Below are 57671 nucleotides of genomic sequence, written 5' to 3'. Positions count from 1 at the left end.
GGAGGAAGCGGTCAAAGATGCCGATTTTATATTTCTGGGCGTTCCTGTCGGCAATCTCGAAGATTATATTTGCCGGCTGAATGAGCTGCCTTTAAAACCGGGCTGCATCATTACGGACGTAGGCAGCACCAAAGCGTCGATTACCGCATGCGCCGAAAAACTCCGCCTGCAGGAGGGCGTGCATTTTATCGGCGGGCATCCTATGGCCGGCAAAGAGAAGTCCGGCGTCGAAGCGGCCACATCGCTTTTATTTGAGAACGCCTATTACGTGCTGACGCCAACGGAAAATACACCGCAGGAGGCGTATGACCGGCTTTTCAAGCTCCTGCAATATACGCGAGCACATATCGTCAAGGTCGACGCCAATATGCATGACACGATTGTTGGCGCCATCAGCCATTTGCCGCATATCATTGCCGTCGCGCTGGTGAACCAAATTTCCAAATACAATGAAACCAATTCGTTGTATAAAGATTTGGCTGCCGGTGGATTCCGCGATATTACACGAATCGCTTCAAGCGATCCCGTCATTTGGCGCGACATTTTAAGCAACAACCGGGACGTTCTGCTGGAATTGCTTAAAGATTGGAACCGTGAAATCGACACCTTCATTCAGTTATTATCCGATGATGACGGCGCAGGCATCGAAGATCAGTTCCGTCAAGCCAACCGTTTCCGCAACGAGCTGCCGGAACGGCGCAAAGGCATGATCACCTCGCTGCATGAGATTTATGTCGATATCCCCGATCAGCCGGGCATTGTAGGGCAAATCGCCACACTGCTTGGAGACTGCAGAATCAATTTGAGCAACCTGCAGATCATTGAGAGCAGGGAAGATATTCCCGGCGTGCTGAGATTGTCTTTCCGTGAGGAAGATCACATGGAGAAGGCGTTTGAGCTGCTGAAAAAGCAATATCCGGTGCATATTTAGCTTTTCAAAAAAAGAAATAAAACGTTTTCAAAAAAGCGTTGACAAATTGAAAACGGATACATATAATAAAAGTACAGTATGGTTTCTCTCCACTCCTATCCGAATACTTGCACTGTGTGCGGCCACCTCGCAACTTGAGGTGGTATTTTTTTTTCGTTTTAACAATATTTTAATGTTCGGGGTGTATTATAGAATTGATTTTTGTTTTTAAATTTTACAAGTGTCGAAAAAGCAGGATTTTTGAGGATGAATACCGAATATATGTAAGATTCATCTATATGTGCATATCGAACAGAAATTTTTTATAAATAGAGCGCAACTTTTTCCCCCGGGGCAGGTAAAAACATTTACTACAGTCGCTGGGGAGGAGTTAAACGGGATCACAAGGAGGGTCGTTGGTTGATGACCGATTCCCAGTTGATTAGAGAAATCAAAGACGGCAACGTGCAGTTATATAATGAATTAATGCGGCGTTACGAACGTAAGATTCTCGCATTTATTTACCATATGTTGAAAAGCGCGCAGCTCGAGTCCGTGGCGGAAGACTTGTGCAACGAAACGTTCTACAAGGCATACCGCAGTCTTCATTCGTTCCGGGAAGTTGAAGCGACTTTCTCCACATGGTTATATACGATTGCCAGAAATACGGTCTTAAGCGAACTGCGTAAAAATAAAAATTTAAAAGTTTCTTTGGAGCAAAGCGGCTTTACACCGCAGACGTCGGCTGAAACTTTACCGCTGCAAACCGTTTTGAGGAACGAGAAAGTATCGATGGTGCGCGATGCCATCAACAATTTGCCTGAAAAGCAGCGATCCGCACTTATATTACGCGAATACGACCAATTGGACTATCAGGAAATCGCCAATATTTTGGGGCAGACGGTGAGTTCGGTCAAATCGCTTCTGTTTAGGGCAAGGGCCAGCGTGAAGCTGCAGCTTGAGCCGTACTTTCTTGAACCTATTTTTGAAGAGTACGAAGGGATGAATCAACGATGAAATGTGAGGACATTCAAGAATTGTTTGGGTGTTATTGGGATTTGCCCGATGGCGACCTCAAGAAACAATGCGTGAATGAACATATAAAGCATTGCAAGGAGTGCGCGGAAGAATTTCAGATATGGCAGGAGAGCGCCGATTTGATCAAATTCACCGCTGAGCAGCCGATGCATGCCGAAAGCTCTCCGATCGCCGACAGCGTAATGCAGCGGATCTATCAGGACGAGTCGTGGAGAATGCCGATCGCCGATCGGATGTATGCCATTACGTTCAGAATGCGACGCAACTTTACGGCTGTGATCGCTTTTTGCCTGGCGCTCTTCATGTTCAGTTTCTTGTATTCCATCGTTCACGAACAGAAGCCGGATAAGCCGGTGGCTGCCGCCGATACTTCGGTATTCGGCAGAATCGGCGATCCTGTGGTCGCTGCCGCCAGTTCCAAGCCGGAATCGTTGAATGTTCGTTCGATGCCTTCGGCTGTAGCCAGTCTGAAAGGCTTTAATGAGCCGTTTACGTATCAGGTCGGCCCCATCCATACTTATCGCGATTACATGCTGGCTTTATCGCTGATCGGCATGACTTGCACACTGCTTATTATGAACTGGTTATCACGTACACGATCCTAAATTAGACGCATGAACACCCCGCAAGGGGTTATCTTTTTTAAAAGGGGTTTTTTCATGACAACAATCGGAATTATCCGTCACGGCACCACGGAATGGAATTTGCAGGGACGGATGCAGGGCCAACTGGATACGCCGCTTGCCGAAGTTGGGATTATTCAGGCGAAGCTGCTCGCCAAAAGATTAAAAACCGAATCTTGGCACGGTGTCATCACCAGCGACTTAATGCGGGCGAAAGCGACCGGGCACATTATTGCCGATGAATTGGGCATTCCGATGCTGGCTTATGATCCTGGAATTCGCGAGCGCGGCTTCGGACAGCTGGAAGGCACAACGGAGGAGGAGCGGGTCGAACGATTTGGCGCAGGCTGGCGGGAACGCGAGCTGGAACTGGGCATGGAAAGCGATGAGTCTTTGCTCTCCCGCGGTTTGGCCGTGCTGGAGGACGCCGCGGCGGCCTACCCGGGTCAGCGGATTTTAATCATCAGTCATGGCGGAATTATCGTGCCTATGCTCAAGAAACTGACAAACGATCCGATCGAGAGACATTTAAAAAATACATCGCTTAGTATTTTAAGCAGAGCTGAAACCGGCTGGAACTGCGAGCTGCTCAATTGTACAGCGCATTTGGATGAACTTGGCTGATTTTTCAGAATACTTTCAGTTTGGCTTTACATTAAATTCACCTTTTGCCGTTAAGATGGTCGTAGGAGCATAACAGACACGACAACTTAACGGTCAGGAGGCCGATTTATGAGCTATTTGTTCAAGAATGCGCATTTTATCGTTATTCATATCCCTATTGCCATGCTTGTGTTCAGCTTCCTGTTTGATGTGGCTGCCAAGCTGGCCCGTCGAAAAGAATGGCATACCGCCGGGCTTCTATGTTTGATTGTCGGCGCGTTGGGGGCCGTTGCGGCGGTTGTGACCGGTCCTGAGGACCGCAATCCGCTTGTGCACACCCATGAGTTGTACGGAAAGCTGACCATGATTGCAGCTGTTCTTATGTGTGTGGTTCGGCTGTATTTTGCGATTAAAAGGAAAAGGGAGCTTGGCGGCTACATGCCGTATTTGGCGGCCGCGCTGGTCAGTGTGCTGTTGGTTTCATACACCGGCCACATCGGAGGCGAGATGGTGCACCCGGACCGCGGTATGATGCCGCAAGGCCAACTGCGCGATGGAGGGCCGCGGCCCGAAGGCGCTCCGGGTCAAAGCCAACGTCCCGGCACTACGCCAAATGGCGGCTCGGGATCAACCGGTCAAGCCGGCGGCGGAACTCAAGAAGGCAAAAAATAAATCGGTTGATTAATATAGAAGCGGATCCGTTCAAGCGGGTCCGCTTTTTTTAGGTGTGATTCGGCCCGGCTCTTATTTTCGCACATGGTGTTTTTATACCGCCACGTTTAAAACCCCCGTATTATCCAATAATGGTAGTAACAACAATACGTTCGTGAAGTCGCGGCCATATTCATAGGCCGTACGGCTGATTGAAGGAGGGGTGATATGAATCTCGCGGATATGCTGAGCTATGCCGACATTCAAGAATTGAGCCGAATCGCGGAAAATTATGACTGCAATTGCAACGGGCATTCCAAAAATGAGCTGATTCAATCGATACTCACCAAAGTAAGCCGCAGAGAAGTTTTTGAGGGGCAGATTGAAAGCTTGCAGTTGGAGGATGTCCGGTTTCTCAATTCCATATTGTTCGACCCGCGCAACTCCTTCAGTCTGGAGGAGCTCGTCGCCAGGGTTCAGCAAAGCAAGTTTCAAAAAGAAGAGGGCGATAACTGGAACCCTCGCGAAATGATTACCAAGTTTAAGCGCCGCGGCTGGCTGTTTAACGGATACTCGCAGCAAACGCGGTATTTGTTTCAAATTCCCGAGGATTTGAAAAAAAGGTTCGGCGATGTTCTGGCCAAACATTTTCGAAGGAATCTGACGACACTGGACGAGCCGGGTGTCTATCGGGATGAACAGCAGCTATTGATTGATGATATTTATTATTTCCTGCAGTTTGTGTACAAGCAGCCGGTGGCGCTAACTGCGGAAAATTATATGTATAAACGCTCGCTGCAGCAGGTGCTGGAGCACATGTCCGTCAAAGAGGAGCCGGTAGGCAAAACGGCGTGGCGCTTCGGGTACGGCCGAATGTTCCGCGAGTATCCGAGCCGCTTTTCCTTTATATACGATTACTGCTACTATCAGGAGCTGATCGGCGAAAATGATCAGGTGCTCAGCTTGACGGAGCTTGGCAGAAGCCGGATTGAGCAGGGGCATAAAGAAGATTTGCTGCAGGTGTACCGGTTCTGGCTTCGGTTGTACAAAAACCCGATCCCTAACTTACAAGCGATGGTGCATTGGATTGAACGGCTGACACCGGCTTGGACAACGTACGAAACGCTCAAAGAGGCGCTCAGTCCGCTGATTCGTTCCTATTATTACGACAGTCCGGAATCCATATTGGAATGGCGGATCGTTCAGATGATGATGCATCTGGGCCTGCTGCGGATCGGCGAAGACGAGAAACATGGCAAGGTGGTCCGCATGACCAAGCTCGGCAGCGGCGTCATCCACGGAACTTATGTTGCCGAAGACGATAAAGTTCATCTGCCTGAATACAAGCTGTAGCCGGACCGGTGTCAATCACATGATATCAAAGCAACACGCTGGGTATTAACACATTCGTCTGCCGTAGGGGCTATTGTACTTTACGGCCCCAGAAACCCGTGAATATGCTTTAGTAGGAGCAGAATTGAAGATTTCTACTTTGAAAGCTCCAACTTAAGCTGCACGGCCGCTGCTTGGAGGTTGGTCCTATGGGGAAAATGAACGTATCTGGCGATACAATGCTGAGTCTCTTTGCGGAAATCGTGCTTGACGAAGCGGTCCGTAAGTATAGAGAGCAGTATTTGTATAAAGAAATTGACAAAGCTTTAGCCGAGGGAGACGAAGACGCCTTTATCGCCCTTACCACCGAATTAAGAACACTCCTGTCCCAAGGTTAAGCTTCGCAAGTGGTGCAAATATGAAACCTTTTTGAAAAGACATATGACTGAACATCATATGTCTTTTTTTTGTGTTAAACTACATGTTGGAGGGATGGATAATGAAATTCAGCGATATTGAAAGCGCCGGCTGGGCGGATCTTAAACCGTATTTGGACACGTGCCTGCTGCCCGTTACCGGGATCAACGGACAAGCTGCGCCGTATGAGGTGACGGCGCAATTGGAACTGCTTCGCGATCTGATGGATTGCGTGGAAATTCCGTTTAAGGGCAGGGTTGTTACTTATCCGGCTTATCATTACATAATCGAACCGTTTGATGCGGCACCGCTTGAGAAGTTATGCGGTGAACTGAAGGAGAAAGCGGGTTTCCGCTATGTCATAGTAGCGACGGTTACGGCGCCGCTGGAGGCGGATTTGGTGCCTTCGGCCGATCTGCTGATCCAGGCGGGCGAAGAGGTTCTGAAGGCGGAATACAGCGCCGTGAAAAGCCAAATCGGCGTGCAGATCGGGCAGATGTGGGCCGCCGCCGCTGTTCATAAAAACAGTGTATGATTCAGGAATAAAATGCCCATTCTATAGCAAGAAGCACTATTTTCCCGGTCAAAACAGTTGTGACAAATTCGTTAAAATTTGCCCGAAACGTTCGGATTATAGGCTTCAAACCAAACCCGATATTCTTGACGCACCATAACCCGTAAGCTATTATTAGTTATGTCCTAGTATGTGGTGTTAAATTATGTCGAACGACGTGATATATGTTGCTTAAAGGGGGTAGAACGGGAAAATGAATGAACATCAAAGCCATGAGGCAGATCATCACGGAGAGAAACCGAAACGACGCGAGATGTCCCGTCGTCAATTTCTTTCCTACACCCTTGGCGGAGCTGGTGCGTTTATGGGTGCGGGAATGATGGTTCCAATGCTTCGCTTTGCGGTTGATCCAATTCTTCAGCCCAAGACCAAAGCGGCTTGGGTTAAAGTTGTGGAAGAAGGCAAAGTAACCGACCAGCCGGCATCTTTTAAATTTAAAGTGCATCAGGTTGACGGTTGGTACGAAAGCGACGCTGAATTGGAAGCGTGGATTTCCAAGGATAAAGGCGGTAAAGTATTCGCTTTGAATCCGACATGTAAGCACTTGGGCTGTACTGTTAACTGGAACGCCAATCCGGAGTACAAAGACCAATACTTCTGTCCTTGCCACGGCGCGCATTATACGTCGGAAGGTAAGAATCTCGCTGTCGCTCCGGCGCCGCTTGACGAGTACGAAGTGAAAGTGGAAAATGGGTTCGTTTATGTTGGACAGCTTGGTCCGAATAAACACGTCAAATGAGGAGGGCGTAACGTCTGATGTTTAAAAACGTGTACAACTGGATTGACGAACGTCTGGATATCACGCCGATGTGGAGAGACGTTGCGGATCACGAAGTGCCAGAACATGTGAATCCCGCGCATCATTTTTCCGCATTTGTTTATTGTTTCGGCGGACTGACGTTTTTCATCACAGTCATCCAAATCTTGTCCGGTATGTTTCTGACGATGTATTATGTTCCGGATATCATTAACGCTTATGCGAGCGTTGACTATCTGCAGCATAAAGTCGCGTTTGGCGTTATCGTACGTGGTATGCACCACTGGGGCGCCAGCCTTGTTATCGTCATGATGTTCTTACATACGCTTCGCGTGTTCTTCACAGGTTCCTATAAAGCGCCTCGTGAGATGAACTGGGTTGTAGGAATGCTGATTTTCTTTGTTATGTTAGGCTTAGGTTTTACGGGTTACTTGCTCCCGTGGGACAATAAAGCATATTTCGCTACACAGGTAGGTATTAAAATCGCGGCTTCCGCTCCTTTGATCGGCGATTATGTGAAAACCTTCTTACAAGGCGGCGAAATCGTAGGCGCTCAAACGCTGACCCGTTTCTTCGCGCTGCATGTGTTCTTCTTGCCGGGCGCCTTGCTTGCGCTGCTCGCAGGACACTTCTTCATGATCCGTAAGCAAGGTATTTCCGGACCGCTATAATAGAAAAGGAGGGGCTGAGATTGGCTCACGGTCATAAATCAGACGAAAAAATCGTTTATGTGGGCGATTCGCGCGTACGTGCCAAATCGTCGCACTTGATACCGCAAGATTTTTCCGCTTATCCGGGTAAATCCGAAGTATTTATCCCTAACTTCCTGCTCAAGGAATGGATGGTTGCGGTTGTCGTTCTGGTCGGCATTCTCGTGCTGGTCATGTCCGACCCGGCTCCGCTCGGTTATCCCGCGGATCCGACAAATACACAGTTTATTCCGATGCCAGACTGGTATTTCTTGTTCCTGTACCAGCTGCTGAAGTATCCGTATACTTCCGACAAGTTTGTCGTGCTTGGCACGGTGCTTGTTCCGGCTATTGCATTCGGCAGCCTGCTGCTTGCTCCGTTCCTGGATACAGGCAAAGAACGCCGTTTCTACAGACGCCCGATCGCTTCTTCCTTGATGATACTGAGCTTGGTCGCTTGTTCTTATCTGACAATCGTTTCTTGGCACCACTATGAAGAAGAATTGAAAGAAAAGAACATCATTCCTGAGCATATTAAGCGTGAAGAAGAACTTCATGCCAACAAAGGCAAGGAAGGCGGGACTCCGAGCGGCAACGCACAGTCGAAGAAACTGGCTGTTGTGGCTGCTGACGATCCTGCTGCCGAGCTTTACAAGAAAGCGACATGCGTAGCATGTCACGGCGCTGAACTGAAGGGCAATCCGGGTTCCGGTATTCCTGCACTCCTTGGAGTCGGCGACAAGCTTTCCAAAGATGACATCATGGGTGTTATCAAAAACGGTAAAGGCGGCATGACGCCAATGTACGATGCGAACATCAAAAAAGGTTTGACCGATGCCGACATCGACAAAATTGCCGATTGGCTTTCCAAGCAAAAGAAGGGTTAACAGACATACCTTCAAGAGACCTGGCCGCACTGTGGTCAGGTCTTATTATTAATTTCCGGTATGCCCGTGCTGCCTAGCAAACAGGGGATGATCAATTGTTCAGGTATTATTTCTCGAAAGCGTTTTTATCCAGCCCTCTGATGTTATGGGGACTGTTTTGGGTGAATTTTCTCGGAACGATATACGGGTATATGTGGTATGGCGATCAGCTGGCTTATACGCTTGACAACAATCCCGAATGGATGCTGCCGTTTGTGCCGGACAGTCCGACGGCCAGCTTGTTTTTTACGGCCGTTATCGGTTTCCTGCTGTTTGACAACCGGAGGCGGTATTCCTATGGCACGCAAAAAAAGACGGTTCACCCGGTCAGAGCGTTTATCGAAGCTTTTGCGCTGGTAACTTCCTTTAAGTATGGCATTTGGGCGGTTACGATGATTTTTGCCGCAGCTGCCAAAGGCGACGTCACCACATGGAAGGATTGGATGCTGGTCGTCTCGCATTTGGGTATGGCGGTGGAGGCGCTGCTCTACGTGTCATTTTACCGTTTTGGCTACGGGGCGCTGGCCGTAGTGGCGCTGTGGGCGCTTGGCAATGATTATATGGATTACGGTCAAGGCGTATTTCCTTGGCTGCCTCAGCGGCTGCTCGACGATCTTCGAACGATCTGCAAATTCACCGTTATTATGAGCATAGTCAGTCTTGGCATCGCCTTGGTTTCGATAATATGGAGGCGAAACCGGGTCTAAAAGTGGACATCCCCCCATACTATGGGAATAGATGCTTTTGTCCGTGCGATCACCACGGAATAGCTGCAAATTTCGCGAATATGGAGGACAGGCAGCCAAACTGCGGCTAAGGCCGCGGCAGCGCCTGGACCGGCCATGTTCCGGTTTGCATGGGGAGGGGATGTCCATGTTTGTTTCGGGAAAAGGAAAGCGGCTTTTTTTGACCGGCCTTATGCTGCTTGTATTGTTGTCCGGCTGCGGGCAACGTATTGAGCAGAAGGAGCAGGACGCCGTGAAAATAAAAGCGCAGTCCGGCAAAATGGAGAGATTGGATCAACTGGCGGAGGAAATGTTCAACAAAGTGGTGAAAGGCGATATGGCGGGTGGCAGGGAGCTGCTGGATCAGATGAGCGACCAAATCGCGCAAATCGATTTCAGCGGCATGACCTCGGTGGAGGGCCTGCATGCCTTTACGGAAACCGTTACCCAGGCCAAACGCTCGTTTAATTCGGTCCAAGCCGTACCGGACGAAGGACGAACCGCTGCCGCCAAGGTGCGGCTTGCCGTGGACGCGCTGAAATCGCCCCATGATCCGATGTGGCACCAGTACTATAAAGTGCTGCAGACGGATACGGACGGATTGGAGAAAGCGGCGAAAGAAGCAAACAAGGGCGATTTGCAGCGGTTTGCAGGCCAGTTGGATTCGCATTACGGAATCGTTCGCACGCCGATCGTCATGTCCCGCACGCCGGCAGAGGTGGAGAAGATGGACTCGCTGATCGTATTTGTAAAATCGCAAATGACGGCACAAGCGCCTTTTCAGCCGGTGCTTTCCGTTGTGCCGCACATCCGCCAGACGCTGGACGAGCTGTTTATGAAGAAAGAAAAACCGGCTTATTTGCCGATTGTGGACGATGAGAAACCGATTATCTGGTCCATAGGGATCGCTTCGTTTATTGTTGCCGCCATGGTATATGCCGCTTGGAGAATGCTGCAGAAGGACCAAGGCGTAAGGGCGGTCAAACGCAAAGACGAACATGCGGGTTAATCGTTTTTAAAGCCCTCTCCGAGAACATCCTGCACTTCGCCGATAATGATAAAAGCCGCCGGGTCGTTTGTTCGCACAAGATCTTTGAGCAGCTTCATCTCATAACGGTAGACGACGCAATACACGATATGTTTATGTTTGCCGGAGTAAGCCCCGATGGCGGGCATGATGGTGGCTCCCCGGTCCAATTGCTGCATGATGACGCGCGCCAGCTTTTCCGCGTTGTCGGTAATGATCGTGAACGCTTTGGCGGAATAAGCCCCTTCGATGATCAGATCGATTGTTTTAGAAGCGATAAAGACGGCAACAAACGTGTACAGCACTTTTTCCTTGGGGATAAAAAACAACGACGACCCGATGACGGCGATGTCAAACATCAATATCATCTGCCCCATACTCCAGCCTTTGTATTTTTGGCCGATGCGCGCGATGATGTCGGAACCGCCCGTGGTGCCGCCGTATCTAAACACAAGTCCGAGTCCGATGCCGATTGTGACACCGGCGTAAGCGGTGGCCAGGAAGTAATCCTGCCTGCTCTGAAAGGGCACAATCCAGCCGCGGGCGATCAGCAGCTCCATAAGCCATAAAAAAAACGAAAGCGATAAAGTGCCGATAATGGAGTACAACATGGCTTCCTTGCCGAACACTTTGAGGCCGATATAAAACAAAGGGATGTTGATCGCAAGTGTGCTGTAGGACGGCGGAATATGAAGCACGTAATGCAGGATCAGGGCGATGCCCGTAATGCCGCCTTCCATCAGTTCATTGGAAATGACGAAATAGTGGAGGCCAAATGCATAAATGGCCGTTCCCAGCATGATGGGGATGATCGATTTAAGCCGCTCCAGCCCTTGGCCCTCCATGTAATTTCCTCCTTATCATGACAGACTCTCACAGGTATGATGAATCGCACGGCGATTCCTTATACCTGTATTTTCTTTTTCTCCAAAAAAAATTTGTCATTGCTTCGTCTTTACGATAACATGTAATTTGTGTAATCCTTTGGGGAAGGCAGGTAATCGTATGACAGAACGCTCTCTGAAGAGCTTGCAGCAAGAAGTCGATGCGTACATATCGCAGTTTAAAGAAGGTTATTTCAGTCCCCTTGCCTTAATGGCCCGGATGTCGGAAGAGGTAGGCGAGCTGGCCCGCGAGGTCAACCACGAGTTTGGACCGAAACGGAAAAAAGCGGACGAAGAAGACAGCTCTATAGCACTGGAGCTAGGCGATATTTTGTTCATCACGATCTGTTTCGCCAATTCGCTGGGCATCGATCTAACCGAAGCGCACGAAAAGGTGATGCATAAGTTCAATACCCGCGATGCGAACAGGTGGACGAAAATTAACACCGATTCCGAATAACCTACATATGCTGTACCATCACCCTTTTTTTACGGGAGGAGGATGGTGCGATTGGCAGGAACCAAGGAAATACAGAAGGCGTATGAAGCCATCTTGGCAGGCGACTTCGAGCAGGCGATCGCGTGGTTTGGCCTTGCGATTGACCGGGAGCCGGATAATGCGTCTTTTCATTATAAGCTGTCCATTACGTATGCAAGAAGCAATAAGCTGCGCGAAGCGATCAAACACGCCGACATGGCCGTCCAATTGGAGCCGGAAGACGCCTATTACCGCATTCATTTAAATATTTTGCAGGCTAAGGAGCTTGTACAGAAAGCCGAGAAGCAGCTGCAGCAATCCAACGACCGGCTGCCGGATTGTATCGTTTGGCTGAAGACGGCGATTACATTGGATCCGCTTCTGCTGGAAGCCTATTTGCTGCTTGGCATTACGTACGAACGGCTTGGGGAATACGACCCGGCTATACTTGCCATAAGTGAAGTGTTGCGGCTTGACCCGCAGCACACTACGGGCAATCGGCTGTTGGCAAGGTACGAGAACAAACGGCAGCAAGGGAATAAAAACAACCATTTCACCGTATAGACGTAGGAAAGGAACTGGTCCAATTGACTCAATTAATCAAGGTAGCCGTAGCTGGAGCAAACGGTAGAATGGGACGCGAAGTTGTCAAAATGGTGTTGTCCGACGAGACTTTGCAGCTCGTCGCTGCGGTCAGCCGTTCGTCCGAAGGCATCGACGCCGGAAGCATGGTTGGGATGGAGCGCTGCGGCGTCGAAGTGAAATCTGATCTGGAGCTGGCTTTAGTCGAAGCGAAGCCGGATGTGATCGTTGATTTTACGACGCCGCAATCCGTTATTTCCAATGCTAAGTTAGCGATTAAGCACAAGGTTCGTCCGGTCATCGGAACAACCGGCTTTACGCCGGAAGATATCGAGGAGTTGGACAAGCTGTGTAAAGAGCAAGGCATCGGCGGCATCATCGCACCTAACTTTTCCATTGGAGCGATCCTGATGATGAAATTTGCCGCGCAAGCGGCAAAGCATATGCCGCATGTAGAGATTATTGAATATCACGGCGATCAGAAGCTCGATGCCCCTTCGGGAACAGCGATCAAAACAGCCGAACAAATCGTTCAGAACCGCCCGGAGTTCCGTCAAGGCAACCCGAAGGAAGAGGAAACGATCGAAGGTTCGCGCGGCGGATATTATAATGGCTTCAGAATACATAGCGTTCGATTGCCGGGTGTTTTTGCGCAGCAGGAAGTGATTTTCGGCGGTTATGGACAAACGTTGAAAATCAGACACGATTCGTATGAACGGGCCGGATATATGCCGGGTGTTAATCTGGCTGTTAAGAAAGTAATGGAACTGACAGGCATTACATACGGTTTTGAGCATTTTGTCGATTAACGGCCGCTGACCGGTTAGACAGCTGATTAGGATAGGAAAGGACAAAGCGCTGAGGCTCTTTGTCCTTGTTGCTAGAGAGGAGCGAGAGGCATGACGATGAAGGTTGCGCTGATTGCGCATGACCGAAAAAAAGAAGAGATGGTCAATTTTGTTACGGCATACGAAACGGTGTTTGCGAAATGCCAATTGTTCGCTACAGGAACGACGGGAACACGAATTATGGAAAATACAGACTTAAGCGTTCACCGCTTTATGTCCGGACCGCTTGGCGGGGACCAGCAGATCGGGGCGATGGTGGCAACCAACGATCTGGATTTAATCGTGTTTTTGCGCGACCCGCTGATGGCTCAGCCGCATGAGCCCGACATTATCGCTTTGCTTCGCTTATGCGATGTGCAGGGGATTCCCGTCGCTACGAACATAGCGACTGCGGAAATTTTGGTCAAGGCGATGGACCGCGGAGATTTCGCTTGGCGCGAGCTTGTTCACAAATATAAACCGGGTGTTGATGAATAGTGGAACAGCAGCTTGATATTCTTGTTTTTGGCGCGCATCCGGACGATGCCGAGATCGGCATGGCCGGCACGATCCGCAAGCACGTTTTGGCGGGTTTACGAGTGGGCATTTGCGATTTGACGCGGGCGGAGATGTCTTCCAACGGCACCGTTGAAACACGGCAGCTGGAAGCCGCCGCGGCGTCGGAGAAGCTGGGGCTGGCTTATCGTTCCAATCTGGGCATGCCGGACCGCGGGTTAACGGGCGGCAAGGAGCAGATCGAAGCCATCGTGGCGGAAATCCGCAACATGCGCCCGAAGCTGGTGTTTGCGCCTTATTGGCAGGACCGGCATCCCGACCATATTGCCTGCAGCCAGTTGCTTCAGGAAGCTGTATTTAACGCCAAGCTGCGCAAATATATGCCGGAGCTGGCGGCACATACCGTACAACATACATATTTTTACTTTATTAACGATACATATGAAGCGGACCTATTGGTCGATGTGACCGCCTGCTATGCCGATAAAACAGAGTCACTGAAAGCATACCGCACGCAGTTCGAATCCAGCGGAGCGGACACGGTAAAGACACCGCTGAACCAAGGTTACTTGGAGAGGGTTGAGGCAAGGGACCGCATGCTGGGGCAAAAACGGGGCGTCGATTATGCCGAAGGGTTTGTTACAAAGCTGCCGTACGCAGTCGATTTGTTTCTTAAGAGGTAGTTCAAAAAGCCGGCTTTTTGAACTTGCACTATAAGATAAGATCATCAGGAAACCCGCGAGATGAGGTGTGAAAAGTGAAAGATAGATTAAAAATTGGCATCACGTGTTATCCGACTTTGGGAGGGTCCGGGGTCGTCGCTACGGAACTCGGCAAACTGCTTGCCGAGAAAGGGCACGAAGTCCATTTTATTACGCACAGCATGCCGTTTCGTCTGGGTAAATTCGATAAGAACATTTTTTACCACGAGGTGGAAGTTAACGACTATTACGTGTTTAAATATCCCCCTTACGACTTATCGCTGGCCAGCAAGCTGGCGCAGGTAGCGCAAATGGAAGGGCTGGATCTGCTGCATGTGCATTATGCGATACCGCATGCCGTATGTGCGTTGATCGCCCAGCAGATGGTCGGCTCTAACCTCAAGGTCGTTACGACGCTGCACGGAACCGACATTACGGTGCTGGCTCACGATGAATCGCTGAAAGATCTGATCCGTTTTGCGATCAATCGCAGCGACGCCGTGACGGCGGTATCGGAAGATTTAATCAGGGAAACGCGGGAGCTGCTGGCGATTGATAAGCCGATCGATCTGGCTTACAATTTTGTCGATAAACGGGTCTACTACCCGCGGGATGTGGCGAGCTTGCGCAAAGAGTTTGCCAAGCCGGACGAGAAAATTATGATCCATATCTCCAACTTCCGTCCCGTTAAGCGTGTGCTCGACGTAGTGGAAACTTTCGCTTTGGTCAGTCAAGACATTCCTTCGCGGTTGTTGTTTGTCGGCGAAGGACCGGATCTGTCGAAAGTGCACTGCCGGGTGAAGGAGCTTGGCCTGCTCGACAAAGTGACGTTCTGCGGGAAACAGGACGATGTGGCGCAGCTGCTTTCGCTTGCGGACATTATGCTGCTGCCTTCGGAGAAGGAGAGCTTCGGTCTTGTGGCGCTCGAAGCGATGGCTTGCGGCGTGCCAACGATCGCCTCCAACGCCGGCGGCATTCCGGAGTTGATTACGCATGGCGAGACCGGATTTTTGGCCGACATCGGAGATGTCGAGAAGATGGCGGCCTATGCCAAGTTGATGCTTCGTGACGAAAAGCTCTACGACACGATCAAAAAAGCGTGTCTGCACCGCGCTCGCACGACGTTCTGCAACGAATTGATCACGGCCGAATACGAGGATATTTATTATCGCGTGTTGGGACGGATGAAACCGGCGGAGCTGGCGCCGGATAAAATGAGCTGTATGGGGTAAAGCAATGCAGACTGAACTGATAAAAGGCGCGCAGCAGGTCGTCCGGACGCTGCAGCAAAGCGGATTTGCCGCTTATATGGTGGGCGGATACGTCAGGGACACCGTGCTTGGCAAACCGATCAAAGATATCGATATCGCTACGTCCGCTTTGCCTGAGCAGGTGCAGGCGTTATTCACGCGAACCGTGCCGACGGGGCTTCAGCATGGCACCGTTACGGTGATGCTGGGCAAGACGCCTTATGAGGTCACGACGTTCCGCAAGGAATCGGACTACGTGCAGTACCGCAGACCGGCGGAGGTCGAATTTGTCGACGATCTGCTTGAAGATCTGAAACGCCGCGATTTCACGATGAATGCGATGGCGATGGATGCGGACGGGCGTCTGGTGGACCCGTTTGGCGGCCAAACGGACATTGCGCAGCGAACGCTTCGTTGTGTCGGGCTGCCGCATGAGCGGTTCCGCGAAGATGCGCTGCGGATGCTGCGCTGCGTGCGGTTTGCCGCGGAGTATGAACTGCATATCGACGCTGCGACTTGGCAGGCACTGCTGGAGCTTGCACCGCTGCTGAGGCATATTGCCATGGAACGGGTACGCGCCGAGCTGGAACGGATGGTCGAAGGCGGTCATCCGAACCGCGGACTGCAGCTGCTTGCCGACAGCGGGATTGTGACGCAGCTGAAAATGCCGCTTCACCTGCCGTTAAGCAAGCAAGCTGTGGCGCGTATGAAAGAGCTGACCCGGCTGGATGCGGACCTGTGCCGCTGGACTTATGTATTTATGGCCGCAGGCTCCGATCACAGCTTGGTGCGTGAAGACATGCTGACATTGACGTTCCCTAAGCAGAAAGCGGAACAAGTTGCCAAAAGAGTGGAAGCGGACCGGTATTTGTTAGATGGCCTGGCTGTTTTACCCGCAGCGGATCGTGAACGAGCCGCCTTGCTTGCGCCGCTGTGGAAAAAGGCGGCGCTGCGATATACCGGCGAAGCGCTGCGGGATTTGATCCGGGTGTATGAGCTGGATGCGGAAGCCGGCGCTCAACCGGAGCCGTATACCGCCGCGTGCCGCCGCGTATTTGCTTCTTATGGCGAAGCGTGGCTCAGTGAAATGCCTGCCGCCGATGTGAACGGATTGCGCATCACCGGTACCGAGCTGGTGGCCCATATCGGTCAACGGCCCGGCCCGTGGGTCGGCAAGCTGCTGCAGAGGCTGCTTGAGCAAACGGCGCTCGAATCGCTTCCGAATGAAAAACAGCCGCTGCTTGCGGCGGCATCAAGCCTATATGAAGAGATGATGAATAACTCATGAACGAACAAATCATAGCGTTGTTTGAACAACATCCGGACCAATTTCTGTCGGGAGAGCAGCTCAGCGAAAAGCTGAACTGCAGCCGAACCGCGATATGGAAACATATCGAAATATTGCGGCAGCAAGGTTATATGTTCGAGGCGGTGCCGCGCAGAGGTTACCGTCTAATTGGCCGGCCGGAGAAATTGGATATTCCGTCCTTGAAGAGCATGCTCGCCACCAAAACGTTGGGCCGTACGATCCATTACGTGGATGAGATCGACTCCACTCAAACACTGGCCCATCAGTTTGCCGAGCAAGGGGCGGAAGAGGGCCATCTGGTGATCGCCGAACGGCAGACCGCCGGCCGCGGACGTATGGGCCGCCGCTGGCATTCGCCAAAAGGCAAAGGCATCTGGATGAGCCTGCTGCTCAGACCCCGCGTGCCCTTGCATTTTACCCCGCAGCTGACGTTGCTGGCGGCTGTGGCGTTATGCCGGGCGATCCGGCAAACGGTCAAAGTGGAAGCTGGCATCAAATGGCCCAACGACTTGCTGATCGACGGTAAAAAAATTAGCGGCATCCTGCTGGAAACAAGCGCCGAGGACGAACGGCTCCGTTATATCGTCGCAGGGATCGGTATTACCGCAAATTTGGAGCCCGAGCATTTCCCGGAAGAATTAAGAGATGTAGCGACCTCGCTGCGGATCGAATCAGGCCAGCCTGTGGACAGGGAGGTGCTGATCTCCAGCTTTCTGCAGCAGTTTGAGGAGCTGTACGAGCTGTATCATGAGCAGGGTTTTGCTCCGATCCGCCTGCTTTGGGAAGCGTTGTCCGTATCGCTCCACCGCAGAATCCGCTGCCAGAAAGGCGGAGAGTACGTGGAGGGGTATGCCGAATCGATCGACGATTCCGGCGCGCTTTCCGTGGTGCTTCATTCCGGTGAACGGATTAAAGTGTACTCCGGAGAAGTCGAACTTCGTTGAGTTTTCCCCCTCAATCCCCCAAGGGGGACTCCCGGGCGTTCAGGCACCCCGGGACCCCGCTCGGTGGAGAGCATATGTGCCTCGTGCCCACGCGCATGGTGAGCCCTTGCAGTCGCTTCGCTCAGCATTGGGCACACCCGCGTTTTTCGCTCGGCGGGGTGACGCGTGAAGCGGCTGAGTGCCACGAGTTCGCGCGTTAGGTGTGCTTTGCTATCGCTTCGCTTAGCATCGGCGGCACCTGCGCTTGAGTGCGTGGATCGGCATATTTTTTATCGCAGATCGACGACAAACTTCGCACAAAAGGTCTGTTCCTTTTGGCAAAAGTTTGTTATAATGGCGGCAAGGAGACGATATCCCATGGGGAATTGTACTCTGAGCCGTTTTTTTTGCAAGTGGATACGGATTCTGCTCTGAGCCAATCGGACCGAGACAGAAGGAGCGAACGATTCCTTTTTGACGACAGGACCTTTTAGCTGTGGGCTAATAAGGTTTTTTTTCATTTTCGGTTCATATTGGGCGGCGGAACGAATACTAAAAGGGACTGTGAGGCAAAGCTTTTTGCCCGCAAAGAAAGGGGTACCGGCATGGAAAAGAAAGCTCTAAACTTAACCCGATTCAGAAAAATGAAACAGGACCGCGTTCCGATTACCGTCATTACCGCCTATGATTACCCGTCGGCCCGGCTGGCCGAAGAAGCGGGCGTCGACGTTATCCTAGTCGGTGATTCGCTTGGCAATGTGGTATTGGGCTACGAATCGACCGTTCCGGTTACGATCGACGATATGGTGTATCATTCGAGAGCTGTGACCCGCGGCGCGCCGTCGACGTTTGTCGTAACGGATATGCCTTTTGCCACTTATCACGGAAGTGTGGACCATACATTACGCGGCGCCTCCCGTATTATGCAGGAGGGTCTTGCTAAGGCGGTTAAGATGGAAGGCGGCGCGGAAATTGCCGGCGCTGTCGAAGCTTGCGTCAACGCGGGCATACCGGTTATGGCGCATATCGGCTTAACCCCTCAATCGATTCATATGATCGGCGGATATAAAGTGCAAGGGAAAAATTCCAAACAAGCGCAAAAGCTGCTTGACGACGCGAAGGCATTAGAGCAAGCAGGAGCATTTTCGATCGTCTTGGAGCTCATGACAGAAGAGATTGCCGAGCTGATCACCGGCTCGATATCGATACCAACCATCGGCATCGGCGCCGGGGCAGTGACCGACGGACAAGTTTTGGTATTTCACGATGTGCTCGGTTACACGGCTGATCCTTTTCCTAAGAAGTTTGTCAAAACGTATGCCAATATCGGCGAAACGATCCGCAGCGGCATTTCCCAGTATGTTCGTGAAGTGAAGGAGCGAAGTTTCCCTGCTCCGGAACATGCGTTTCATATCGAACAAGAGCTGCAGCAGCCGGTATACGGCGGCGGTAAAGCATAAGGAGAGTGCAGTTATGCGTGTCGTGAAACAGATCAATGAGCTGCGGCAAACGATCAAACAATTGAAGGGCAACCAATCTGACACCAGCGTGGGTTTCGTTCCGACTATGGGATATTTGCATGCCGGACACGCCAGCTTGATGGAGGCCGCGCGCAAGCAAACCGATATTGTGGTGCTGAGCATTTTTGTCAATCCGCTGCAATTTGGGCCCAATGAAGATTTCGATAAATATCCGCGCGACCATGAGCGGGATTTGAAGCTGGCGGAGCAAGCCGGTGTGGATATCGTATTTTTGCCGGAAGTATCGGAGATGTATCCGCGCAAAATCAAAACGGCGGTTAGCGTTGCCGGAGTAACGGAACGGTTATGCGGCGCTTCGCGGCCGGGACATTTTGACGGCGTGGCGACCGTCGTTTCGAAGCTGTTTAACATTGTGAAACCTAATAAAGTATTTTTCGGGATGAAGGATGCTCAGCAGATTGCGGTGATTCGCCAGATGGTCGACGACCTGAATATGGACATCACGGTGGTGCCGTGTCCGACGCTCAGGGAAGAGGACGGTCTTGCTTTAAGCTCGCGTAATGTATATTTAAGCGCAGAGGAAAGAAAACAAGCGCTGGTGTTGTCTTCGTCGCTCCGGTTAGCCGAGCAGTGGATTGCCACGGACCGGCTGCCTGCGGATGAAGTAAAAGAGCGTGTGATCCGGCATATTTCCGAAGCGCCGCTGGGACGGATCGATTATGTGGAAATATTGACTTATCCCGGGTTAGAGCCTGTCGAATCAGGAGCCGCTCCGGAATCGTTGATCGTTGCCCTTGCCGTAAAATTCGGAACAACGCGATTGATCGACAATGTTATTGTAGAAATGGGGAGTTAATTTATGTTCAGAACGATGATGAAAGCCAAAATACACCGCGCTACGGTGACGGAAGCCAATTTAAACTACGTCGGCAGCATTACGATTGACGAAGACCTGCTTGACGCTGTCGATATGCTGCCCAGCGAGAAGGTGCAGATCGTCAACAATAACAACGGCGCGCGTTTTGAAACTTATATTATACCCGGTGCGCGCGGCTCCGGCGTCATCTGTCTGAACGGCGCTGCGGCGAGACTTGTCCATCCCGGAGATACGGTTATCATTATTTCTTATGCCATGATGACAGACGAGGAAGCAAGAAAACATCATCCGAACATCGCCATTATCGGGGAAAATAATAAGATTGTCAGCGTAATTAAAGAAGAAATCCATTCCACCGTACTGTAAGACGCATGAAATGTCGGCCTCACGCAAACAATGAAGATAACCTTGAGCATAAGGTGGGATGCTTCCGTGTTTAATCCATTGTTCGCTTCAATGAATGAGGTGCTTGACGAAATTATCGCCGACTACGCTTCAGCCACATATGCCCAAAGAGCTGAAATGGACGAAAAGCTCCGTATTTTGCGGGGGATGAGCGATGTTTGCATTGAGCAGTGGCTGTTGTTCGAAGAAAAAATGGGCAAGTATTTGCAACACCGAACCGAAGAACACGAAGTCGAGAAGCAAGCTCCAGATGTTGAGTTGTCCGGCAAGCATTCGGAGCTGTTCCAGCGGGGACAAGGTTATTATAAGCTGAATATGTACGATGAGGCGATCCGCGAATTTGAAGGGATTGTGCGCAGCGAACCCGATTTTCTGCTCGCCAGAGTGTATTTGGGAATGAGCTTTTTGCAAAAAGGAGATACGTCAGAGGCATACCGGCTGTTTCATTTATTGATCCATATTTCCGAAAATGCCCAAATGAAAGCCATCTCTTACAATGCTATGGGTTGCATTCATATGTTAAGGCGCAACTTGGAAAAAGCTTACGAGTACTTCAGAAAGGCTTATAAAAGCGACCCCGCTGTGATCGAGCCGTTATTTTCAATGGGACTTTGTTACGAGCATAAAGGAAAACTGGAGTTTATGCTTGAATAAAATTATATTCCCATAAGCCGACTCTTTTTGGTATGCTTAAAGGAAGAGCATTTTCAGAAGGGGTTTAGGGAATAAGATGAAATTTGCAGTGCTTGACTTTGAAACGACGGGCAGCGGATCGAATGACGAGATCATTCAAGTCGGCCTTGTCATTATAGATCAATTTCAAATTTCGGACAGGTATACTTCCCTCGTGAACCCGGGGATCGGTATACCTTCTTCTATTACTGCGCTTACGGGCATTACCGATGAGATGGTGGCGGATGCGCCGCGGATGGATCAAGTCGTCTCCGAGATGGTTCCGCTTTTGTCGGACTCGGTACTCGTGGCGCACAACGCCGGATTCGACCTCGCTTTTCTGCAAAAAGCGCTCGACGATCACGGTTATTTTCCGTATGACGGCAGAGTGCTGGATACGATGGATGCGCTGCGCATGCTGTTTCCGGGCATGTCCAGCCTGCAGCTGAGCCTCGCCTGCGATGCGCTGGATATCGTGCATGAGCGCCCGCATCAAGCGGACAGCGATGCCGAAGTGACGGCGCTGCTGTGGCTGAAATGCATGCAGCGGCTGCTGGAGCTGCCGCTGCTCACGCTGCAGCGCCTGTGTACGCTGTACCAGGCGGAAGCAAACGACATGGGATGGTTCCTGGAGGAAATCCGCTTATTTAAGGAAGCTCATTCTTCAGAAGCGGTCGACAATGCAGTATATTTTCGCCAGTTTGCTTTAAATGTCGATGACTGGGACGAAGAGAAGCGGGAGCGTACTGCGGATGAAGCAAGCAGGCTGGGAAGCAATTTTAACGATTTTTACGACGATCTGCGAAACAATCTGAAGACCAAATTTGAAACGTATGAAGAACGGGAATCCCAAGTTATCATGCTTCAGGAGGTTGAAGATGCGTTTCAGGCGAGCCGCCACCTGATGATCGAAGCCGGCACGGGCACGGGAAAATCGCTTGGTTACTTGATTCCCGCGTTGTATTATGGCATGAAGCAGGACAAAAAAATCGTCGTCAGCACACATACGATCAATTTGCAGGAGCAGCTGAAAGAGCGGGACTTGCCGCTGCTTCACGATATTTTTCCGGCGCCGTTTGAAGCGGCCGTACTTAAAGGAAGAAGCCATTATTTGTGCTTGCGCAAATTTGAGCATAAAATCAATACGTTGGATTTTGAATATAGCAAGGAAGACCGCCTGACTGCCGGGCAGATGCTCGTTTGGCTGGGAGAGACGGAAACCGGGGATGAAGAAGAGCTGCATTTCGGCAACAGAGGGCCGCAGTTCTGGCATACGGTGGCAAGCGACGCCGATTCCTGCTTAAACCGTTCTTGCCCGTGGTTTAAAAAATGTTTCTATCACCGGGCGCGCTACAGAGCGAACAACGCCGATGCAATCATTACGAATCATTCGCTGCTGTTTACCGATGTCCGGGCGGAAAACCGGATTTTGCCGGCCTATAAGCACCTGGTCATCGACGAGGCTCATCATTTCGAGGAAGTGGCGAGCAAGCACTTTGGCATTGAGCTGCATTATGCGGCGCTTGTAGGGGCGCTCTTGTGGCTGTACAAGGACAGCCGGAGCGGGCAGCTGTCGCATTTGCGCCAGCGGCTGCAGAAACATGAAGGGGAGTTGGCTTCGGGCTGGTGTGGCGTGATCGACAAACTGATCCCCAAAATCGTGCAGTTGAAAGAAGATTGGGATATGCTGACGGAGCAGCTGTACCAACTGCTCGCGATGAACAACGATCTCGGACAATCGGAGATGGGCCAGCCCGTATTACGGATCAAAAAGGAGCGGCTGCCTTCCATTTGGCCTACGCTGCAAGGAATCGAACAAAATATATATTTGAACCTGGGAGATTTGGGAAAACAGCTGGATAAGCTGCTGCTTGAGCTGAAGGAAGTTCAAGAGGAATACGAGGTGCAAAGCTTCGTAACCGATCTGGGCGGTATCGGCAAAGAGCTGTCGCAGCATAAGGACGCGCTTCATTTCTTCATGAACATGCCTGAAGAGGGGTATGTGTATTGGATGGAGGCAAGTCCCCACGGCAAAGCCAAATCGCTGCAAATTACGAGTGTGCCGATTGATGTCAGCCCTCTGCTGCGGGAATATTTTTTCGAACCGAAGGAATCTATTGTGATGACCTCCGCTACACTTTCGGTGAATAAATCGTTTGAGTATACCAGCGAGCTGTTAGGCCTCAAAACCGAAGAGCAAACTAAGGTGAAAACCGTGCAGCTGCCGTCTCCGTTTAATTACAGGCAGCAGGCTTTGGTCGTCATACCCCGCGATTTTCCGAGCATTAAAGGCGCAGGCAGCGAGGCGGTATTTGTCGAGAAGCTCGTCGACTCCTTGGCCGAGGTGGCCGTTGAAATGAATGGACGCATGCTGGTGCTGTTTACGTCCAACCGGATGCTGAAAGCGGCGCACGCAGGGCTTAAGGAACGGCTGGAGCCTCATGGCATTCACGTGCTCGGACAAGGCGTCGACAGCAGCAACCGCAGCAAGCTGACACGCATGTTCCAAAGTTACCCGTCATCGGTGCTGCTCGGAACAAGCAGCTTCTGGGAAGGCGTAGACATACCGGGCAATGCGCTCAGCTGCCTCGCGATTGTCAGATTGCCGTTTCAACCGCCGAATCACCCACTTGTGGAAGCAAAGATCGAGCATATCAAAAAGATGAACCTCAATCCGTTTATGAAGCTGTCCGTTCCGCAAGCGGTGATCCGGTTTAAACAAGGCTTTGGCCGGCTTGTCCGGACATCCGGAGATAAAGGGATCGTTATTATTTACGATACACGCGTGATCGATACGAGTTACGGCAAGCATTTTCTGTACTCGCTTCCGGGTCCCAAAATAGAACATATGCCGACAAGTCAGCTCGTTTCAAGGATCAAGCAATGGATGGGGGAAACAGGAGGATGAAAACTCCAAAAATATCAGAGGCGGTTGTTCGCAGACTGCCGATTTATTTGCGCTTTTTGAACGAACTAAATGTAAAAAATGTACACACCGTCTCATCCCAGGACTTGGGCCAAAAGCTGGACTTAAACCCGGCCCAAATCCGCAAGGATCTCGCTTATTTCGGGGAATTCGGCAAAAAGGGAATCGGCTACGATGTCGGATACCTGATCGAAAAAATCCGGCAAATTTTAAAGCTTGATAAGCTCATTCCGGTCGCTCTTGTCGGCACCGGCAACTTGGGCAGGGCGCTCAGCAATTATAATGCCTACATGCATGATAATATGAAAATCGTTGCCGTCTTTGATGCGGATGAACGGAAAATCGGCGGCTCGCTTAATAATTTGACCGTGCAGCCGATGCGCGAGTTAGGCGAGGCGATCCGCAAACATCAGGTAAGAATCGGGATTATTACCGTACCCGCGGCGGAAGCGCAAAATGTCGCCAATCAATTTGTCGAGGCCGGCGTGGAGGGAATTCTGAATTTTGCTCCGATCATAATTAAAGTGCCGCTGACCGTGAGAGTACATCATGCCGATTTAACCGCAGAACTGCAAAGTTTAGCGTATTATCTAGAAAAGTAGACAACAAAAAAGCTTGTCCCTTCTTAATGGAACAAGCCGAATAGGATTTTGCACAGCACATACGCCAGCGCCATGCTGATCGGAATGGTAATGACCCAGGTCGTTACCATTTTTGTTACTACAGACCATTTGACATCGTAAAACCTGATCACGCTGCCCGTGCCGATAATCGAAGACGAGATGACGTGTGTTGTCGATAAAGGCATGCCCATTGCAGTAGATGCTTGAATGATAATCGATGAATTCAAGTCGGAAGCGAAACCGTTGATCGGTTCGATTTTGATTAGCTTTTTGCTGACGGTATTGATAATGCGCCAGCCCCCGATGGAAGATCCAAGACCCATGGCCGTCGCAGCGAGCAGCTTTACCCATAAGGGGACGTCAAGATCGGTTTGAACACCGGTAGCGACTAATGCGAAAACGATAATGCCCATCGCTTTTTGCGCATCGTTGCCGCCATGAGAAAAAGACAACAATGCGGCTGAGAACACTTGCAGTGTGCGAAACAAGCGGTTGAATTTCGTGCGCGAGCTGTTTCCTTTGGCCATAATAATCTGCTTGAGAATCCACATAATGAGAAAACCGGTGGCAAAAGCGACAATCGGAGAAAGTACAAGGATTAAAATAATTTCTTTAAAACCGGACCAATTGACAGCGCCCCATCCGGCTCCGGCAACGACCGCCCCGGCTAAGGAGCCGATCAGCGTATGGGAAGATGAGGAAGGGATGCCAAAGTACCACGTAATTAAATTCCAGGCGATCGCTGCAAACAGCGTAGCGATGACAATCATAAGGCCATTGGGAATAACGGCGGGATTGGCGATTTTACCGCCTACGGTTTTGGCCACCTCGGAAGAAAATACCGCTCCCAGAAAATTAAGCACCGCGGCCATAATAACGGCGGTTTTAGGCGTAAGCGCTCGTGTCGAGATGGAAGTCGCAATGGCGTTGGCCGTATCGTGAAATCCGTTAATAAAATCGAATACCAGCGCGAGTACAACGATGAAGATAAGTAAGGTGAGCATGTTTTTCCTCCTGAGAGCTTCCGTTAGGAGAGCTTAACTGCGGTTACAGATGCACATCGTGAAGTTTCCATTAAGAGTAGCGCAATACGACGCTTTCGAGAATATTGGCTACATCTTCACAGGCGTCTGTTGTCTGCTCAAGCCGTTCGTATATTTCTTTTAACTTAAAGTCGGTGTAAGGATCGGTAGGATGAAGGAAGATTTGACGGATTCCTTCGCGCATCAACGTATCGCCTTCATTCTCAAGGCTGTTGATCTGTACCGAATGTTCCGTAATCTGCATATATTTTTTGCGCGGTAAAAGCTTAAACGCATCCAAAATGTGCTGGCACGACTGAACGAGCACTGCGGAGAAATCTTGCATGAACTTATCTGTTTTCTGTACGTTCATGTAATCGAAGCGGGCGATTGTAGCTTCAATGCCGTCCATCACATCATCCAGCTTTGCCGCAAGCTCCATGATGTCTTCACGGTCGAGAGGGGTGATAAACGTTTTGTTAAGCCCCTTAAATATTTGGTGAGTGATTTGGTCGCCTTTATGCTCCAGCTCTCTGAGCTCAGGATAAAAGGTTGCAGGCGGCTCACTCCCCATCATCGCGTTTCGGAATGTTTGAGCGGCCAGCAAACAATTTTCCGCCGATTTTATTAACAGCAGCAAAAAATCGGTGTCGGTTTTTTTGGCAAAAAGCATTGCATTTCCCCCGTTTCGTTCCTTTAATTTTAACGATTATGTAATGAAAAGCCAAAAGAACACAAAGATAAAAATACCATACAAATCGGACGTTTTGCAATCATAGTTTAACCATTATGATGACGGAACATGATTATGTGAGTTTGCAGCGGGTTGGGGGAATTTGCCTTGATTTTGTCACCTTGAAGTTGTACAGTTAAAAAGGATGTCGACTTGCGCTTCAATTATTTTCTACATTATTACATATTGCAGAAGAGAGGTACGGAAATCATATATGAAAACGACATTAATTAAGAACGGCACGTTTATCACGATGGCGGACACGCAGGTTGTAACGGGCTGTTTGGAAATACAAGATGACCGCATTACTTATATCGGCAGTACGCCGAACCAGCCGCTCGATCAATACGATGAAGTGATAGACGGAACAGGCAAGTTATTTATGCCCGGTCTTGTAAATACGCATTGTCACGCCGCGATGTCTCTGCTTCGGGGTTATGGCGACGATCTGGCGCTGCAGGTATGGCTGCAGGAAAAAATGTGGCCGATCGAAGGGAAGTTTACGGCTGAGGACGTTCGATTTGGTACCGAGTTGTCGATTTTGGAGATGGTAAAAGGCGGCACAACCACATTCGTAGATATGTACGATCATATGAACGAAGTGGCGCAGGCTGTTGAGCAATCGGGAATGAGAGCGTGCCTGACGCGCGGCGTGATCGGCTTATGTCCGCCCGATGTGCAGGATGCCAAGCTTAAAGAAGCGGTGCAGTTCGCCAAAGACTGGCACGGCAAAGCTAACGGCCGCATCACCACGATGATGTCGCCGCATGCGCCTTACACCTGTCCTCCAGATTATATCGAACGTATCGTTCAAGCGGCTCATGATCTGAACCTGCCGATCCATACGCATATGTCCGAATCAAGAAGAGAAGTGCAGGAGAATGAAGAACAGTACGGTTTGCGCCCGGTTGCTCACCTTGAGAAGCTTGGCATGTTTGCCAGACCGACACTTGTCGCACATGGCGTTCATCTGACCGACGAGGAGATCGCAACGCTCGCACGTTATGACGTGCGTGTATCCCATAACCCGGGCAGCAACTTGAAACTGGCCAGCGGCATTGCAAGAGTTCCTGAGCTGCGCAAAGCGGGTGTGCTTGTATCGCTGGGTACGGACAGCTCGGCAAGCAACAACAATTTGGATATGTTCGAAGAAATGCGTCTTGCCGCTTTGCTTCACAAAGGCGTATCCGGAGATCCAGTTGCGGTTCCGGCATTCGAAGCGCTGCAAATGGGGACAATCGATGGAGCCAAGTCGATTTGGCTTCATGAAGTAGGTCAGCTTGTTCCCGGCATGAAGGCCGATCTGATCGCCGTGGATATCGATCAGCCGCATTTTTATCCGAAAACCAACTATATTTCCCACATGATTTATTCGGCTTCGGCCAAAGACGTAACGGACGTGTGTGTGGATGGTCAATGGATTGTCCGCGGCGGCGAGTGTTTGACTTTGGATGAAGAGAAGATCAAATACGAAGCTCAGGCATGCTTTGAACGGCTGACCTCGTCATAAGGCGGCGTTTTTCATGAAGCTGAAGCATAAAATAGGAATCGGTTCCGCCATTTTTATTGTAGCGTTTGTTCTTCTGGGGTTGAAGTTTTTCTCTCTTATTCACGAAGACGAATGGGCCACTTACAGGGATGCCGTTAATACCGCATACGAGAAGACGGTGCTTGTCAAACCTGTCAAAGTTGACCGGTTTATCTCCAATAAGCAATATACGGTCATTCAGGGAGAAGATAAAATCGGGCATCCTGTCATTGTGTGGGTAAGCGAAGACGAGGTCATCACGGAGATGGCTTCCGACGGCGTAACCCAGGAACAAGTCGAGCAATCGCTGACGGCCGCCGATCCGGAGGCCAGTCTGCTCCGAGTGACGCCGGGCAAATTGGACGATCAGCTGGTTTGGGAAGCCTTTTACAAAAAGCCCGCGGATGGCGGAGAACATTTCTTTTATAATTATTACGCATTTACGGACGGCTCGCTGATCGATACGTACCGGCTGAGCCTCCAATAAAATCAAATATTTAAGAAAGCCGGGCCTCTGAACAGTGAGGCCACTGAAAAAGCAGCTTAAGTGAGCGAAATCATGCTGGAGAAGCATCAGCGTTCACCTTTTCAGTGGCCTCCTGAGCGCAGGTCCGGCTTTTTTTCCACACATTACATCAGCATTCGCGGGGAGCGTGTGTTATACTTTCGTATATCGGCAAGCAAGTTATCGCCGATGGAATCCAACCGACTCCGATTTCGATACTGCGATTGGGCAGCAAAACATTGGCAAATCTCACTTCAGCGAATTTTAAGCTAAGTCATTTATAATGAAAATACAATAACAAGAAAGGGGGACGTTGCTTTATGAAGTTACGTCTCTTACCTGTCTTAGTAACCGTCTGTATCAGTGCGGTTGTATTGTTTGGGGGGTATTTTACTTATCAAAGTTTGGCTATGGAAAATCCTTTAAATAAAATCATTACGTCCGCACCCGGAGTACAGTCGGCAGGCATGACGCTGACCAGCAGCGAGGCGGATATCGATCTGAAGCTGAATTCAGACGCCAACCTTCGTGAAATAGTTCACAAAATCACAACCGACGGTGCTTCGATATTAGGGAAAAAAGAATTGTCCGTTAAAGTGACGAATGATTCCGTACCGGCCTTGGATCAGTGGTGGTCTTCGGTGTTATTTGATGTAGCTCAGGCGATGGAAACCAAACATTATTCCGATATTCCGGCAACATTGCAGGATAAAGCCAAACAAGTGAACGGTTTACAAACAGATACGCAAATGGACGATAAAAACGTATATATTCGCATCACGGACGGCACACAAAGCAAGTTTGTGATTTTACCGCGTACGCCTGCCAAGATAGGAGTGTGGCCAAATGAGTAAGTACGGTAAAGAGATACTCATTGGAATTGTGCCTGTCATTTTGGTGTTTCTTGCGTTTGTCGGCGTTAATGTCATTCCGCTTATTTTTATGACCGTATTGCTAGGGTCTCTCTTCTTTATGACACGTATGCGCGGCGGCACGATGGGAGTTGGTGGAGGCGACCGGCGCGGTAAACCGCGCGCTCCTTCGTTTCTCACATTTGAGGAAATCGGCGGCCAAGACCGCGCAAAAAAAGAGCTGAAAGAAGCTTTGGACTTTTTGATCCGTTATGATGAAATTCAGAAGCTGGGCATTCGTCCGCTGAAAGGGATATTGCTGACAGGCCCTCCGGGGACTGGTAAAACGCTGATGGCGAAAGCCGCGGCGCATTATACGAACTCCGTGTTTATGGCTGCCGCCGGCAGTGAGTTTGTGGAGATGTATGTCGGCGTAGGGGCAAGCCGCATCCGCGACCTGTTCAAAGAGGCTCGTACCCGCGCCCAAAAGGAAAACAAGGAAAGTGCGATTATTTTCATCGATGAGATCGACGTTATTGGCGGCAAACGCGACGGCGGTCAGCATCGCGAATACGATCAGACGTTAAACCAGCTGTTGACCGAAATGGATGGTATTCATACCAGCGAATCGCCGCGTGTGCTGATTGTCGCGGCCACTAACCGCAAGGAAATGCTCGACAGTGCGCTGCTTCGCCCTGGACGTTTTGACCGTCATATCGAAGTTGATTTGCCGGATAAAAAGGGGCGTCTGCACATCTTGAACATTCACAGCAAAAACAAGCCGATTGCAGAGGCAGTTGAGCTTGAGCATGTCGCCGAGGAAACTTTCGGTTTCTCCGGCGCTCAACTGGAAAGCGTCATGAACGAAGCGGCGATTTATGCGATGCGCGACGAAGTGAGCCATATCGAGCAGCGTCACCTGTCTCTTGCCGTCGATAAAGTGATGATGGGCGAGAAGACGGACCGCGAATCGACCAAGGAAGAACGCGACCGCGTGGCGCTACATGAGTTAGGCCATGCGATTGTAGCCGAGACGGTACGACCGGGCTCCGTCTCTCAGGTTGCTTTAAGCCCGCGCGGCAAGGCGCTTGGTTATGTGCGTCACAATCCGCAGCAGGACCAATACCTGTATACGAAGGAGCACTTGGAGCAGCAGATTATGATTGCGCTGGGTGGCGCCGCGGCGGAAGAGATGTTTTACGGCGGGCGCAGCACCGGCTCACGCAACGATTTCGAGCAGGCGCTTAATCTGGTGCATACGATGATGGATTGCGGTTTGACCAATTTGGGAATCATAGACCGGCAGATGGTCACCAAAGAGGAACTGATGAAAGAAAATGCGGCGATCCTAGAAATGCTCACCAATTCGACTAGAGAGCTGCTTCAACAGCACCGCGCCGTATTCGAACAATCGCTGGACATCTTGATTCAGGAAGAAGTGCTTTCCGGCGATCAGTTCCGCGAGCTGTTGTCCGCTTCCAACTTGCAGCTGGCCTAAAATAGGTTAAGAAGCTCCGCCTGATTCCATTTGCTGGAGGCGGAGCTTTTTTTTGCGTCTTTTTCAACAGGGGGGGTCTTGGTGTATACTATAATGTGGTGCTTTTTATTGTATGATTCATCACTGCAAAGCGCCTGTTATTTATGTATTATACCAGTGAGGGCAAATAGAGATAAAAGGTGGTGCTTTGTGATGGCGATGAAAAAAATCGGTGTGCTTGGTGCCGGCACGATGGGACAAGGCATTGCAGAAATGCTTGCGGCCAAAGGGTTGGAAGTGCTGCTGATGGAACGGACTCCGGAGAAGCTGGAGGAAGCTTGGGAGCAAATTGGTTCGAGTCTCGACAAGCAAATGGTAAAGTGGGCGATTACGGCAGCGGAGAAAAAGCTGCTGCTCTCGAAGATACATAAAGTTACCGACTATAGCGGGCTTGCCGATTGCGATATGGTCATTGAGTCGATCACTGAGGATTTGGAATTAAAGAAAGCGCTGTTCTGCCAGCTGGATGAACTATGCCCGCGCAAGGTTATTCTCGCCAGCAACACATCCACGCTCAGCTTAACGGAGCTCGCGGCGGTAACCAAGCACCCGGAGAGGGTTATCGGGATTCACTTTTTGCCTCCGGTTGCGAAAATTGACCTCGTAGAAATTATCCGCGGGCTCAAGACCTCGGAAGAAACGTTCCTGGCGACTCGGCAATTTGTGACCGAGACCATTGAGAAACATGGAATTCAAGTCTATGAATCTCCGGGTTATGTGACGACACGATTAATATGCGTGTTGATTAATGAAGCGCTGCATGTGCTCTCCGAACGGGTGGCTGCCGCCGAAGATATTGATAATGCGATGCGTATCGGCTACAGTTTTCATTACGGCCCGCTGGAGATGGCGGACCGCTTTGGGTTGGACTCGGTGATGGCCGCTATGGAGCGGATGTTCCGCGAATTCGGAGACTTGAAATACCGCCCTGCGGCGATGCTTAAACAGATGGTCAGAGCGGGACAGCTTGGGGTCAAAACCGGAGAAGGTTTCTTTAAGTATGACAAGGACGGTGACCGGATACTATGAAAATACTTGTCATTAATGCGGGAAGTTCGTCGCTGAAGTTTCAGCTTTACAGAATGCATGACGAATCTGTTTTGGCCAAAGGCAAAGTGGAGCGGATCGGCATGGAAACCGCGATTTTGACCTATGAACCCGAGAATGGCCCGGAGCTGCGCGAGGTCAGTGAAATATTGGACCACACGACGGCAATCCGCAAAGTGCTTGCTTCGATTGTCGATCCCGATACCGGGGTTTTGAAATCGGTTAACGAAATTGATGCTGTAGGGCACCGCGTCGTTCACGGCGGGGAAAGCTTTAAGGGAACCGTGATTGTAAACGAGGAAGTAAAGCGGGAAATCAAGCAATTGTTCGACCTGGCCCCGCTGCACAATCCCGCGCATTTGCTTGGGATCACCGCTGTTGAGGCGAATATTCCGGAAGTTTCGCAGACCGTGACGTTCGATACCGCATTTCATCAAACGATGCCGCCATTATCTTATTTGTATCCGATACCTATGGTTTTGTATAAACGTCATAAAATCCGCCGTTACGGTTTTCACGGCACATCTCACGATTATGTCAGCAAACATGCTGCCGCTTTTCTTGGCAAACCGCTTGAGCAGCTGAAAATGATTACATGCCATATCGGCAACGGCGCGAGCTGTACGGCTGTGCTCGGAGGCAAATCGCTGGATACAAGCATGGGCATGACCCCGCTGGAAGGTTTGATGATGGGGACGCGCAGCGGCGATATCGATCCGGCTATCGTGCCTTTTGCGATGAGCAAGGAGGAGCTGACCTTAAATGAAGTCAATTCCATGCTCAATAAACATAGCGGTCTGATGGCTATCTCCGGAACGTCGAGTGATATGAGGGAAATTCAGCAGGCCATGCAAGACGGCGATTCGAAAGCGGAGCTTGCTTTCCAAATGTACGAATACCGGCTGCGTAAATATATCGGCGCATATGCCGCGGCGATGAACGGGCTGGATGTGCTAGTATTTACCGCAGGCGTCGGGGAAAATTCGGCGATATTACGCAAAGCCGTATGCGATAATCTAACGTTTATGGGCATTGAGCTGGACGATGAGTTAAATGCGCAGCGTTCCGGCAGTGAGCGGCTGATTTCATCTCCGGCATCCCGTGTCGCCGTACTCGTGATTCCGACCAACGAAGAGCTTGTGATCGCCCGCGAAGCTCATGCGTTATTGAATCAGCCAAATTAGTGTATAATGGAAATAAGTTTTAAAGTAACAGGAGGGCGGCAGATGAGTGGAAAATGTATGATTGGGGAAGTAAACCGCCATGTCGGCGACCAGGTTACGATCGGCTGCTGGCTGCACAATAAACGGTCCAGCGGTAAAATCCAGTTTTTGCAGCTGCGCGACGGTTCCGGATTTATCCAAGCCGTGCTTGTCAAAAATGAAGTCGGCGAGCAAATTTGGGAAGCGGCAAGTCATCTTACCCAGGAAAGCTCGCTGTATGTCACCGGTACGGTACGCGAGGAACCGCGCAGTCAAAGCGGCTACGAGCTGACGGTCACCGGGCTTGAAATTATTCAAATATCCAGCGAATATCCGATTGCTCCCAAGGAGCATGGCGTCGACTTTTTGATGGATCACCGCCATCTGTGGATCCGCAGTCCGCGCCAGCGGGCGATTCTTGTCGTGCGCTCGCAAATCATTCGCGCGATTCAGCAGTTTTTTGACGAACGCGGGTTTCATCTTGTTGATCCGCCGATATTAACACCATCATCCTGCGAAGGGACCACCAATCTGTTCCACACCAAATATTTTGACGAGGACGCTTATTTGACGCAAAGCGGCCAGCTATATATGGAAGCAGCGGCTATGGCACTGGGCAAGGTGTATTCGTTCGGGCCGACCTTCAGAGCGGAAAAATCGAAAACACGCCGGCATCTGATCGAATTCTGGATGATCGAACCGGAGATGGCGTTTGTCGATCATGAAGAGAACCTTGAGGTGCAGGAGCAATTCGTATCCCATATCATACAATCGGTGCTGCAGAACTGCGCCGCAGAGCTCAAGGTGCTGGAGCGGGACACCTCCAAGCTGGAGAAGATCGTTGCGCCGTTCCCGCGCATTTCATACGACGAAGCCGTCGAGTTTTTGCAAAAACAAGGCGTGGAATTCGAATGGGGCGAAGATTTCGGAGCGCCGCATGAGACGGCGATTGCCGAGGCATATGACAAGCCGGTGTTTATTACCAAATACCCGACAAGCTTTAAAGCATTTTATATGAAACCCGATCCGGACCGTCCGGAAGTTGTCTTGTGCGCCGATATGATCGCACCGGAAGGGTATGGCGAAATTATCGGAGGCAGCCAGCGCATCGACGATCCGGAATTGATGGAACAGCGGTTCCAGGAGCACAATCTGTCGAAGGAAGCTTATCAGTGGTATTTGGATTTACGCAAATACGGCTCTGTTCCACACTCCGGCTTCGGTCTGGGTCTGGAAAGAACCGTTGCTTGGATCTGCGGTTTGGATCATGTCAGAGAAACGATTCCGTTCCCGCGGTTGTTGTACCGGCTTTATCCTTAAGGCCCGCAGTAAAGAAAGAGGTGGGTTGCATGAAAGAACATACCGCCGGTTGGAATAAGGCGAAAAGCGGCTTTATCGCCGCATTGCAGATGGGGTCCGCAGGGATCCCTTATCTGCTTTTAAAAATGTACAAAAAACTGAAGCTGACCGAAACCGACGCGATGCTGCTCATTCACGTAATTGCTTTTGGGGAAAAAGAAGGCAAGGAATTCCCCACACTGGACGAGCTGCAGTCACGGATGTCGATTGGTCCCGAAGCGGTCATCGCCGCCTTGCAAAAGCTGCTGAAGGCGGGTGTGATTGCGATCGATCAAGAGCTGGACGCCCAGACGGGCGTTCAGTATGAACGGTACAATTTTACCCCGTTGTATGATAAATTGGCCGAATGCTGGTTGGACGAGCAGCGTCAACTCGCTGCAGCTGCGCTGCAGCAGGATGCCGGAAGGAATATTTTCTCGATTTTTGAAAATGAATTCGGACGGCCGCTGACACCGATGGAGATGGAGACGATTTCCAGCTGGCTGGACAAAGACCAATACAAAGAAGAGCTGATACTTGCGGCATTAAAGGAAGCGGTATTCGCCGGCAAGGTGCACTTTAAATACATCGACCGCATCTTGCTCGACTGGAGCCGCAATCGTGTCGCTACAGCCCAGCAGGCCCGCGAGCACGCCCAGAAATTTCGTTCGAAATAGGGATGCGGGATATTTCGCAGGGTGGACTGGCTGAGTGTGCGTATGTGCAGGGTGTAAATGCGTGGAATTGAATGCGGGAAATAACGAAGCGGCCGGTCATACGCTCATGACCAGGCCGCTTTTGTTTTCATGTTGGAACTTACATCGTTACTTGCTTCATCCGGTATACGTATTCGAACAAAAATTCGCAAGTTTCCAGATGACATTTGGCTTCAAATGCAGCGATCATGGCCGCGTTTAGCCTCTTTGGTTCTTCAATACCTCGATCACGTCGAAAAAGTCTGTAAACGGGTGATACGGCATGCCGCTCATCTCGCACATTTCGATCAGATGAGAACGGGCGAAAATTGTATCGACCAGCTTGGCTCCTTCAAAATCGGTGACGCTGTCGCCGATCAAGATCCGCTTATAGCGGTCCTTCGGATAGCTGCGAATGATGGTTGTTTTGCACATGCCGCAGTTGGTGTGGCACGCGTCATCGCATGGATGCGGCCATGTGATGCGGATGCGCTCGCCTGTAAAATCGCTGCCGTTGCAGTAAATATGCTCGGCCGGAATATCAAACGGTTTAAGCAGCGGGTAAACGAAAAAATCGATCCCGCCGCTGGTAACCAAAAAGTGGATATCATTTGCTTGGCAATAATCAAGCAGCCCCTGGAATCCGGCTCGAATGGTTGCATGGTTGAGGGCATAATCAATGACTTCTTGTTCCATTGAAGAAGGCAGCAGGGAGAACAATTTTCCAACGCCTTCTTTGATCGAAATATCTTTGGTGATGATTTGATTGACGAGTTCTTCATACCCATCCGGCTTAAAATGCTTCATGATCTCGATAATGTTATCGTTGTTGGTTATCGTCCCGTCAAAATCGCAAAAAATGACGGATTGCTTTTGCGCGCTGTCGGTCATTCTCTGATCCCCCATGCTTTTATTGCCGCTTTCAGCTCCGGCTTATGTGCTGCAATCTTTCAAAATCAACGGCACGCGGCCGGGATAAATACCGCCGACGGAACCGGAAAACTGAGGTGTTCATGAATGCTACACCTACTTTTTCGCAGTTTGCGGGATGACGGAGGCGCCGGCGCTTTCACTGATGCCTTCGCCGATTTCTTTGGCTCGTTCGGCGCAGCGAAGCACCGCTTGAACGACTCCTTCGCTAAAATGGTTGCGGTCGAGCGTTTCGATGGCGGCTTGCGTTGTGCCGTTCGGGGACGTCACTTTTCGCCGCAGGTCGGCAGGATTTTCCCCGGTGTGCAGAACCATGTTGGCCGCTCCGAGCACCGTCTGAACAGTCAGTTGTCTTGCCGCTTCTTCAGACAATCCGCCTTTCATTCCGCCTTGAATCATCGCTTCCATCATATAATAAATGTAAGCCGGGCCGCTGCCCGATACGCCTGTTACGATGTCAAGCTGCGATTCCTCGACCACCGAGACAAGGCCGGTCGCCTCGAACATTTCGCGGGCGATGGCACGTTGCGTTTCAGTAACGGTCGTGGAGAAGCTAAGGCCTGTAGCGCCTAGCCCGATTGTGCTGGACGTATTGGGCATCGTTCTCGCAATCGGCTGTTTTGTTGCCAAAATATGCTCGATCGTATCGACCGACAATCCGGCGATGACGGAAACGAGCAGTTGTCCGGGATGAAGCAGTTCACGCAGTCCGCGCAGTCCCTCCACGGCGTCCTTCGGTTTGAACGCCACAACAACGACATCGGCTTGGCGCACAAATTCGTCTTTGGCAGCAGGTTCCGCCGTTATTTGCACACCGTACGTCGACTTGATCGAGTCCAGCTTAGCTGCGTCTTGGCGGTTAAAAACAAAGATATTGTCCGGCCGGGCCACATGTTTGCCGGTTAATCCGCGAATAATCGCTTCGGCCATCGATCCGGCGCCAACAAACGTAATTTTTGCATCAGATAAGTTCATTACGGATATGCCCCCTTTATTATATTGTTAGTTAATATACCCAATCCCGTACATTTGCAAAGTTTATACAGATTAGGCAGGAGTAGACGCACCCGCATGGTGCGAATGCTACGGCAGCGGTTAGCCGCGGATTTGTCCGTTGCCGGTCACCACGTATTTCGTTGATGTCAGCGCAGGCAAGCCCATCGGTCCGCGGGCATGCAGCTTTTGCGTGCTGATGCCGATTTCCGCCCCGAAACCAAACTCGAACCCGTCGGTGAAGCGAGTGGAGACGTTATGATACACCGCGGCAGCGTCAATCTCTTGCAAAAATCTTTCGGCATTGCCGGCATGTTCGGTAACGATACATTCGGAATGCATCGTGCTGTGGTTGCGAATATGAGCAAGCGCCTCATCCAGACCGGAGACGATTTTGACGTTCAAAATATAATCGTTGTATTCGGTGTCCCAATCCTGCTCGGACGCGGCTTTCATGCCGGAAGCCAGTTGTCTTGCCCGCTCGTCGCCGCGCAGCTCGGTGTGATGGCTGTAAAACTGCTCGGCGAGCGCAGCCAGATGGTTAGCCGCAAATGCTTCGTGTACAAGCAGCGTCTCCATCGAATTGCAGACGGAAGGTCGCTGCACTTTGGCGTTAATGGCGATGCGCAGCGCCATTTCGTAATCGGCGCTTTCGTCGATATACGTGTGGCAGATGCCGGCGCCGGTTTCGATGACCGGTACAGTTGCGTTTTTGACGACATTTTGGATAAGCGAAGCGCCGCCGCGCGGTATGAGCACGTCGATCAGGCCGTTCAACTTCAGCATCTCGTCGACGGAGGAGCGGTCCGAGCTGAAAATAAGCTGCAGCGCGTCCGCCGGCATAGCCGATGAAGCAAGCGCCTCATGCAGCACCTCCACGATGCGCCGGTTGGAGTCAAGCGCCGCCGACCCGCCGCGCAATACGACCGAATTGCCCGTTTTTAAGCAAAGCGCCGCCGCATCCACCGTCACGTTGGGTCTTGCTTCGTAGATCATGCCGATAACGCCTAGCGGTACACGGAACTTGCGGACAAGCATCCCGTTTGGACGCTCGAATTGCTCCAGCAAATCGCCGACAGGATCGGGCAGCTCGACAACTTGGCGCAAACCGTCGGCCATAGCGGCGATCCGCTTTTCATTCAGCGCCAGCCGGTCGAGCAGCGACTCGCTGGTACCATTAGCCCGGCCGCGCTGCAGATCGATTTCGTTGGCCGAAATGATCGAAGCTTGTTCAGCGACAAGCGCGTCGGCCATTTTAAGCAAAGCTTCGTTTTTTTGTTCCGTAGTGAGCATGTTCATCCGCTGTGCGGCATGTTTGGCCAAACTGGCCTTTTGCACAACTTCGCTGACGGACGTTTGATTGGATAATGTCATGGGGGTTACCTCCTAAGAATTTTCGATAGAAAATTCGGCATCGTAAGCATAAACTAGGCTTTTCGTCAGAAAAGCCAGCATCGTAAGCGCGAAATTAATTGATCTGCTGCAGCGTAATCCATTCGTCGCGGTGAATGACTTCGATGCGCGGCACCTCAACCCGCCGCAGCGCTTCTTCGGTGGACAGCCCGGCGACGGCTTGCAACTGCCAAGCGGAGTAACCGACAACGCCACGCCCTATCGTTTGCCCGGCTTCGCCGATCACTTCGACGACATCGCCAGGGTGGAAATCGCCGTCAATCTCCTTGACGCCGGCCGGGAGCAGACTTTTGCCGCCGCTCACAAGCGCGGCTTCCGCACCGCGGTCGACGACGATCCGGCCGTGCGGCAGGGAGTGGAAGCCAAGCCACTGCTTTTTGACAGGCAAGGCATGCTCCGTTGTTTCGAAGTATGTACCTTTGCCGACGCCATCCAGCGCCAATCTCAGGTCACCCGGCTCGACAACTCTGCCGACGAAGACGGGAACGCCGCCGCGCATCGCAATGCGGGCCGCTTCAATCTTGGACCGCATGCCGCCGGTGCCGACCGATGAGCCGGAGCCCCCGGCAACACGGTAGATTTCGTCCGTGATCACCTCAATGCGGTCAAACCGCTGCGCGTTCGGATTTTTGCGCGGGTCTTCGCTGTACAGTCCGTCGGTGTCGGTCAAAATAACAAGTCGGCCCGCTCTGACCAGGTTGGCGACCAGCGCGGATAAGGTGTCGTTATCGCCGAATTTCAGCTCGTCGACCGATACGGTGTCATTTTCATTGATGATCGGCACTATACCTCGCTTCATCAGCTCGTCGATCGTCATCATGGCGTTATGGATTCGTTTGCGGTTGGAGAAATCGTAGCGTGTAAGCAATATTTGTGCCGCGACAATGCCGTGGGAGGCAAAAGCTTCCTGGTAGGCCTGCATCAGCAGCGCTTGGCCAACTGCGGCCGAAGCTTGCTTTTCATGCAAAAATTTAGGTTTCGCGGCATAACCGATCTGCCGGAATCCGGCAGCGACAGCTCCGGAGGTTACAAGCAGGGCGCTTTGACCGTCCGCATGAACGCGGGCCAGCTCATTTGCAAAAAAAGCGACCTTCTCCCGATTTAATCCGCCTTCATCTGAGGTAAGCGAGCTGCTGCCGATTTTCACAACGACTCTTTGCTGCATAGTTAAATCACTTCTTTCGTTCTAGACTTCGTAAAATTCCGGTAAAAATACAAAAAGCTCCCGTCCGGCTAAGGACGAAAGCTTGAGCTTCCGCGGTACCACCTTGCTTGATGAAATACATTCATCCAACTTGCTGTCTCTATAACGGCAGAGAAACACCGTCCAACTCGTCGTTGGCCGTTCAGGGGCGGGTTCGGTAATGGCGTCGCGGTAAATTCTTTCAGCCTGCGGAATTTACTCTCTGGTCGTTAGCCGGATTCCTACTATTCCCATCATTACGTTTGTTTTCTGAAGCTTTATTACTATAGAATATCATGCGGACTTTCGTTTTGTAAAGATTCATCCGGCCAATCGGATTCGGTATCGGCAGGGTTTGGTTCCGTCTTTTGAAGGAGGATACGGCTCTTTTGGCGAATTGAATTAAAAAAAGGCACAGGTGTTTGTGCGGCAGGGACGATGTTTTCCTCTTGCCGGCAAGCTCCGGCTCAATTTCGAAAGGAAACCTTCACAATGTCAAAAGCCGATCACATGTTATCGATTTTGTGGCTGCTGAAAAAGGGACGGCGCATGACCGCCAAGCAATTGGCGGAAAGACTTGAGATCAACATCCGCACCGTTTACCGATATATCGATTCCTTGTGCGCCAGCGGCGTGCCGATTGTCGCCGATTCGGGCCACCATGGCGGTTACAGCCTGCTTGGACAGTTTAACGATTCGCCGCTTCTTTTCGATCTGGAGGAGCAGAAAGCGCTGATCCATGCCGCCCAGTTTGCCCAGGAAGCGGGTTATCCGTATGGCGAGCGGCTGCAGCAGGCGGTGCAAAAGCTGAAAATGTACACAAATCAGGAGCAACTGCTCCAAATTGAACGTCATGAGCAGGGGCTCGAAGTGATCGGCTCAAGTACGGACAAATCACAGGTGTCCATGCTGCAGAAGCTGGAGCTGGGCGCTGCGGATAGCCGTACGGTACTGATGGAATATCAAAAAGGTTACGACAGCACGGTGCAAGAGCGCCATTTGGATATTTACGGTCTGGTATGCTGGAGGCATAAATGGTACGCCGTCGGCTTCTGCCATTTGCGCGGCTCGATTCGCAGCTTTCGCGTCGATCGCATCGTTTCATTGCAGTTGACGGAGGAGCGGTTTGAACGTCCGGCCGGGTTTTCCGCCAGAACGTTTTTTCTTTCGAATCTGCTGCCGAAGGCGGACGGAGCGGACCCGCCGATACGGATTCGTATCCGGGGGGAGGAGCATGCCATCGACGATTTGTGCGGACATTGGTTTTTGTCGCATGCGCTGGCGGAACGAAGCGATACGGAAGCCGTGTTTGAAATGGAGGAGCGGGCGATTCATACACACATCCCGTATTATTTAATAAGTTACGGCGGGACTATTCAAATCATAGAGCCAAAGCTGCTGCAGCAAAAAATGATGGGCATTGTCAAAGAGCTGCAAACCTATTACGAGTCGCTTTATGTTCACTGACCGCTATTGTCAGTGAAGCCCGGTTACAATCAAACCTGTACGACGAACCCCAAGAGGCACATGGGGACTCCGCATACAAATCGCGATTTGGAGGATGTCAAATGGGTTTGAAAATGACGATGAAAACTTACGAATACCATGTCTGGGCCAATAAGAAGGTGTTCGGGCGGCTGAGGGAGCTGCCTGACGTATTGATTCACCAGCCTGTTCAAGATGTGTTCCCTACGATTTATGCCGGGCTTGAGCATATTTACATGTTTGATAACGTATGGCTGATGGTGATGAAAGGCAGCACGATGGAAGAAGTGCAGACGGTGCTCCCAGGCGTTGTGGCAGAAACGAAAAACAGTTCCTTAAATGTAAATGAGCTTGAATTTTTGTTTGAAGGCCTCGCTTCCCGTTACAGGGAGTTCCTTGGAAGCGGCGAAGATTTGCTGACCGTCAAGCAATTTCATCATCCGGTCTACGGTGTTCTTCACGCAAGCTTGTTCGAGCTCGTACAGCATGTGGTCAACCACGACACCTATCACCGGGGCAACATTTCTTCGATGATCAGACAGCTCGGCCATGCCGGAGCTGCGAGCGATATGGTGTTTTATTATTACGACTTGCAGTAGCAAGCCAAAGAGGGGCACCCGCGGAAAAAAGCGGATGCCCCTTTTAACATATATGCCTATGCGTACAACTGCGGTACTCAATGAAATGGGCACAAATGCCCGTTTTAAAACAAATTCAGCTTGCCGATGCGCTGTACGGCTTCTTTTAAGCGTTCTTCAGGGGTCAGCAGCCCAAGCCGCACATAACCTTCGCCGCTTTCGCCAAATCCCGTGCCGGGGGCGACGACGATTTTCGCTTGCTCCAGCAGCAGGTCGGCAAATTCCGCGGAGGTGTACCCTTTGGGAATCGGCAGCCAGCAAAAAAACGATCCTTGCGAAGGCGTCGCATTCCAGCCGATGTGATGCAGCTCTTGATACAGCACATTGCGGCGGTTCAAATACGTCGCGTGCAGCTGCTCCACACAGTCCTGCGAGCCGGTCAGCGCGGTTGCCGCCGCTTCCTGAATGCCGCCGAACAAGCTGCAGTAATAGTGATCCTGAATCAGATTAATCATCCGCACGATTTCTTTACTGCCAAGCGCAAAGCCGACACGCCAGCCGGCCATGTTGTACGTTTTGGACAAGGTATAGAACTCGACGCCCACTTCTTTGGCGCCCGGCTGCTGCAGGAAGCTGACGGGTTTGCTGCCCTCAAAACCGATAGCGCCGTAAGCGAAATCGCTGGCTACAACGATGCCGTTTTTCTCGGCGAAGCGGATCGTCTCTTCATAGAAGGAAGCAGGGGCGTTAACGGCTGTCGGATTGTTCGGGTAGTTGATAAACATCAACTTAGCTCGGTTCAAATCGTCTTGTTTCAGTTGAGCATAGTCGGGCAAAAAGCCGTTTTCCTGGCGCAACGGCATAAATACCATCTCCGCGCCGGACAACGCCACGCCGGACCAGTAGTCCGGGTAACCCGGATCCGGGACTAAGCACACATCGCCCGGATTCAGCAGGCATTGGCTGATTTCCACCAAACCCGTTTTGCCTCCGAACAAAATGGCAACTTCCGTTTCCGGGTCGAGATCGACGTTATAATCTTCTTTATACCGTTTGGCTATCGCCTGCTTTAAAAACAAATAACCGTTAAACGGCGCGTAACGGTGGTACTGCGGATTGGCTGACGCCTCCTGCATCGAACGTACGATATGTGCGGGTGTCGGTTGGTCGGGATTGCCTTGTCCCAAATTAATGACATCGTGTCCTTGAGCGATTTGGGCATTGGCTTTGCCAACCAATTTGGCGAAAAACTGAGTAGGCAGCAGCTGTAACCGCTCCGCGGCCCGAATTTCAAATGCCGAAGCCGAGGGTTGCGTCGATTTCATATATATCGTCACTCCATTTTTTAAGTACTCGGTTGGATACCGTCATCTTTCAATTTAAAATTAATGTATCATGATTCCACGGTTATGTATAGTGAACGCTGCTTGCGTCTGTACATGAATAGAGTGGTGTGATAAACTGAATATAGTTTCACATTGCAATATTAAGTTTCATTTAATGAAACTGCATCTATTTGATTGTGTTGAAGTAAAATGTTTGATTACATTCAGTTGGAGGCGATTCGCGATGCCGATCGATTTTCATCACGAGAGCAACCGTCAATCTTATTCGCAAAGAAAAGCTGATTCTGGCTGGGGGACTTGGCTGGAGCAGCATGTGTCCGTACATGGGAAAAAGGTGCTTGACATTGGCTGCGGCGGAGGTATTTACAGCAGGAATCTTTCGGAAATGGGAGCATCGTCCGTAACCGGCGTCGATTTCTCCGAGCAGATGCTGGCGGCCGCCGCGGCATATTGTACAGGCTTCGATAACATTCATTTCCAGCAGGGCAGTGCGCTGCATACCGGACAGCCGGGAGGGCTAAGCGACGTTGTTTTGGAACGGGCGCTGATCCACCATATCGGCGCACCCGATTTAACTTCCTGTTTTGCGGAAGCATACCGGCTGCTGGCCGATGGAGGCGTATTTGTCGTTCAGGACAGAACCCCGGACGATTGCCTGCTTGCCGGAAGCCGGGAGCATGTCCGCGGTTATTTGTTTGAAAAGTATCCTCGGCTCATCGATGCCGAAATCGTACGCCGACATTCCGACGAGCGGGTGCGCTTCTCCTTGCAGGAAGCCGGATTTGCCCGGGTCGATCGTTTCCCCTTATGGGAAACTCGCAGAAGATATGCGGACTTCGGCGAGCTGAAAGCCGATTTGCTAGCGCGCACCGGCAGGTCGATCCTGCATGAGCTATCCGATGCGGAGTTGGCCGAGCTTTGCGATTATATTAAACATCACGCGGCATGGGCGGAAGGCGAGCCGATTGAAGAAAAAGACCGCTGGACCGTGTGGATTGCCAAAAAAGCGGATCACCGCTAACTTCGGAATTGGCCGTCTAAAAAGGCAATCGGGTTGCCCGCCGGGATAACCGCGGCGAAGGCTCCTCACCTCTGTTAGAATCGTTTAATGCAAATCGTGGCCGACGCCGTCAATCTCTTAAAGCGCCGCTGCAACTTGCCGGACCATTGAGCTTATGGGGAATTTCGATTATCATATAAGGAAAGTTGATCTATATAAGTTGAACAAAAGAACATCAGGGAAAAACCGGAGTGCAACGGGCTTCCAAAACATGTGTTCAATTTATATAGTTATAGAAACCGGAGAGTGTGTATCAATGCCGCAACATAGTTTGAATTTGGCGCTTCTGCAGATGGATATTGCGATCGGAGAACCGGAAGCCAATTTTAATAAGCTGGAGAACATGCTGGAGGAAGCCGTAACCGGCTCGCCCAAACCGGATGTGATCGTATTTCCGGAAATGTGGAATACCGGATATGCGCTGGAGCGCATTCAGCAGCTTGCCGATGAGAACGGGGAACGGACCGATGCGCTGTTGTCTGCCTTCAGCCGCAAACATGGAGTAAACATCGTAGGCGGCTCGATTGCGGAGAAAAAAGAGGATCAAATCTTCAATACCATCTACGTGTATGACCGTGAGGGCAACAAGGTTGCGGACTATTCGAAAATCCATCTGTTCCGTCTAATGGATGAAGAGAAATATCTCGTCAGCGGCGACAAAATCGGCAGCGCGCATATCGACGAAGTAGCTGCAGGAGTGATGATCTGTTATGACATCCGCTTTCCGGAGCTGGCGCGCAAGCTCGCACTTGGCGGGGCCAAGGTGTTGTTTGTGCCGGCAGAGTGGCCTAAGCCGAGATTGCATCACTGGCGGACGCTGCTGACAGCGCGGGCCATTGAAAACCAGATGTTTGTCGTTGCCTGCAATCGCGTTGGCATCAGCGGCGAAACCGACTTTTTCGGTCATTCGATGGTGATCGACCCATGGGGTGAGGCGATAGCCGAAGGCGGAGAAAACGAATGTATCATCCGTGCGGAAATTCATCTTGACGATGTGGACCGGGTGCGCAGGACGATTCCGATTTTCGAAGACCGCCGGCCTTCTTTATATTAGAGATCTATTTTCCACAACAGTGAAATAAAAGCCGGACCGTCAATCGGTCCGGCTTTCTTCCTCTTGAGCGACCTCGCGGAAGGTGCTCATGAACGCTTCGACCGCTTTGGACAAGTAACGCCCTTTGCGGTATGCCATCACAAGCGTACGGGTTGGATGGGTCGTAAGCGGCAAATAAGCGGGCACCAGGTGGCTCCAGCCGCTGCGCGAAACCATCTGCGGCACAAACGCGATGCCCATCCCGGCAGCGACAAGCGATTGCACGGTTTCGATATTGCTGCTCTCAAACACGATATGCGGCGTAAACCCGGCGTTTTCGCACAGCTCAAGCGTAATTTGCCGAAAGCCTTGGCCTTTCTTCAGCGCGATAAAAGGTTCATGGCGCAAGCTTTGCAAATCGACGGCGGAGCCTGCTCCTTTTAAAGCGGAGGCAAGCTTGTGCTGCGGCGGTACGGCCAGCATGATCTCCTCTTCGACAACCGGCTCGTAAGCTAACGTATCGTCGGATAAAGGGAGCGACAGCAAGCTGATGTCGGCTTGTCCGCCAAGGGTCAACTGCTCCAGATTATTCGTCGTTTCCTCGATCAGAACGATTTCGATGTCGGGATATTTCTCTTGAAACACCGGAAGCACAAGCGGCAAAATGTGAGCGCCGGTAATCGGCAGACTGCCAACGACAACCCGGCCCTTGCGCATCTGCGAAATGTCCTCCATTTCTTGCTTCAGCAGCTCGACCATATCAAGAATCTTTTGCGCTTTCTCCATAAAAAGCGTTCCCGCATGCGTCACTTCCACGGAGTTGGTCGTCCTGTGAAACAGCAGCACGCCGATTTCCTTCTCCAGCTTGGAGAGCTGCTGGCTGAGCGAAGGCTGGGCGATATGCAGCTTCTCCGCGGCACGCGAAAAGTTGCGTTCGATCGAGATTTGCAGCGCATATTGCAATTGGCGCAGTTCCATCGTGACAACCCCTTTTATTTGGAATCGTTCGCTTGGGAATCCCCGCCGATGGCGACGGATAACGAAGAACCCGCTGCGGGATTGTCCTGCAGCGAACGCCACAGCTTTTTGTTGCGGTATTCCTCTTCACTTCCGACCTCACGCCCAAACCAATCCGGGGCTGCGAAACGATGCGCGCTTGCTTCATCGGGGAACTCCACCTCGACGACCGTCAAATCGAACTGCGGCCGGTATTCGTCGATATCGTAATGAAGTTCTCCCGCCACGACGGTCGTTCTTGTTTTTTTCAGCGGCGTTTTGCCCGATTGCGCGAGGAGCTGCGAGTAGATCGGCTCCGAAATCGCGTATTCGATTTCTTCACGGGACAAGCCGTTGCCTTTTTTAAACGTATGGGTGTATTCCGCCTCGCCGTTCTCCGACAATTTGCGGATCCGGATTTCCTCTCCTTTGGAGAGGGCGAGATACGTTTGGTCGATTTCTTTGCGAGAGATAAACTGCAGATAGCCTTCGCGGATTTCTTGTTCAGGGAAACGGCCCAGCATAAACTTGCGTTCGATTTCTTGACTCATCATTAATAACTCCCTTGTCTTTATTGATTTCACCTATTAATCTAATGATGATTATAGGGTATCGGACATCTTTATTCAAAAAGAAATTGAGCTGCGGCATCGCGATGCCGGTAGACCTCTATTAGATTTACCTATTAATCTTATAGATATTATATCTTGGAACAATGAAGACATACATGGTACGATGTTAGCAAATCAAACGTGGTAAAGTGTAATGAGGTTGCATTTTACCATAACTTTTTATGAGGTGAGGATTACGATGGCAAAAACAATGTTTGAGAAGATTTGGGACAACCATGTTATTTATCAAGAAGCAGGCGAACCTAGCGTTATTTACATCGATTTGCAGCTTGTGCATGAGGTGACTTCGCCGCAAGCGTTTGAAGGTCTTCGCATGACCGGCCGCAAAGTGCGCCGTCCCGATTTGACTTTCGCAACCATGGATCACAACGTTCCGACCAAGGACCGCTTCAACATCACCGATCCGATTTCCAAACAACAGGTGGATACGCTTTCCAAAAACTGCGCCGATTTCGGCGTGAAATTGTTTGACTTAAACAGCATCGATCAAGGCGTTGTGCACGTTATGGGTCCGGAAGTCGGACTTACTCATCCGGGTAAAACCATCGTGTGCGGCGACAGCCATACGTCGACTCACGGCGCTTTCGGCGCACTTGCCTTCGGTATCGGCACCAGCGAAGTGGAGCACGTGCTGGCCACTCAATGTTTGCAGCAATCCAAGCCAAAAACGCTGGAAGTGCGCATCAACGGCAAGCTGAAACCTGGCGTAACGGCTAAGGACTTGATCCTCGGAGTTATTGCGCAATACGGCACCGACTTCGCAACCGGATACGTTCTTGAATATACGGGCGAATCGATCCGCAGTTTGTCCATGGAAGAACGTATGACCGTCTGCAACATGTCCATCGAAGCGGGCGCTAGAGCCGGATTGATTGCTCCGGACGAAACGACCTTTGCTTATTTGCGCGGACGCGAGTATGTGCCGCAAGGCGCTGCGTTTGACGAAGCGGTAGGCCAGTGGAAACAGCTTGTTACCGACGAAGGCGCCGTCTACGACCGTGTCGTCGAATTTGACGCCGATGCGCTGATTCCGCAAGTGACCTGGGGAACTAGCCCGGGCATGGGAACCAACATTACGGCAAACGTGCCGGATCCGCAAAGCTTCACTACTGAAAATGAACGTAAAGCCGCTGAAAAAGCGCTTGAATATATGGATTTGAAACCGGGCACTCCGATGTCCGAAGTAGCCGTTGATTACGTATTTATCGGTTCCTGCACCAACGGCCGGATCGAAGACTTGCGTGCTGCCGCATCGGTTGCTCAAGGCTACAAAGTATCGTCGAACGTAACTGCAATTGTTGTTCCTGGCTCCGGCCGCGTGAAAATCCAAGCCGAAAAAGAAGGTCTGGATAAAATTTTCACCGATGCTGGCTTTGAATGGCGCGATGCAGGCTGCAGCATGTGTTTGGCGATGAACCCGGACGTGCTCCAACCGGGACAACGCTGCGCATCGACATCCAACCGTAACTTTGAAGGCCGTCAAGGCCGCGGCGGACGCACGCATCTGGTTTCCCCGGCAATGGCTGCGGCTGCGGCGATCGAAGGCCGTTTCGTGGACGTTCGCGACTGGAATTTCAAAGTAAAACAAGAAGCGTAATTTAACCGTTTTTTTATCGGACTGATTAATTTTATAGATCGTGAGGAGATATAATCATGGAAGCATTTAAACTGCATACCGGCCTTGTGGGTCCCGTAGACCGCGTTAATGTCGATACGGACGCGATTATCCCAAAACAATTTTTGAAGCGCATCGAGCGCTCTGGCTTTGGCCAATTCCTGTTTTTTGAATGGCGTTTTGACGAAGCGGGCAACGTAATTCCCGGCTTTTCGCTCAATCAGCCGCGCTACCAAGGCGCATCGGTACTTATTTCCCGCGCCAACTTCGGCTGCGGCTCGTCGCGTGAGCACGCTCCATGGGCCATTCAGGACTACGGATTCAGCGTGATCATCGCTCCGTCTTATGCCGATATTTTCTACAACAACTGCTTCAAAAACGGCATTTTGCCGATCAAGCTGAGCGAAGAGCAGGTGGAAGAGCTGTTCCAACGTACAGCTAAAACCGAAGGCTACAAGCTGACCGTCGATCTGGAAGCGAAAAAAATTACGGACGATCAAGGTCTGGAAATTTCGTTTGATCTGGATGAGCACCGCCGCCAATTCCTGCTGCAAGGACTTGACGATATCGGCTTGACGCTGAAGCACGAAGACAAAATCACCGCATACGAAGCCGCTCATCAAGCACGTCTGGCTTACAAATAATACACCTGAAGCGCTAGTGGCCGTCCCTTCCGGGGCGGCTTTTTTGCTTTTATTGGAGATGGGCGCCGCTAATTTTATTGGGAATTAGCGTTATTTTTGCGCCAATCACAAGGCAGCCCTATGCAAGCAGCGGATAAATATGACAAAATACTGTGAATCTCGCAACTTTTTCGGATTATTTCGGTCTAATAGGATATCGGAAAATGTTGCTATTTATAGGTTTGCAGAAGGTTCGCGTCGAATTCTTCCATTAATCGCTCGCAAAATTTTACATAATAGAGGTGCTGTATGAGGTCTTTATCGTTATTGCTTGCATTGTTATTTGTCGCTTTACTCTCGTTTCCTGTCGCGGCGGAAGCCGCGGTTCAGCCGATTTCGCTTTTCTTGAACGGCAAACAGCTTGTTTCGGAGGTAGCTCCGCGGATCGTGAAGGACAACACCGTCGTGCCTGTGCGGATTATTGCCGAGGAGCTGGGGGCCAAGGTACAATGGGATAACGCAGCACGCAAGGTGACGATCGATAAGGATAAAGTCAATATTCAGCTGCGGATCGATCAGACGGACGCGCTGGTCAACAATGCGCAGGTTGCTATGGAGATCCCTCCGGCCATTGTCGAAGGCAATACGATGCTGCCGCTGCGGTTTGTAAGCGAGCAGCTTGGTGTGAAGGTCATATGGGACGATTTGAAGCGGTCGGTATTGTTGTTTAAGGCTGTAGAAGGCGGAAGCGTGAGTGTACCCGGCAACACAACGGGAAACACAAACGCAAGCGGAAATGCAACGGGAAACACAAATGCAAATGCAGGCAATCCAAACGGAAGCCTGGAGCTTGTGTCAAATTCAGGACTTCAGACCATTGGCCCCGGACAGTCCGCTCAACCGGCAGATAAGACGCCTGCAACGGATCCCGGGAAAAACAGTTCCGTCCCAGCCAATTCGGACGGAAAAACACAAACGCCTGCCGGTAGCGGCAAAAGCCAGACGGATACCGCGGTGAAGACTCAACCGGACAACGGCAAAACGGCAACGGATACGTCAGGCAAAGGGATTGGCCCTCAGCCAACCGCCAAACCGGACAAACCTCCGGCTATCGTACAGTCGATTTCTTTTGCCGGAGAGCAGTTGACATTAAAAACTTCAGGGGATGATCCGAAACCAAACATTACCAAACTGGGCGGACCGGACCGGATTGTCGTTGATTTGCCTAATGCGAAATTGGATCCGGCGCTCAAATTAAACGCCGACGGACAAGCGGAAATTCAGGTAAATCATCCGTCTGTACAAAAAATTCGCTATTCGCTATTTTCAAGTGACCCTTCTATCGTTAGAATAATAATAGATTTAAAGAAAAAAGCAGATCTCAAGATCGTAGATTCCAAGCAAAAGAATTTGCTCACATTTCAGCTCAAGCCGCCGGCCAAGAATAAGATCGTTATCGACGCGGGTCATGGCGATAAGGACAGCGGCGCTGTATCGGTAACCGGTAAATACGAGAAAGATTTTAACTTGTCGATGGTGCTTAAAGTAGTAGCCCTGCTGGAGAAGGAACCCGATCTCGAAGTGATCACCACACGCAAGGATGATACGTTCCTGGAGCTGTCGGAACGGGTGGCGATAGCTAATAATGCGGATGTGGACCTGTTTTTATCTATCCACGGCAACAAGTTTACAAATGCAACTATCCGCGGCACAGAAACGTATTATACTAGAAAGGAAAGCTTGCCTTTCGCGAATGCGATTCACCGTGCAGTTCTGGCGGCCAACGGTTTTGTTGACCGCAATGTGCGGGTGAACGACCTCTACGTCACGAAAAATACGACAATGCCGGCGGTGCTTCTGGAGGTTGGCTATTTGTCCAATAAAGATGAAGAAGCTCTTATGTATCAGGATGCATTTCAAGATAAAGTAGCTGCAGCGATCGTTGCTGCCATCAAAGAGACTTTAAACAACATCCAGAAGTAACATAAGCGATTTACGGCGTTTGCATTATTGCGGCGCCGAAGTATGATGAATTTTGCTCCGCATAGGCCAGACATTCGACGAAAAGAGTTGCTTACGTAGAGAATTTTGCTTCGCAAAGTTCAGTAATGCTTACGTAGAGAATTTTGCTTCGCAAAGTTCTTAGGAGGTAACACGATGCATAAAAAATTAACGGTCTTGCTCATAGGGGTAAGCGTATGCGCTGCGATCAGCGGATGCGGAATGACGAAGGAACCCGGTCAAGGTTTATCGCCGGTGAAAGTTCCGGCCGCTGCTGCAACGGACTCGGGGACGGTAAAGCCTTCTGCCGAGATCAAGTCGACGGTAAAAGCTTACTTCGGTGACGAAGACGGTCAAAAGCTGGTCGAACAAGATGTTTCCGTAACGTACAAACAGGAACAAGACAAGTATGCGGCTGCGCTCAAAGCGCTGTCGGCACAGCCCGCCGGTAAAGCGGTGGCGCTCTGTCAGGGCATCGACGTGAAGTCGGCTGTTCTTGCCGGTAACTCCTTGACGGTGGATCTTCATGTGAGCCAGGATGCCCAGCTTGGAGCTTCCGGGGAAGAGCTTGTGCTGCAAGCAATCCAAAAAACGCTGTTTCAATTTAAGGAAATCGACAGTATTGAGCTGCTCGTCGACGGCAAAAAGCCGGATAGTCTGATGGGTCATCTCGAGCTGCCGCATCCTTTGAAGAGGTCCTAGTATTTTTGCGGCATGGAATCTATGAATCTATCTTTGAAAAATGAATATGATGCTTGGAGAGGAGCAATTTCATGAAGAAAATACTAAAAACGAGATACACGGCGATCTCTGCACTGCTTGCATTAACCATGACCTTTGGAAGCACGGCGGCATTTGCCGCCGATACAACGACCGGTACGTCGACGGGGACATCGTCGTCGACTAGCACGTCGTCTTCCACAAGCACATCTCTAAACTCCGGTCTCAGCTCCTCGGGGTTTGTCAGAACGACTTTCTCCGACGTACAGGCCAATACATGGTACACCAAGCCGATTACGAAACTGGCTGCGCTTGGCATTATCGAAGGATTTGAAAGAAACGAATTTCGGCCGGACAATAAAGTAACCCAGCAAGATGCGATCATTATGGCGATCCGGATGATGGGCCTTGAAAGCGAAGTGAAGAAAACCGACTTTACGCTGCCGGTAACCGCAGACCAGTATGCCAGACCTTATATCGCTTTGGCGATCGACAAAGGGCTGCTACTTCCTTCGGAAGAAGTCGACAGCGGTTCAGCGCAATCAAAAACGGCCTGGGGTTCACGGGAAGCGACCCGCGAATGGGTAACCAAAATCGTCATCCGCGCCATCGGCAAGGAATCCGAAGCCAAGCAGGTATCGATGATTCCGTCTTCGTTTAAGGATGCAAAGGACTTCTCGTCATGGGCGCTCGGATACATTAACGAAGCTTACGTGCTGAAAATCGTCAACGGTATCGACGATTATAGTTTTGGACCTAAGGACTCGGTCACACGCGCGCAGATGGCTACTTTCTTGAGCCGCGGGGACAATTATTTGACCACTCGCTCGAATCGCGTCATGATTGGTTATGCCGCCGAAATTTCGGACAGAAAAATAACGGTGATCAACGACAAGGGTCAAACGGCTGATTATGCGATATCGTCCGACACAGTGGTGTTTAACGGGAAAAACGACAGCAAAGTGACGATGTCCGATATCAAACAAACTTACGAGGTTTATGTCGTGGGTTCGCAAGGCACTGCGTATTACATAGAAATTACGAGCGATGAAGAGCATATGGACGTCTCGGAAGGAACACTCACCGATATTTTTCTGGAGCAAATGGCGGTTGCTTTCACACAAAACGGCTCCAAAAAATATATGGAGCTGTCGCCGACTGTTTCGGTAACCGATAAGGACGGCAAGGGCTTAAGCATCGGCTCCATCCCTGTCGGCAGCGTGATTCAGCTCAAGAAAAGCAAAATCGTCAAAAATGCAAAAGTATCGCAAATCGTTGTAAAAGAAGTGCCGATCAACAAAAAAGCGGAAGGAACGATTACTTCGCCGAAAGATGATTCCGGCAAGATGGCTTTCACGGATTCTACGGGGAAATCGGAATCTTTTGCTATCTCCAGCCGAATCGCCATATACAACCCGGACGGCAGCTTTGGCGATTTCAACAAGCTGCGCACCGGCGATGTTGTCGGATATGAAATTGTGAACAATGAAGTGGCTTCAGTCACGATCAGAAAAGCCGCCGACTATACGACATCGGTGCAAGGCACATTAAAAAGCGTCAGCAGCGATAAAACGAATATGTTGATTAACAAAGCCGGCAATGCGCTGGGGGCTTATTACATTGCGGATAATGCGGTTGTCGCCATCGAAGGGCTGTCTACAGCCGGACTTTACGATCTGGAGGAAGGCGACATTGTCAGTCTCGAATTGCTGAACGACAAGGTCGTTAAGGTCACGGTCACCAACCGTACGGTCAACAGCATCCTGTTTGCGACCATCTTGATCAATGACGCCGACAGCAAAACGCTGATGATTCAACAGGACAACGGTACGGTCGGCGCTTACAAGATGACCGATACGACGGCGATCCGCTTGAACGAAGCGACCATTCCGTTTGACAACGGCTTCTATACGATGTTTACCAAAGGCAAAAGGGTCAATATGAGAGCAACAAAAGATAAGATCACTTCGATTCAGCTGGCCAACGATCTCGAAGGCACGATCACTCAGCTCAATACAAGCGCCATTCCGAACGAAATGACGGTGAGAGTCGCCAGTGGGCAAAACATCAGCTTCAAGCTGAACTCCGGCGCCGGATTCGACGTTTGGGGCAAGGGCTCTTCGGCTACGATTGCCGACGTGAAGGTAGGCGACTTGGTTAAAGTTACGCTGAACTATACACAAGATTTGATCAGCCAAATTCAAGTCAAGAAAACCGGGTTGTATAAAGTGTTGTTCAAGAACAGCACGGACCACCAGCTCAGCGTGAAAGATGAAAACGGCGCGCTCTCCACGATTACAATTCCAAGCGGGACTAAAATCGTGAAAACCGGTCAGGCGACCTCGGCATTTGAAGATATCGCTTTGGATGAATATGTGAGAATTTCATTTAACGGCAGCGTGTTGGATTCGGTAACTTTGCAAAACACGGTCCGCGGCAAGGTAACCGCCATTAATACCGCGGCATCGACAGTGACCGTTCAGGATTATTATCTTGGATTACAAGTGATTCCGGTCGGCCAAAACTTCACCATTAAGCAGAACGGTCTTATTACATCGCCGGCTTTGACCAATTTGAAAATTAACGACCGTATCGAAATTATTAAAGACGGCACCGAGAAACCGCTTATTAACATCGCAACAGGCGCTAAGCGGGTTGTGGCTAGCTTTGACTATATTCTGAACCAGCTGAACCTGAAATCAACGGCGGCGGGCGATAAAACGGTCTACAATTTCTTCGCAAAGGCGTATCTGCACAAAGGTACTGCAACGGTAACGGCCAATGCGTTTGTAGAAAACGACGAAGTGTTTGTATACGTGCTGGACGATAAAATCGTCGAGATTGAGCAATAAAATCGTTCATTTATAGCTTTATGTTTCGCACCTCGGTGTCACATCCCGTCATTCGCATTGGAATCCAGGATCAGAGCATCCTGGGTCTCCAGTCGGGGGTGATACAGGGGTGCTGCTCTGCTTTTAGGCCTATTTCCGTGTTTTTAAAGTAATTTCATACATAATTTTATAAAATGTTCGTAAATTTAGCGTATTCAGCCATTGATTCCATCGACACTTTTCGCTACACTTTGAATAGTAACATCAGATGTCATGAAGGAGCTCTCTAACAGGCATGAATCAGAAGGTACGCCATATTCTCGATACGATCGCGAGCATGTTTCCGGATGCTCATTGCGAGTTACATCATTCCAATCCTTTTGAGCTCACTATCGCTGTACTGCTGTCCGCGCAGTGTACAGACGAAACTGTCAATAAAGTGACGGCATCCTTGTTTCAAAAGTACAAGTGTCCCGAGGATTATTTAGCCGTTCCGCTTGAGGAGCTGCAGCAGGACATACGCAGGATCGGGCTTTACCGGAATAAGGCGAACAATATTCAAAAATTATGCCAGTTGTTATTGGACAAGCATGGGGGAGAAATTCCCCGATCTCATGAGCAGCTAACCGAGCTGCCGGGTGTAGGGCGCAAAACGGCCAATGTGGTCGTTTCAAATGCTTTTGGCGTCCCAGCTATTGCCGTGGACACGCATGTCGAACGGGTGGCCAAGCGGCTTGGCTTGGCAGGGCCGGACGATTCAGTGCTGGAAGTCGAGAAAAAGCTGATGAAGAAAGTGCCGCGAGATGAATGGACGCTTACTCACCATAGGCTCATATTTTTCGGAAGATATCATTGCAAGGCTCAAAACCCGCAATGCGAAGTGTGTCCGCTGCTCGATATATGCCGGGAAGGAAAGCGGCGTATGAAAACCGGCGGCAGTAGGAAATCTAAACCATAGTACATAAGACATGAGCAAAGGATGGGAAAGAAATGAAATGCATATCCGTGTATACGAGTGATTTTGAAGTGTTTTCCGATATTTACGAAAAGGTGCTTGCAACGCCAATCGCCGAAAATGAGGAAAAGCAAGTTGAAGGCGTTACGGTCAACGGTTCGGGCGAAGTTCCTGAAAGTTATTTGGACCGGATGAAGTTAAAGCCGGATGTTGTCGTGATGAAGCTGAAAAGCAAGGACATTACGATCCTGCAGCATAAAAATGTGTTCGAAATATTTATACCTGAAGGCAAAAGCATGATACACTAAAACCGAAGCTTCTTCGGTTTTTTTTCATGAATAGGCATTCCAGGCGGGATGCGCGGCGGTTTAAACCGCTTCGATAGAAGCTTTTGTTATTCACCGGGGAATGGGAGAGAAATCGGTTAACATGAACAACGTTGCAGATCGAGGGACACACTTAACGACAGCATTGGAGCAGTTGAAAACAGCTTTTGATGCCGCAGGCGATGCGGTTAATGCAAGGAAATTAAAGCAGTTGATCGATAAATCGGCGGATGAACGATTGTATATCGCGTTTTGCGGTCATTTTTCGGCGGGGAAATCCAGCATGATCAATAAATTGTGCGGTCATCCGCTGCTGCCGTCGAGCCCGATTCCGACAAGCGCCAACATTGTCAGTATTACCAATGGGGCTGCCGAGGCGAGAATTACGCGCAGATTGGCTGAAACGGATGCCGTACAGGCAGGTGCGCAGGCCATTGTGGAGTCCATCCCATTGGAACAGTTGGGCGAATACGCCCGAAACGGCACGGAGATTGAAGCGGTGGAAATCCGCTATCCGATTCCGCTGCTTGAGTATGCCGTGCTGTTGGATACGCCGGGTATCGACTCGACGGACGACGCGCATCATATGGCGACCGAATCGGCGCTGCATTTGGCGGATGTTGTGTTTTATGTGATGGATTACAATCATGTCCAATCGGAAATTAATTTTGCCTTTACGAAGCAGATGAAGGACCGCGGCAAGCCGTTGTTTTTGATCGTCAATATGATCGACAAGCACCGGGAGCAGGAGCTTTCCTTCGACGAGTACCGCGACAGCGCCCTGCAGGCGTTCCGCAACTGGCATATTGAACCCGATGGCGTGTTATATACGTCGGTGAAGCGGGAAGAGCACCCTAATAATGAATGGAATCGCTTGCTGTGGACGCTGCGGCAGCTGATCGCCCACGCTCCGGAGCTTTCGGCGTTCAGCGTACATCAGTCGGCCGCTCATCTCGTAGAGGAGCATGCCAAGCTGATGGCCGAACGCCAAGCGGATGTGAAGGCGGCGCTGCGGGAGCGGCTTGCGGAGGAAGGCCTTGACGAGGTGCAGTCCGAGTTTGAAAAAGAGCGGGCCAAACTGAACGAGCTGCTGGCGCTTCCTGAGCAGCTGGAGGCGGCGATGCGCAAGGATGCGCTGGCCGTCATTGAAAATGCCAATATCATCCCGGCTCCGACGCGGGATTTGGCGCATGACTACTTGCAAAGCCGGAAACCGGGCTTCAAGGTCGGTTTCTTTTCGCGCGCTTCGCAAACCGCAGCCGAGATCGAAAAAAGGCTGCTGGCGCTGCACCGCGATTTCAGCGAAAAAGTAGGGACGCAGATCGCCTGGCACGTTCGCGACGCGGTCAGAAAACGCTGGGAAGAAAACGGCTTTCCCGCCGATGAGGCGATCGCCGCAGCGGATTCGATTCAAGTCGAGTTGACTCCGCAATGGCTGGCCGATCAAGTCAGCATGGCCGCCGGGTTTACCGGCGAATATACGCTGAATTACAGCCGCGACATCGCTGCGGAAGCGAAGTCGCTTTACCGCAAGCGCGCGTACGAAGCGATCGAGCAGCTGCGCTTGCTGGCCGCAGAGCGGCTCGCCGAAGGCGCTGCCAGCGCGGAGCAGCGGCTCGCGGCGCTGGAGGCGCAGCTCGGCGCCGTGCGCGAGCTCGAGCGGCTCGCGCGCGAGGACGCCGCGTACCGCGAGCGGCTGCTCGCCGCGCTCGCTAGCGCGCCGCTGGCGCCGGCGCTGCCGGACGCGGCCGCGTACCGCGCAGCGGC

57 protein-coding genes (1 of these 57 running past the window's edge) are annotated in these 57671 nt (G+C 50.9%); 47 read left to right on the top strand and 10 right to left on the bottom strand.

The genetic code is table 11. The features are described from left to right. The 13 genes from EYB31_RS08965 to EYB31_RS08905 form a co-directional block, all read left to right on the top strand. A protein-coding gene (locus EYB31_RS08965; RefSeq protein WP_131012973.1) for a prephenate dehydrogenase crosses the window boundary here: on the top strand, positions 1 to 931 show its 3' portion. The gene continues 161 nt to the left of window position 1, outside the view; the window shows 931 of its 1092 coding nt (coding positions 162–1092); the start codon falls outside the window, past its left edge; the stop codon is at positions 929 to 931. 402 nt (positions 932 to 1333) lie between these two features. After that, positions 1334 to 1927, top strand: a complete 594-nt coding sequence (locus EYB31_RS08960; RefSeq protein ID WP_131013250.1) for an RNA polymerase sigma factor — start codon at positions 1334 to 1336, stop codon at positions 1925 to 1927. 140 nt (positions 1928 to 2067) lie between these two features. Next, positions 2068 to 2553 (top strand): zf-HC2 domain-containing protein, encoded by a 486-nt coding sequence (locus EYB31_RS08955; RefSeq protein ID WP_240762241.1) that lies wholly within the window; start codon positions 2068 to 2070, stop codon positions 2551 to 2553. Between the two features lie 54 nt (positions 2554 to 2607). Next, positions 2608 to 3195: a histidine phosphatase family protein gene (locus EYB31_RS08950; protein WP_131012971.1), complete on the top strand. Its 588-nt coding sequence runs from the start codon at positions 2608 to 2610 to the stop codon at positions 3193 to 3195. Between the two features lie 108 nt (positions 3196 to 3303). Further along, complete coding sequence (locus tag EYB31_RS08945; RefSeq protein ID WP_131012970.1) at positions 3304 to 3846, top strand: DUF2231 domain-containing protein; 543 nt, start codon at positions 3304 to 3306, stop codon at positions 3844 to 3846. 207 nt (positions 3847 to 4053) lie between these two features. Beyond that, a complete protein-coding gene (locus EYB31_RS08940; protein WP_131012969.1) occupies positions 4054 to 5178 on the top strand; it encodes a hypothetical protein in 1125 nt (374 codons plus the stop codon). Between the two features lie 188 nt (positions 5179 to 5366). After that, positions 5367 to 5555: an IDEAL domain-containing protein gene (locus tag EYB31_RS08935; RefSeq protein ID WP_131012968.1), complete on the top strand. Its 189-nt coding sequence runs from the start codon at positions 5367 to 5369 to the stop codon at positions 5553 to 5555. A gap of 101 nt (positions 5556 to 5656) precedes the next feature. Then, entirely contained in the window at positions 5657 to 6109 is a 453-nt protein-coding gene (locus EYB31_RS08930; protein ID WP_131012967.1) for a DUF2487 family protein, read from the top strand. 232 nt (positions 6110 to 6341) lie between these two features. Continuing rightward, entirely contained in the window at positions 6342 to 6887 is a 546-nt protein-coding gene (locus EYB31_RS08925; protein WP_131012966.1) for a QcrA and Rieske domain-containing protein, read from the top strand. A gap of 17 nt (positions 6888 to 6904) precedes the next feature. Continuing rightward, a complete protein-coding gene (gene qcrB / locus EYB31_RS08920) occupies positions 6905 to 7576 on the top strand; it encodes a menaquinol-cytochrome c reductase cytochrome b subunit (RefSeq protein WP_131012965.1) in 672 nt (223 codons plus the stop codon). A 20-nt stretch (positions 7577 to 7596) separates the two neighbouring features. Further along, on the top strand, positions 7597 to 8481 hold the full coding sequence (locus EYB31_RS08915) for a c-type cytochrome (protein ID WP_131012964.1): 885 nt from the start codon (positions 7597 to 7599) through the stop codon (positions 8479 to 8481). A 95-nt stretch (positions 8482 to 8576) separates the two neighbouring features. Next, on the top strand, positions 8577 to 9227 hold the full coding sequence (locus tag EYB31_RS08910; protein ID WP_338119921.1) for a DUF1405 domain-containing protein: 651 nt from the start codon (positions 8577 to 8579) through the stop codon (positions 9225 to 9227). A 166-nt stretch (positions 9228 to 9393) separates the two neighbouring features. Continuing rightward, the gene (locus EYB31_RS08905) at positions 9394 to 10254 is read left to right on the top strand and encodes a sporulation protein YpjB (protein ID WP_165452309.1); all 861 of its coding nucleotides are present in this window, start codon (positions 9394 to 9396) and stop codon (positions 10252 to 10254) included. Here EYB31_RS08905 and EYB31_RS08900 read toward each other — a convergent pair. After that, positions 10251 to 11117: a YitT family protein gene (locus tag EYB31_RS08900; protein WP_131012962.1), complete on the bottom strand. Its 867-nt coding sequence runs from the start codon at positions 11115 to 11117 to the stop codon at positions 10251 to 10253. The genes EYB31_RS08905 and EYB31_RS08900 overlap by 4 nt on opposite strands. 160 nt (positions 11118 to 11277) lie before the next feature. Here EYB31_RS08900 and EYB31_RS08895 point away from each other — a divergent pair, with 160 nt between their 5' ends. From EYB31_RS08895 to EYB31_RS08830, 14 genes are all read left to right on the top strand, one after another. Beyond that, positions 11278 to 11616: a nucleotide pyrophosphohydrolase gene (locus EYB31_RS08895; protein WP_131012961.1), complete on the top strand. Its 339-nt coding sequence runs from the start codon at positions 11278 to 11280 to the stop codon at positions 11614 to 11616. A 51-nt stretch (positions 11617 to 11667) separates the two neighbouring features. Beyond that, complete coding sequence (locus tag EYB31_RS08890) at positions 11668 to 12198, top strand: tetratricopeptide repeat protein (RefSeq protein ID WP_240762239.1); 531 nt, start codon at positions 11668 to 11670, stop codon at positions 12196 to 12198. Positions 12199 to 12221: 23 nt separating this feature from the next. Beyond that, positions 12222 to 13025 (top strand): 4-hydroxy-tetrahydrodipicolinate reductase, encoded by an 804-nt coding sequence (gene dapB, locus EYB31_RS08885; protein ID WP_131012959.1) that lies wholly within the window; start codon positions 12222 to 12224, stop codon positions 13023 to 13025. 90 nt (positions 13026 to 13115) lie between these two features. After that, entirely contained in the window at positions 13116 to 13541 is a 426-nt protein-coding gene (locus EYB31_RS08880; protein ID WP_131012958.1) for a methylglyoxal synthase, read from the top strand. Next, positions 13541 to 14242 (top strand): bacillithiol biosynthesis deacetylase BshB1, encoded by a 702-nt coding sequence (gene bshB1, locus EYB31_RS08875; protein WP_131012957.1) that lies wholly within the window; start codon positions 13541 to 13543, stop codon positions 14240 to 14242. The genes EYB31_RS08880 and bshB1 overlap by 1 nt, the downstream gene beginning before the upstream one ends. A 74-nt stretch (positions 14243 to 14316) precedes the next feature. Beyond that, complete coding sequence (gene bshA, locus EYB31_RS08870; protein WP_131012956.1) at positions 14317 to 15492, top strand: N-acetyl-alpha-D-glucosaminyl L-malate synthase BshA; 1176 nt, start codon at positions 14317 to 14319, stop codon at positions 15490 to 15492. A 4-nt stretch (positions 15493 to 15496) separates the two neighbouring features. Continuing rightward, a complete protein-coding gene (locus EYB31_RS08865) occupies positions 15497 to 16798 on the top strand; it encodes a CCA tRNA nucleotidyltransferase (RefSeq protein WP_131012955.1) in 1302 nt (433 codons plus the stop codon). Then, on the top strand, positions 16795 to 17763 hold the full coding sequence (locus EYB31_RS08860; protein ID WP_131012954.1) for a biotin--[acetyl-CoA-carboxylase] ligase: 969 nt from the start codon (positions 16795 to 16797) through the stop codon (positions 17761 to 17763). The genes EYB31_RS08865 and EYB31_RS08860 overlap by 4 nt, the downstream gene beginning before the upstream one ends. Positions 17764 to 18347: 584 nt before the next feature. Beyond that, positions 18348 to 19202, top strand: a complete 855-nt coding sequence (gene panB / locus EYB31_RS08855) for a 3-methyl-2-oxobutanoate hydroxymethyltransferase (RefSeq protein WP_131012953.1) — start codon at positions 18348 to 18350, stop codon at positions 19200 to 19202. A 13-nt stretch (positions 19203 to 19215) separates the two neighbouring features. After that, positions 19216 to 20079 carry a pantoate--beta-alanine ligase gene (panC, locus tag EYB31_RS08850; protein WP_131012952.1) on the top strand — a complete coding sequence of 288 codons (864 nt, stop codon included), beginning with the start codon at positions 19216 to 19218 and terminating at the stop codon, positions 20077 to 20079. Positions 20080 to 20082: 3 nt separating this feature from the next. Continuing rightward, entirely contained in the window at positions 20083 to 20466 is a 384-nt protein-coding gene (gene panD / locus EYB31_RS08845; protein WP_131012951.1) for an aspartate 1-decarboxylase, read from the top strand. A gap of 66 nt (positions 20467 to 20532) precedes the next feature. Continuing rightward, entirely contained in the window at positions 20533 to 21159 is a 627-nt protein-coding gene (locus EYB31_RS08840) for a tetratricopeptide repeat protein (RefSeq protein ID WP_131012950.1), read from the top strand. A gap of 76 nt (positions 21160 to 21235) precedes the next feature. Then, positions 21236 to 24085 carry an ATP-dependent DNA helicase DinG gene (dinG, locus tag EYB31_RS08835; protein ID WP_131012949.1) on the top strand — a complete coding sequence of 950 codons (2850 nt, stop codon included), beginning with the start codon at positions 21236 to 21238 and terminating at the stop codon, positions 24083 to 24085. Further along, complete coding sequence (locus EYB31_RS08830) at positions 24082 to 24705, top strand: redox-sensing transcriptional repressor Rex (RefSeq protein WP_240762237.1); 624 nt, start codon at positions 24082 to 24084, stop codon at positions 24703 to 24705. The genes dinG and EYB31_RS08830 overlap by 4 nt, the downstream gene beginning before the upstream one ends. A 23-nt stretch (positions 24706 to 24728) precedes the next feature. Here the strand turns inward: EYB31_RS08830 and EYB31_RS08825 are convergent, their stop codons facing one another. Both EYB31_RS08825 and EYB31_RS08820 read right to left on the bottom strand, forming a co-directional pair. Then, positions 24729 to 25730, bottom strand: coding sequence for an inorganic phosphate transporter (locus EYB31_RS08825; RefSeq protein ID WP_131012947.1), 1002 nt, complete (start codon positions 25728 to 25730; stop codon positions 24729 to 24731). Positions 25731 to 25800: 70 nt separating this feature from the next. Further along, the gene (locus EYB31_RS08820) at positions 25801 to 26421 is read right to left on the bottom strand and encodes a DUF47 domain-containing protein (RefSeq protein WP_131012946.1); all 621 of its coding nucleotides are present in this window, start codon (positions 26419 to 26421) and stop codon (positions 25801 to 25803) included. Positions 26422 to 26695: 274 nt separating this feature from the next. Here EYB31_RS08820 and EYB31_RS08815 point away from each other — a divergent pair, with 274 nt between their 5' ends. The 8 genes from EYB31_RS08815 (at position 26696) to EYB31_RS08780 (ending at position 35166) form a co-directional block, all read left to right on the top strand. Next, on the top strand, positions 26696 to 27991 hold the full coding sequence (locus EYB31_RS08815) for an amidohydrolase (protein ID WP_131012945.1): 1296 nt from the start codon (positions 26696 to 26698) through the stop codon (positions 27989 to 27991). Between the two features lie 13 nt (positions 27992 to 28004). Beyond that, complete coding sequence (locus tag EYB31_RS08810) at positions 28005 to 28496, top strand: cell wall elongation regulator TseB-like domain-containing protein (protein ID WP_131012944.1); 492 nt, start codon at positions 28005 to 28007, stop codon at positions 28494 to 28496. Between the two features lie 338 nt (positions 28497 to 28834). Further along, positions 28835 to 29368: a hypothetical protein gene (locus EYB31_RS08805; RefSeq protein ID WP_131012943.1), complete on the top strand. Its 534-nt coding sequence runs from the start codon at positions 28835 to 28837 to the stop codon at positions 29366 to 29368. Further along, positions 29361 to 30863 carry an AAA family ATPase gene (locus EYB31_RS08800; RefSeq protein WP_131012942.1) on the top strand — a complete coding sequence of 501 codons (1503 nt, stop codon included), beginning with the start codon at positions 29361 to 29363 and terminating at the stop codon, positions 30861 to 30863. Before EYB31_RS08805 ends, EYB31_RS08800 begins: the two co-directional genes overlap by 8 nt. A 192-nt stretch (positions 30864 to 31055) precedes the next feature. After that, a complete protein-coding gene (locus EYB31_RS08795) occupies positions 31056 to 31931 on the top strand; it encodes a 3-hydroxyacyl-CoA dehydrogenase family protein (protein ID WP_131012941.1) in 876 nt (291 codons plus the stop codon). Continuing rightward, positions 31928 to 33133, top strand: coding sequence for an acetate/propionate family kinase (locus EYB31_RS08790; RefSeq protein ID WP_131012940.1), 1206 nt, complete (start codon positions 31928 to 31930; stop codon positions 33131 to 33133). The genes EYB31_RS08795 and EYB31_RS08790 overlap by 4 nt, the downstream gene beginning before the upstream one ends. A 42-nt stretch (positions 33134 to 33175) precedes the next feature. Further along, positions 33176 to 34471, top strand: a complete 1296-nt coding sequence (gene asnS / locus EYB31_RS08785; RefSeq protein ID WP_131012939.1) for an asparagine--tRNA ligase — start codon at positions 33176 to 33178, stop codon at positions 34469 to 34471. A gap of 29 nt (positions 34472 to 34500) precedes the next feature. Then, positions 34501 to 35166, top strand: coding sequence for a DnaD domain-containing protein (locus tag EYB31_RS08780; protein WP_131012938.1), 666 nt, complete (start codon positions 34501 to 34503; stop codon positions 35164 to 35166). Between the two features lie 237 nt (positions 35167 to 35403). Here EYB31_RS08780 and EYB31_RS08775 read toward each other — a convergent pair whose 3' ends face one another. The 4 genes from EYB31_RS08775 to proB all read right to left on the bottom strand — a co-directional run bounded on the left by EYB31_RS08775 (position 35404) and on the right by proB (position 39685). Then, positions 35404 to 36075: a 2-hydroxy-3-keto-5-methylthiopentenyl-1-phosphate phosphatase gene (locus EYB31_RS08775; protein WP_131012937.1), complete on the bottom strand. Its 672-nt coding sequence runs from the start codon at positions 36073 to 36075 to the stop codon at positions 35404 to 35406. Between the two features lie 135 nt (positions 36076 to 36210). Then, positions 36211 to 37089 carry a pyrroline-5-carboxylate reductase gene (proC, locus tag EYB31_RS08770; RefSeq protein WP_131012936.1) on the bottom strand — a complete coding sequence of 293 codons (879 nt, stop codon included), beginning with the start codon at positions 37087 to 37089 and terminating at the stop codon, positions 36211 to 36213. Between the two features lie 120 nt (positions 37090 to 37209). Beyond that, the gene (locus tag EYB31_RS08765; RefSeq protein ID WP_131012935.1) at positions 37210 to 38481 is read right to left on the bottom strand and encodes a glutamate-5-semialdehyde dehydrogenase; all 1272 of its coding nucleotides are present in this window, start codon (positions 38479 to 38481) and stop codon (positions 37210 to 37212) included. A 94-nt stretch (positions 38482 to 38575) separates the two neighbouring features. Beyond that, positions 38576 to 39685, bottom strand: a complete 1110-nt coding sequence (gene proB, locus EYB31_RS08760) for a glutamate 5-kinase (protein WP_131012934.1) — start codon at positions 39683 to 39685, stop codon at positions 38576 to 38578. Positions 39686 to 40195: 510 nt separating this feature from the next. Here proB and EYB31_RS08755 point away from each other — a divergent pair. Both EYB31_RS08755 and EYB31_RS08750 read left to right on the top strand, forming a co-directional pair. Continuing rightward, positions 40196 to 41170 carry a helix-turn-helix transcriptional regulator gene (locus EYB31_RS08755; RefSeq protein WP_131012933.1) on the top strand — a complete coding sequence of 325 codons (975 nt, stop codon included), beginning with the start codon at positions 40196 to 40198 and terminating at the stop codon, positions 41168 to 41170. Positions 41171 to 41271: 101 nt separating this feature from the next. Beyond that, a complete protein-coding gene (locus tag EYB31_RS08750) occupies positions 41272 to 41787 on the top strand; it encodes a DinB family protein (RefSeq protein WP_131012932.1) in 516 nt (171 codons plus the stop codon). Between the two features lie 104 nt (positions 41788 to 41891). Here the strand turns inward: EYB31_RS08750 and EYB31_RS08745 are convergent, their stop codons facing one another. After that, complete coding sequence (locus tag EYB31_RS08745) at positions 41892 to 43091, bottom strand: pyridoxal phosphate-dependent aminotransferase (protein ID WP_131012931.1); 1200 nt, start codon at positions 43089 to 43091, stop codon at positions 41892 to 41894. Positions 43092 to 43335: 244 nt separating this feature from the next. Between EYB31_RS08745 and EYB31_RS08740 the strand changes: the two genes are divergently transcribed. Beyond that, complete coding sequence (locus tag EYB31_RS08740) at positions 43336 to 44133, top strand: class I SAM-dependent methyltransferase (protein ID WP_131012930.1); 798 nt, start codon at positions 43336 to 43338, stop codon at positions 44131 to 44133. 295 nt (positions 44134 to 44428) lie between these two features. Further along, the gene (locus EYB31_RS08735) at positions 44429 to 45226 is read left to right on the top strand and encodes a carbon-nitrogen family hydrolase (RefSeq protein ID WP_131012929.1); all 798 of its coding nucleotides are present in this window, start codon (positions 44429 to 44431) and stop codon (positions 45224 to 45226) included. Between the two features lie 39 nt (positions 45227 to 45265). Here EYB31_RS08735 and EYB31_RS08730 read toward each other — a convergent pair whose 3' ends face one another. Both EYB31_RS08730 and EYB31_RS08725 read right to left on the bottom strand, forming a co-directional pair. Then, positions 45266 to 46183, bottom strand: coding sequence for a LysR family transcriptional regulator (locus tag EYB31_RS08730; protein WP_131012928.1), 918 nt, complete (start codon positions 46181 to 46183; stop codon positions 45266 to 45268). A 14-nt stretch (positions 46184 to 46197) separates the two neighbouring features. Next, complete coding sequence (locus tag EYB31_RS08725) at positions 46198 to 46755, bottom strand: CYTH domain-containing protein (RefSeq protein ID WP_206105445.1); 558 nt, start codon at positions 46753 to 46755, stop codon at positions 46198 to 46200. A 256-nt stretch (positions 46756 to 47011) separates the two neighbouring features. Between EYB31_RS08725 and leuC the strand changes: the two genes are divergently transcribed. The 8 genes from leuC to EYB31_RS08685 all read left to right on the top strand — a co-directional run. Next, positions 47012 to 48430 carry a 3-isopropylmalate dehydratase large subunit gene (gene leuC / locus EYB31_RS08720; protein WP_131012927.1) on the top strand — a complete coding sequence of 473 codons (1419 nt, stop codon included), beginning with the start codon at positions 47012 to 47014 and terminating at the stop codon, positions 48428 to 48430. Between the two features lie 56 nt (positions 48431 to 48486). Then, a complete protein-coding gene (leuD, locus tag EYB31_RS08715) occupies positions 48487 to 49092 on the top strand; it encodes a 3-isopropylmalate dehydratase small subunit (RefSeq protein ID WP_131012926.1) in 606 nt (201 codons plus the stop codon). 288 nt (positions 49093 to 49380) lie between these two features. Beyond that, entirely contained in the window at positions 49381 to 51054 is a 1674-nt protein-coding gene (locus EYB31_RS08710; protein ID WP_131012925.1) for an N-acetylmuramoyl-L-alanine amidase family protein, read from the top strand. 174 nt (positions 51055 to 51228) lie between these two features. Then, positions 51229 to 51774, top strand: a complete 546-nt coding sequence (locus EYB31_RS08705; protein WP_131012924.1) for a GerMN domain-containing protein — start codon at positions 51229 to 51231, stop codon at positions 51772 to 51774. A gap of 71 nt (positions 51775 to 51845) precedes the next feature. After that, complete coding sequence (locus tag EYB31_RS08700; protein WP_131012923.1) at positions 51846 to 54644, top strand: S-layer homology domain-containing protein; 2799 nt, start codon at positions 51846 to 51848, stop codon at positions 54642 to 54644. Between the two features lie 274 nt (positions 54645 to 54918). Next, positions 54919 to 55581 (top strand): endonuclease III, encoded by a 663-nt coding sequence (gene nth / locus EYB31_RS08695; protein ID WP_131012922.1) that lies wholly within the window; start codon positions 54919 to 54921, stop codon positions 55579 to 55581. Between the two features lie 32 nt (positions 55582 to 55613). Next, positions 55614 to 55886, top strand: a complete 273-nt coding sequence (locus tag EYB31_RS08690; RefSeq protein ID WP_131012921.1) for an NAD/NADP transhydrogenase alpha subunit — start codon at positions 55614 to 55616, stop codon at positions 55884 to 55886. A 121-nt stretch (positions 55887 to 56007) separates the two neighbouring features. Further along, on the top strand, positions 56008 to 57671 hold a 1664-nt coding region (locus EYB31_RS08685; protein WP_170318216.1), incomplete at its 3' end, for a dynamin family protein.

Origin of the sequence: Paenibacillus thalictri (assembly GCF_004307995.1) — a bacterium.
GTDB classification, from domain to species: Bacteria; Bacillota; Bacilli; order Paenibacillales; family NBRC-103111; genus Paenibacillus_AF; species Paenibacillus_AF thalictri.
This window is presented reverse-complemented; position numbering and strand designations above follow the sequence as displayed.

Coding starts and splice junctions, on each gene's coding strand:
- EYB31_RS08765 (WP_131012935.1), bottom strand. CDS start 38,481: ATGACATTATCCAATCAAACGTCCGTCAGCGAAGTTGTGCAAAAGGCC.
- nth (WP_131012922.1), top strand. CDS start 54,919: ATGAATCAGAAGGTACGCCATATTCTCGATACGATCGCGAGCATGTTT.
- EYB31_RS08780 (WP_131012938.1), top strand. CDS start 34,501: ATGAAAGAACATACCGCCGGTTGGAATAAGGCGAAAAGCGGCTTTATC.
- EYB31_RS08960 (WP_131013250.1), top strand. CDS start 1,334: ATGACCGATTCCCAGTTGATTAGAGAAATCAAAGACGGCAACGTGCAG.
- EYB31_RS08905 (WP_165452309.1), top strand. CDS start 9,394: ATGTTTGTTTCGGGAAAAGGAAAGCGGCTTTTTTTGACCGGCCTTATG.
- proB (WP_131012934.1), bottom strand. CDS start 39,685: ATGCAGCAAAGAGTCGTTGTGAAAATCGGCAGCAGCTCGCTTACCTCA.
- EYB31_RS08710 (WP_131012925.1), top strand. CDS start 49,381: ATGAGGTCTTTATCGTTATTGCTTGCATTGTTATTTGTCGCTTTACTC.
- EYB31_RS08745 (WP_131012931.1), bottom strand. CDS start 43,091: ATGAAATCGACGCAACCCTCGGCTTCGGCATTTGAAATTCGGGCCGCG.
- EYB31_RS08900 (WP_131012962.1), bottom strand. CDS start 11,117: ATGGAGGGCCAAGGGCTGGAGCGGCTTAAATCGATCATCCCCATCATG.
- EYB31_RS08725 (WP_206105445.1), bottom strand. CDS start 46,755: ATGATGAGTCAAGAAATCGAACGCAAGTTTATGCTGGGCCGTTTCCCT.
- EYB31_RS08735 (WP_131012929.1), top strand. CDS start 44,429: ATGCCGCAACATAGTTTGAATTTGGCGCTTCTGCAGATGGATATTGCG.
- EYB31_RS08935 (WP_131012968.1), top strand. CDS start 5,367: ATGGGGAAAATGAACGTATCTGGCGATACAATGCTGAGTCTCTTTGCG.
- EYB31_RS08690 (WP_131012921.1), top strand. CDS start 55,614: ATGAAATGCATATCCGTGTATACGAGTGATTTTGAAGTGTTTTCCGAT.
- EYB31_RS08950 (WP_131012971.1), top strand. CDS start 2,608: ATGACAACAATCGGAATTATCCGTCACGGCACCACGGAATGGAATTTG.
- EYB31_RS08790 (WP_131012940.1), top strand. CDS start 31,928: ATGAAAATACTTGTCATTAATGCGGGAAGTTCGTCGCTGAAGTTTCAG.
- EYB31_RS08865 (WP_131012955.1), top strand. CDS start 15,497: ATGCAGACTGAACTGATAAAAGGCGCGCAGCAGGTCGTCCGGACGCTG.
- EYB31_RS08925 (WP_131012966.1), top strand. CDS start 6,342: ATGAATGAACATCAAAGCCATGAGGCAGATCATCACGGAGAGAAACCG.
- EYB31_RS08860 (WP_131012954.1), top strand. CDS start 16,795: ATGAACGAACAAATCATAGCGTTGTTTGAACAACATCCGGACCAATTT.
- asnS (WP_131012939.1), top strand. CDS start 33,176: ATGAGTGGAAAATGTATGATTGGGGAAGTAAACCGCCATGTCGGCGAC.
- EYB31_RS08730 (WP_131012928.1), bottom strand. CDS start 46,183: ATGGAACTGCGCCAATTGCAATATGCGCTGCAAATCTCGATCGAACGC.
- EYB31_RS08740 (WP_131012930.1), top strand. CDS start 43,336: ATGCCGATCGATTTTCATCACGAGAGCAACCGTCAATCTTATTCGCAA.
- EYB31_RS08775 (WP_131012937.1), bottom strand. CDS start 36,075: ATGACCGACAGCGCGCAAAAGCAATCCGTCATTTTTTGCGATTTTGAC.
- qcrB (WP_131012965.1), top strand. CDS start 6,905: ATGTTTAAAAACGTGTACAACTGGATTGACGAACGTCTGGATATCACG.
- EYB31_RS08930 (WP_131012967.1), top strand. CDS start 5,657: ATGAAATTCAGCGATATTGAAAGCGCCGGCTGGGCGGATCTTAAACCG.
- EYB31_RS08750 (WP_131012932.1), top strand. CDS start 41,272: ATGGGTTTGAAAATGACGATGAAAACTTACGAATACCATGTCTGGGCC.
- EYB31_RS08830 (WP_240762237.1), top strand. CDS start 24,082: ATGAAAACTCCAAAAATATCAGAGGCGGTTGTTCGCAGACTGCCGATT.
- EYB31_RS08820 (WP_131012946.1), bottom strand. CDS start 26,421: ATGCTTTTTGCCAAAAAAACCGACACCGATTTTTTGCTGCTGTTAATA.
- leuC (WP_131012927.1), top strand. CDS start 47,012: ATGGCAAAAACAATGTTTGAGAAGATTTGGGACAACCATGTTATTTAT.
- EYB31_RS08805 (WP_131012943.1), top strand. CDS start 28,835: ATGAAGTTACGTCTCTTACCTGTCTTAGTAACCGTCTGTATCAGTGCG.
- EYB31_RS08945 (WP_131012970.1), top strand. CDS start 3,304: ATGAGCTATTTGTTCAAGAATGCGCATTTTATCGTTATTCATATCCCT.
- EYB31_RS08810 (WP_131012944.1), top strand. CDS start 28,005: ATGAAGCTGAAGCATAAAATAGGAATCGGTTCCGCCATTTTTATTGTA.
- proC (WP_131012936.1), bottom strand. CDS start 37,089: ATGAACTTATCTGATGCAAAAATTACGTTTGTTGGCGCCGGATCGATG.
- EYB31_RS08755 (WP_131012933.1), top strand. CDS start 40,196: ATGTCAAAAGCCGATCACATGTTATCGATTTTGTGGCTGCTGAAAAAG.
- EYB31_RS08705 (WP_131012924.1), top strand. CDS start 51,229: ATGCATAAAAAATTAACGGTCTTGCTCATAGGGGTAAGCGTATGCGCT.
- panB (WP_131012953.1), top strand. CDS start 18,348: ATGGAAAAGAAAGCTCTAAACTTAACCCGATTCAGAAAAATGAAACAG.
- EYB31_RS08815 (WP_131012945.1), top strand. CDS start 26,696: ATGAAAACGACATTAATTAAGAACGGCACGTTTATCACGATGGCGGAC.
- EYB31_RS08800 (WP_131012942.1), top strand. CDS start 29,361: ATGAGTAAGTACGGTAAAGAGATACTCATTGGAATTGTGCCTGTCATT.
- dinG (WP_131012949.1), top strand. CDS start 21,236: ATGAAATTTGCAGTGCTTGACTTTGAAACGACGGGCAGCGGATCGAAT.
- leuD (WP_131012926.1), top strand. CDS start 48,487: ATGGAAGCATTTAAACTGCATACCGGCCTTGTGGGTCCCGTAGACCGC.
- EYB31_RS08700 (WP_131012923.1), top strand. CDS start 51,846: ATGAAGAAAATACTAAAAACGAGATACACGGCGATCTCTGCACTGCTT.
- EYB31_RS08880 (WP_131012958.1), top strand. CDS start 13,116: ATGACGATGAAGGTTGCGCTGATTGCGCATGACCGAAAAAAAGAAGAG.
- EYB31_RS08940 (WP_131012969.1), top strand. CDS start 4,054: ATGAATCTCGCGGATATGCTGAGCTATGCCGACATTCAAGAATTGAGC.
- EYB31_RS08795 (WP_131012941.1), top strand. CDS start 31,056: ATGGCGATGAAAAAAATCGGTGTGCTTGGTGCCGGCACGATGGGACAA.
- EYB31_RS08825 (WP_131012947.1), bottom strand. CDS start 25,730: ATGCTCACCTTACTTATCTTCATCGTTGTACTCGCGCTGGTATTCGAT.
- EYB31_RS08895 (WP_131012961.1), top strand. CDS start 11,278: ATGACAGAACGCTCTCTGAAGAGCTTGCAGCAAGAAGTCGATGCGTAC.
- panC (WP_131012952.1), top strand. CDS start 19,216: ATGCGTGTCGTGAAACAGATCAATGAGCTGCGGCAAACGATCAAACAA.
- panD (WP_131012951.1), top strand. CDS start 20,083: ATGTTCAGAACGATGATGAAAGCCAAAATACACCGCGCTACGGTGACG.